Annotated in this window: 56 protein-coding genes (1 of these 56 only partly in view); 16 read left to right on the forward strand and 40 right to left on the reverse strand. The window is 39.5% G+C overall.

Annotated features, from left to right (window positions below):
- Nucleotides 1–50: 50 nt before the first annotated feature.
- The 15 genes from rnhB to rpsB all read right to left on the reverse strand — a co-directional run bounded on the left by rnhB (nt 51) and on the right by rpsB (nt 14,956).
- The gene (gene rnhB, locus ACLKML_RS08485; RefSeq protein WP_413284961.1) at nt 51–665 is read right to left on the reverse strand and encodes a ribonuclease HII; all 615 of its coding nucleotides are present in this window, start codon (nt 663–665) and stop codon (nt 51–53) included.
- On the reverse strand, nt 658–1,812 hold the full coding sequence (gene lpxB / locus ACLKML_RS08490; protein ID WP_413284962.1) for a lipid-A-disaccharide synthase: 1,155 nt from the start codon (nt 1,810–1,812) through the stop codon (nt 658–660). Before lpxB ends, rnhB begins: the two co-directional genes overlap by 8 nt.
- Before the next feature lie 105 nt (nt 1,813–1,917).
- Nucleotides 1,918–2,724 (reverse strand): acyl-ACP--UDP-N-acetylglucosamine O-acyltransferase, encoded by an 807-nt coding sequence (lpxA, locus tag ACLKML_RS08495; protein WP_413284963.1) that lies wholly within the window; start codon nt 2,722–2,724, stop codon nt 1,918–1,920.
- A gap of 2 nt (nt 2,725–2,726) precedes the next feature.
- Nucleotides 2,727–3,158, reverse strand: coding sequence for a 3-hydroxyacyl-ACP dehydratase FabZ (gene fabZ / locus ACLKML_RS08500; RefSeq protein ID WP_413285861.1), 432 nt, complete (start codon nt 3,156–3,158; stop codon nt 2,727–2,729).
- Between the two features lie 151 nt (nt 3,159–3,309).
- On the reverse strand, nt 3,310–4,329 hold the full coding sequence (gene lpxD / locus ACLKML_RS08505; protein ID WP_413284964.1) for a UDP-3-O-(3-hydroxymyristoyl)glucosamine N-acyltransferase: 1,020 nt from the start codon (nt 4,327–4,329) through the stop codon (nt 3,310–3,312).
- 3 nt (nt 4,330–4,332) lie between these two features.
- The gene (locus ACLKML_RS08510) at nt 4,333–4,842 is read right to left on the reverse strand and encodes an OmpH family outer membrane protein (RefSeq protein WP_413284965.1); all 510 of its coding nucleotides are present in this window, start codon (nt 4,840–4,842) and stop codon (nt 4,333–4,335) included.
- 12 nt (nt 4,843–4,854) lie between these two features.
- A complete protein-coding gene (bamA, locus tag ACLKML_RS08515; protein ID WP_413284966.1) occupies nt 4,855–7,275 on the reverse strand; it encodes an outer membrane protein assembly factor BamA in 2,421 nt (806 codons plus the stop codon).
- Between the two features lie 105 nt (nt 7,276–7,380).
- Nucleotides 7,381–8,739 (reverse strand): sigma E protease regulator RseP, encoded by a 1,359-nt coding sequence (rseP, locus tag ACLKML_RS08520; protein WP_413284967.1) that lies wholly within the window; start codon nt 8,737–8,739, stop codon nt 7,381–7,383.
- Nucleotides 8,736–9,944, reverse strand: a complete 1,209-nt coding sequence (gene ispC, locus ACLKML_RS08525) for a 1-deoxy-D-xylulose-5-phosphate reductoisomerase (RefSeq protein ID WP_413284968.1) — start codon at nt 9,942–9,944, stop codon at nt 8,736–8,738. Before ispC ends, rseP begins: the two co-directional genes overlap by 4 nt.
- A 72-nt stretch (nt 9,945–10,016) precedes the next feature.
- Nucleotides 10,017–10,859, reverse strand: coding sequence for a phosphatidate cytidylyltransferase (locus tag ACLKML_RS08530; RefSeq protein ID WP_413284969.1), 843 nt, complete (start codon nt 10,857–10,859; stop codon nt 10,017–10,019).
- A 16-nt stretch (nt 10,860–10,875) separates the two neighbouring features.
- Entirely contained in the window at nt 10,876–11,625 is a 750-nt protein-coding gene (locus tag ACLKML_RS08535; protein WP_413284970.1) for an isoprenyl transferase, read from the reverse strand.
- A gap of 98 nt (nt 11,626–11,723) precedes the next feature.
- Entirely contained in the window at nt 11,724–12,281 is a 558-nt protein-coding gene (frr, locus tag ACLKML_RS08540; RefSeq protein ID WP_413284971.1) for a ribosome recycling factor, read from the reverse strand.
- A 35-nt stretch (nt 12,282–12,316) separates the two neighbouring features.
- On the reverse strand, nt 12,317–13,048 hold the full coding sequence (gene pyrH, locus ACLKML_RS08545; protein WP_413284972.1) for a UMP kinase: 732 nt from the start codon (nt 13,046–13,048) through the stop codon (nt 12,317–12,319).
- Nucleotides 13,049–13,210: 162 nt separating this feature from the next.
- Complete coding sequence (gene tsf, locus ACLKML_RS08550; RefSeq protein WP_413284973.1) at nt 13,211–14,056, reverse strand: translation elongation factor Ts; 846 nt, start codon at nt 14,054–14,056, stop codon at nt 13,211–13,213.
- Nucleotides 14,057–14,221: 165 nt separating this feature from the next.
- Entirely contained in the window at nt 14,222–14,956 is a 735-nt protein-coding gene (rpsB, locus tag ACLKML_RS08555; RefSeq protein WP_413284974.1) for a 30S ribosomal protein S2, read from the reverse strand.
- A gap of 381 nt (nt 14,957–15,337) precedes the next feature.
- Between rpsB and map the strand changes: the two genes are divergently transcribed.
- The 3 genes from map to ACLKML_RS08570 all read left to right on the forward strand — a co-directional run bounded on the left by map (nt 15,338) and on the right by ACLKML_RS08570 (nt 19,730).
- A complete protein-coding gene (gene map, locus ACLKML_RS08560) occupies nt 15,338–16,198 on the forward strand; it encodes a type I methionyl aminopeptidase (protein ID WP_413284975.1) in 861 nt (286 codons plus the stop codon).
- 178 nt (nt 16,199–16,376) lie between these two features.
- Nucleotides 16,377–19,001: a bifunctional uridylyltransferase/uridylyl-removing protein GlnD gene (gene glnD, locus ACLKML_RS08565; RefSeq protein ID WP_413284976.1), complete on the forward strand. Its 2,625-nt coding sequence runs from the start codon at nt 16,377–16,379 to the stop codon at nt 18,999–19,001.
- Nucleotides 19,002–19,346: 345 nt separating this feature from the next.
- Nucleotides 19,347–19,730 carry a DUF3461 family protein gene (locus ACLKML_RS08570; protein ID WP_317717462.1) on the forward strand — a complete coding sequence of 128 codons (384 nt, stop codon included), beginning with the start codon at nt 19,347–19,349 and terminating at the stop codon, nt 19,728–19,730.
- Nucleotides 19,731–19,826: 96 nt separating this feature from the next.
- On the opposite strand, the gene truC is transcribed toward ACLKML_RS08570, so the two are convergent.
- Together truC and ACLKML_RS08580 are read right to left on the reverse strand one after the other, a co-directional pair.
- Nucleotides 19,827–20,558: a tRNA pseudouridine(65) synthase TruC gene (gene truC / locus ACLKML_RS08575; protein ID WP_413284977.1), complete on the reverse strand. Its 732-nt coding sequence runs from the start codon at nt 20,556–20,558 to the stop codon at nt 19,827–19,829.
- Nucleotides 20,549–20,881 (reverse strand): YqcC family protein, encoded by a 333-nt coding sequence (locus tag ACLKML_RS08580; RefSeq protein WP_413284978.1) that lies wholly within the window; start codon nt 20,879–20,881, stop codon nt 20,549–20,551. Before ACLKML_RS08580 ends, truC begins: the two co-directional genes overlap by 10 nt.
- Nucleotides 20,882–20,941: 60 nt before the next feature.
- On the opposite strand from ACLKML_RS08580, the gene ACLKML_RS08585 reads away from it, so the two are divergent.
- From ACLKML_RS08585 to ACLKML_RS08600, 4 genes are all read left to right on the forward strand, one after another.
- Entirely contained in the window at nt 20,942–21,988 is a 1,047-nt protein-coding gene (locus ACLKML_RS08585) for a DUF3549 family protein (RefSeq protein WP_413284979.1), read from the forward strand.
- Nucleotides 21,988–22,296, forward strand: coding sequence for a DUF3301 domain-containing protein (locus ACLKML_RS08590; RefSeq protein WP_413284980.1), 309 nt, complete (start codon nt 21,988–21,990; stop codon nt 22,294–22,296). Before ACLKML_RS08585 ends, ACLKML_RS08590 begins: the two co-directional genes overlap by 1 nt.
- A gap of 805 nt (nt 22,297–23,101) precedes the next feature.
- The gene (locus tag ACLKML_RS08595) at nt 23,102–23,425 is read left to right on the forward strand and encodes a hypothetical protein (RefSeq protein ID WP_413284981.1); all 324 of its coding nucleotides are present in this window, start codon (nt 23,102–23,104) and stop codon (nt 23,423–23,425) included.
- Nucleotides 23,422–23,865 (forward strand): YaiI/YqxD family protein, encoded by a 444-nt coding sequence (locus tag ACLKML_RS08600; protein ID WP_413284982.1) that lies wholly within the window; start codon nt 23,422–23,424, stop codon nt 23,863–23,865. Before ACLKML_RS08595 ends, ACLKML_RS08600 begins: the two co-directional genes overlap by 4 nt.
- A 62-nt stretch (nt 23,866–23,927) precedes the next feature.
- On the opposite strand, the gene ACLKML_RS08605 is transcribed toward ACLKML_RS08600, so the two are convergent.
- Nucleotides 23,928–24,704, reverse strand: a complete 777-nt coding sequence (locus ACLKML_RS08605; RefSeq protein WP_413284983.1) for a Zn-ribbon-containing protein — start codon at nt 24,702–24,704, stop codon at nt 23,928–23,930.
- A gap of 5 nt (nt 24,705–24,709) precedes the next feature.
- The gene (gene syd / locus ACLKML_RS08610) at nt 24,710–25,270 is read right to left on the reverse strand and encodes a SecY-interacting protein (protein ID WP_413284984.1); all 561 of its coding nucleotides are present in this window, start codon (nt 25,268–25,270) and stop codon (nt 24,710–24,712) included.
- Nucleotides 25,271–25,353: 83 nt separating this feature from the next.
- Here syd and queF point away from each other — a divergent pair, with 83 nt between their 5' ends.
- Complete coding sequence (gene queF, locus ACLKML_RS08615; RefSeq protein ID WP_413284985.1) at nt 25,354–26,202, forward strand: NADPH-dependent 7-cyano-7-deazaguanine reductase QueF; 849 nt, start codon at nt 25,354–25,356, stop codon at nt 26,200–26,202.
- Nucleotides 26,203–26,454: 252 nt separating this feature from the next.
- Here the strand turns inward: queF and ACLKML_RS08620 are convergent, their stop codons facing one another.
- The gene (locus ACLKML_RS08620; RefSeq protein WP_413284986.1) at nt 26,455–26,643 is read right to left on the reverse strand and encodes a hypothetical protein; all 189 of its coding nucleotides are present in this window, start codon (nt 26,641–26,643) and stop codon (nt 26,455–26,457) included.
- Here ACLKML_RS08620 and ACLKML_RS08625 point away from each other — a divergent pair.
- The 4 genes from ACLKML_RS08625 (at nt 26,636) to xni (ending at nt 32,876) form a co-directional block, all read left to right on the forward strand.
- Complete coding sequence (locus ACLKML_RS08625) at nt 26,636–28,768, forward strand: tetratricopeptide repeat protein (RefSeq protein ID WP_413284987.1); 2,133 nt, start codon at nt 26,636–26,638, stop codon at nt 28,766–28,768. The genes ACLKML_RS08620 and ACLKML_RS08625 overlap by 8 nt on opposite strands.
- A gap of 104 nt (nt 28,769–28,872) precedes the next feature.
- Complete coding sequence (locus ACLKML_RS08630) at nt 28,873–30,447, forward strand: GGDEF domain-containing protein (RefSeq protein WP_413284988.1); 1,575 nt, start codon at nt 28,873–28,875, stop codon at nt 30,445–30,447.
- A 157-nt stretch (nt 30,448–30,604) separates the two neighbouring features.
- A complete protein-coding gene (gene ppnN / locus ACLKML_RS08635; RefSeq protein ID WP_413284989.1) occupies nt 30,605–31,981 on the forward strand; it encodes a nucleotide 5'-monophosphate nucleosidase PpnN in 1,377 nt (458 codons plus the stop codon).
- 121 nt (nt 31,982–32,102) lie between these two features.
- Nucleotides 32,103–32,876 (forward strand): flap endonuclease Xni, encoded by a 774-nt coding sequence (xni, locus tag ACLKML_RS08640; RefSeq protein ID WP_413284990.1) that lies wholly within the window; start codon nt 32,103–32,105, stop codon nt 32,874–32,876.
- Between the two features lie 167 nt (nt 32,877–33,043).
- Here the strand turns inward: xni and rlmM are convergent, their stop codons facing one another.
- From rlmM to pomA, 6 genes are all read right to left on the reverse strand, one after another.
- Complete coding sequence (gene rlmM, locus ACLKML_RS08645) at nt 33,044–34,135, reverse strand: 23S rRNA (cytidine(2498)-2'-O)-methyltransferase RlmM (RefSeq protein WP_413284991.1); 1,092 nt, start codon at nt 34,133–34,135, stop codon at nt 33,044–33,046.
- Nucleotides 34,132–34,554 (reverse strand): DUF423 domain-containing protein, encoded by a 423-nt coding sequence (locus ACLKML_RS08650; protein WP_413284992.1) that lies wholly within the window; start codon nt 34,552–34,554, stop codon nt 34,132–34,134. The genes rlmM and ACLKML_RS08650 overlap by 4 nt, the downstream gene beginning before the upstream one ends.
- A complete protein-coding gene (locus tag ACLKML_RS08655; protein WP_413284993.1) occupies nt 34,547–35,455 on the reverse strand; it encodes a transcriptional regulator GcvA in 909 nt (302 codons plus the stop codon). The genes ACLKML_RS08650 and ACLKML_RS08655 overlap by 8 nt, the downstream gene beginning before the upstream one ends.
- 401 nt (nt 35,456–35,856) lie before the next feature.
- Complete coding sequence (gene thiI / locus ACLKML_RS08660; protein WP_413284994.1) at nt 35,857–37,305, reverse strand: tRNA uracil 4-sulfurtransferase ThiI; 1,449 nt, start codon at nt 37,303–37,305, stop codon at nt 35,857–35,859.
- A gap of 189 nt (nt 37,306–37,494) precedes the next feature.
- Nucleotides 37,495–38,451, reverse strand: a complete 957-nt coding sequence (locus ACLKML_RS08665; RefSeq protein WP_413284995.1) for a flagellar motor protein MotB — start codon at nt 38,449–38,451, stop codon at nt 37,495–37,497.
- Between the two features lie 15 nt (nt 38,452–38,466).
- On the reverse strand, nt 38,467–39,231 hold the full coding sequence (gene pomA / locus ACLKML_RS08670; RefSeq protein ID WP_413284996.1) for a flagellar motor protein PomA: 765 nt from the start codon (nt 39,229–39,231) through the stop codon (nt 38,467–38,469).
- A gap of 458 nt (nt 39,232–39,689) precedes the next feature.
- Here pomA and xseB point away from each other — a divergent pair, with 458 nt between their 5' ends.
- Genes xseB through dxs form a run of 3 tightly spaced genes read left to right on the forward strand, consistent with a single transcriptional unit; the run spans nt 39,690 to nt 42,735 of the window.
- Nucleotides 39,690–39,941 carry an exodeoxyribonuclease VII small subunit gene (gene xseB, locus ACLKML_RS08675; RefSeq protein ID WP_413284997.1) on the forward strand — a complete coding sequence of 84 codons (252 nt, stop codon included), beginning with the start codon at nt 39,690–39,692 and terminating at the stop codon, nt 39,939–39,941.
- Nucleotides 39,942–39,944: 3 nt separating this feature from the next.
- A complete protein-coding gene (gene ispA / locus ACLKML_RS08680) occupies nt 39,945–40,829 on the forward strand; it encodes a (2E,6E)-farnesyl diphosphate synthase (RefSeq protein WP_413284998.1) in 885 nt (294 codons plus the stop codon).
- Nucleotides 40,830–40,851: 22 nt separating this feature from the next.
- Nucleotides 40,852–42,735, forward strand: a complete 1,884-nt coding sequence (dxs, locus tag ACLKML_RS08685; RefSeq protein ID WP_413284999.1) for a 1-deoxy-D-xylulose-5-phosphate synthase — start codon at nt 40,852–40,854, stop codon at nt 42,733–42,735.
- 190 nt (nt 42,736–42,925) lie between these two features.
- Here dxs and pgpA read toward each other — a convergent pair whose 3' ends face one another.
- From pgpA to ACLKML_RS08755, 14 genes are all read right to left on the reverse strand, one after another.
- Nucleotides 42,926–43,432, reverse strand: coding sequence for a phosphatidylglycerophosphatase A (gene pgpA, locus ACLKML_RS08690; RefSeq protein WP_413285000.1), 507 nt, complete (start codon nt 43,430–43,432; stop codon nt 42,926–42,928).
- Nucleotides 43,429–44,403, reverse strand: coding sequence for a thiamine-phosphate kinase (thiL, locus tag ACLKML_RS08695; protein WP_413285001.1), 975 nt, complete (start codon nt 44,401–44,403; stop codon nt 43,429–43,431). The genes pgpA and thiL overlap by 4 nt, the downstream gene beginning before the upstream one ends.
- A gap of 95 nt (nt 44,404–44,498) precedes the next feature.
- Entirely contained in the window at nt 44,499–44,966 is a 468-nt protein-coding gene (nusB, locus tag ACLKML_RS08700) for a transcription antitermination factor NusB (protein ID WP_413285002.1), read from the reverse strand.
- On the reverse strand, nt 44,966–45,454 hold the full coding sequence (gene ribE / locus ACLKML_RS08705) for a 6,7-dimethyl-8-ribityllumazine synthase (RefSeq protein WP_413285003.1): 489 nt from the start codon (nt 45,452–45,454) through the stop codon (nt 44,966–44,968). The genes nusB and ribE overlap by 1 nt, the downstream gene beginning before the upstream one ends.
- A 182-nt stretch (nt 45,455–45,636) precedes the next feature.
- Nucleotides 45,637–46,749 (reverse strand): bifunctional 3,4-dihydroxy-2-butanone-4-phosphate synthase/GTP cyclohydrolase II, encoded by a 1,113-nt coding sequence (gene ribBA / locus ACLKML_RS08710; protein WP_413285004.1) that lies wholly within the window; start codon nt 46,747–46,749, stop codon nt 45,637–45,639.
- A 129-nt stretch (nt 46,750–46,878) separates the two neighbouring features.
- Nucleotides 46,879–47,529 carry a riboflavin synthase gene (locus ACLKML_RS08715; protein WP_413285005.1) on the reverse strand — a complete coding sequence of 217 codons (651 nt, stop codon included), beginning with the start codon at nt 47,527–47,529 and terminating at the stop codon, nt 46,879–46,881.
- Nucleotides 47,530–47,535: 6 nt separating this feature from the next.
- Nucleotides 47,536–48,648 carry a bifunctional diaminohydroxyphosphoribosylaminopyrimidine deaminase/5-amino-6-(5-phosphoribosylamino)uracil reductase RibD gene (gene ribD / locus ACLKML_RS08720; protein WP_413285006.1) on the reverse strand — a complete coding sequence of 371 codons (1,113 nt, stop codon included), beginning with the start codon at nt 48,646–48,648 and terminating at the stop codon, nt 47,536–47,538.
- A 153-nt stretch (nt 48,649–48,801) separates the two neighbouring features.
- Entirely contained in the window at nt 48,802–49,251 is a 450-nt protein-coding gene (nrdR, locus tag ACLKML_RS08725; protein WP_413285007.1) for a transcriptional regulator NrdR, read from the reverse strand.
- A gap of 47 nt (nt 49,252–49,298) precedes the next feature.
- On the reverse strand, nt 49,299–50,549 hold the full coding sequence (locus tag ACLKML_RS08730) for a glutamate-5-semialdehyde dehydrogenase (RefSeq protein ID WP_413285008.1): 1,251 nt from the start codon (nt 50,547–50,549) through the stop codon (nt 49,299–49,301).
- Nucleotides 50,550–50,558: 9 nt separating this feature from the next.
- Entirely contained in the window at nt 50,559–51,713 is a 1,155-nt protein-coding gene (proB, locus tag ACLKML_RS08735) for a glutamate 5-kinase (protein WP_413285009.1), read from the reverse strand.
- 141 nt (nt 51,714–51,854) lie between these two features.
- Nucleotides 51,855–52,259 (reverse strand): sigma factor-binding protein Crl, encoded by a 405-nt coding sequence (gene crl, locus ACLKML_RS08740; protein WP_413285010.1) that lies wholly within the window; start codon nt 52,257–52,259, stop codon nt 51,855–51,857.
- 95 nt (nt 52,260–52,354) lie between these two features.
- The gene (gene frsA, locus ACLKML_RS08745; RefSeq protein ID WP_413285011.1) at nt 52,355–53,596 is read right to left on the reverse strand and encodes an esterase FrsA; all 1,242 of its coding nucleotides are present in this window, start codon (nt 53,594–53,596) and stop codon (nt 52,355–52,357) included.
- A gap of 92 nt (nt 53,597–53,688) precedes the next feature.
- Nucleotides 53,689–54,147 carry a xanthine phosphoribosyltransferase gene (gpt, locus tag ACLKML_RS08750; protein ID WP_413285012.1) on the reverse strand — a complete coding sequence of 153 codons (459 nt, stop codon included), beginning with the start codon at nt 54,145–54,147 and terminating at the stop codon, nt 53,689–53,691.
- Between the two features lie 49 nt (nt 54,148–54,196).
- Nucleotides 54,197–55,486 (reverse strand): NCS2 family permease, encoded by a 1,290-nt coding sequence (locus ACLKML_RS08755; RefSeq protein ID WP_413285013.1) that lies wholly within the window; start codon nt 55,484–55,486, stop codon nt 54,197–54,199.
- Between the two features lie 1,039 nt (nt 55,487–56,525).
- On the opposite strand from ACLKML_RS08755, the gene ACLKML_RS08760 reads away from it, so the two are divergent.
- Nucleotides 56,526–57,671, forward strand: partial view of an aminoacyl-histidine dipeptidase gene (locus tag ACLKML_RS08760; protein ID WP_413285014.1) — the 5' portion only. It continues 324 nt past the right edge of the window; 1,146 of the gene's 1,470 nt are visible here — the first part of the coding sequence; it begins with the start codon at nt 56,526–56,528; its stop codon lies beyond the right edge, outside the window.

The raw sequence follows: 57,671 nt of genomic DNA on the forward strand, positions 1-57,671 counted from the left end.
TTTTGATTACTCGGTATTCATTGCTGACGATAAAAAATTCCATTTAACGTTTACGATTCTAGTAAGCCAAGCGCTTTTTTTACTGGCTTAAAACTTTTTCTATGTTGCTCGATGACACCATGCTTATCAATTGCAGCAAAATGCGCTTTAGTTGGGTAACCCTTATGTTGCGCGAAACCAAACTCTGGGTACTGCTGGTCTAACACTTCCATTTCTTGATCGCGAATCACTTTAGCTAAAATCGAGGCGGCGCTAATTTCCGCCACACGTAAATCACCTTTCACTACCGCCTGAGCCGGCATAGATAAATTCGGTATTCTATTACCATCAATCAATACAAATTCTGGCTGGATAGATAACCCATTCACGGCACGTTGCATAGCGAGCATTGTAGCATGCAAGATATTTAACTTATCTATTTCTTGCGGAGAACAGCGACCAACAGACCATGATATTGCTTTCTGTTGAATTTCAGGAAACAAAGCTAAACGTTTTTTTTCCGATAATTTTTTCGAATCGGTTAATCCTAAAATAGGGTTGTTTGGATCAAGAATAACAGCGGCAGTCACAACATCGCCTACCAATGGGCCTCGCCCTACTTCATCAACGCCAGCGAACAACTGATACTCGGTAGGGTATTCAAACGGAGGAAATTCTTTATTCATGTTCTTTACCTACTAGTTTTAAAACTGCTGATGCCGCTTGTTTGTCGGCATTTTTTCGGATCCATTGATGCATTTCAGTAAATTTGTCTAACATTTGCTTATTATCACTCGAAAGCAGTCTATCAACTTCAGTAAATAAATTATCAGCATGGCACTCTTCTAGGATAAATTCTTTCACCAGTTCTTGGTCTGCTAAGATGTTGGGTAAAGAGACAAATTTTGTTTTAACTAGTCGTTTGGCAATAAATGCGGTGATAGGATTCACGTTATAGGCGACTACCATTGGCCTTTTGATTAACATGCATTCAAGCGCAACGGTTCCAGAAGCCAATAGCACCACATCAGATGCTTCTATCACGTTCCTAGCCGTATCATTTACTAGGGTAAAAGATAACTCAGGCGCGATGGTTTGCCAGACTTGCTCAAATTGCGCTCTTCTTTTTTCATTAACTAGTGCCACCACAAAACCAAGATCCGGATTTTTTTGGTGTAACTTTTGACAGGTTTCAATAAAAGGTTGCGCAAGCATTTTTAATTCACTAGCGCGACTACCCGGAAGAACAGCGAGCCACTGTTTGTCTTGTTGTAAATTGAGTTTTTGTCGTGCTTGTTTATTAGGGCTTTCTAATGGGATCGCATCGGCTAAAGTATGGCCAATAAATTCACAAGGCACCTGGTATTGGTCATAAAATGCTTTTTCAAATGGTAAAAATGCTAATACTAGATTGGTCGCAGCTTCTATTTTAAAAATTCTTTTTTGTCGCCAAGCCCATACCGAAGGACTGACGTAATGAACTGTTTTAATACCTGCATCTTTAAGCGTTTTCTCTAAACGAAGATTAAAATCAGGGGCATCGATACCAATAAATACATCAGGTGGGTTAGCAGTAAAATGGTCAACTAATTCGGCTTTTACTTTTAAAAGTCTTGGTAAACGACCAAGTACTTCGACCAAGCCCATAACAGATAACTCTTCCATATCAAACAACGATTGGCAACCCAACGCATTCATTTTGGGGCCACCAATACCAACAAATTGTGCATCAGGTATTGTCTGTTTTATCGCTTTTATGAACCCTTCCCCAAGCGTATCACCTGAAAGTTCACCGGCAACGATACCAATAGTAAAAGGACGAGATTGCTGCATAAATTTCGTTTCCCTAACTTAGCCTAAACTCACTTATTACTAAGACGAAAAAGACCGCAACACAGGTTACGATCTTTAATAAGTTAAGCCTGTATAAAAAAGTACTTAACGGATGATGCCACGAGCAGATTTGTCTAAAAAGGCTAAGAATAACTGAACGGCAGCAAAATCTTGCGCTTCGTTAGCGATATCTACTTTGGCTTCTTCTAACGTCTTACCGCTTCGATATAGTGCTTTGTATGCTCTTCTAATGGCATGGATTTCTTTCTTTTCAAAACCGCGACGTTTAAGACCTTCGATATTTATCCCAAAAGGAGCGCAATGATTGCCTTGAGCCATAACGTAAGGAGGCACATCTTGAACCACAATAGATCCACCACCTAACATTGCATGGTCACCAATATGACAGAATTGATGGATAGCGCTCATCCCACCGATAATCGCATTTTTTCCTACGGTAACATGGCCAGCTAACGTAGCATTATTCGCAAAAATACAGTGATCACCCACGATACAATCGTGTGCTATATGCGCGTTAATCATAAACAAGTTATCGTTGCCCACTTTAGTCAAACCACTATCTTGGATAGTACCTCGATGCATTGTCACACTTTCACGAATGGTATTACGATCGCCGATTTCTAAGCGAGTATCTTCGCCGGCAAACTTAAGATCTTGACACTCTTCGCCAATAGAAGCGAATTGAAATATACGGTTATCTTGACCAATTTTTGTTGGTCCTTTCACCACAACATGCGAAAGAAGCTCTGTACCCTGTCCAATCTCTACTTTATTGCCAACAGTACAAAACGGACCAATTTTGACATTGGCCCCAATAACAGCACCTTCTTCTATGATGGCACTTGAGTGGATAATCGCACTTGGATGAACCTGAGCATTTTCATGGATCATAATTAGAATTCTCTACGGGCACATTTTAGATCAGCTGAACACACGACACCACCATCTACTTTGGCTACTCCAGTAAATAAGGCAATACCTCTGCGTTCTTTAATAAACTCAACTTCAATGACGAGTTGATCGCCGGGCACGACTGGTTTCCGAAATTTTGCGTTATCAATACTAGCAAAATAGTACAACTCGTTCTCTGTTGGCGCACCAAAGGTAGCGAAAGCAAGCAAACCCGTTGCTTGGGCCATCGCTTCTAGTATTAGTACACCAGGAAAAATCGGCATTTGAGGAAAGTGTCCAGTAAACTGAGGTTCATTTACTGATACGTTTTTCAAACCAATAAGGTGTTTACCTTCTACATATTCGGTAACACGATCAATTAATAAAAATGGATAACGGTGAGGAAGTAACTCTCTAATTTTAGTGATATCCATAGTTTTTTTTTCAGTTGTCAAAGCCATATTCCTATAAACAATTCAATTGATTATTATCATCAATAATAAAGCATCATATATAAAAGCATTATAAACGAAAAAGGCCCGCGACTTGCAGACCTTTAAGAAGAATTAGTAGAAATTAATCGCATTACGCTTTCAGTTGGTTCTCTACTTCTTTCAGTCTCTTATTCATTTCGTCAATACGATGAGTGCGAGCGGCCATTTTCCGCCACTCTTTATTTGGCTGAACAGGGATCCCTGAAGAATATACCCCTTTAGTCGCAATACTCTTCATCACCATACTCATGCCGGTAATGGTTACCTGATCTGTAACTTGTATATGACCATTAATAACCGCCCCGCCACCAATAATGCAGTACTTACCGATTGACGTGCTGCCTGCGATAATTGTACCACCAGCAATCGCGGTACCATATCCGATCTGCACATTATGCGCAATTTGCAGCTGATTATCTAGAATGACATTGTCTTCAATAACCGTGTCATCCAACGCCCCTCTATCAATAGTAGTACATGCACCAATTTCTACACGATTTCCTACTCTCACTGAGCCAACTTGTGGAATTTTAACCCACTCACCTTTATCATTTGCATAGCCAAAACCATCCGATCCGATCACGGTATTGGCCTGTATAAGACAGTTCTCACCAATTTGAACATCATGATATATCGAAATGTTCGACCAAAGCTTACTACCTTTACCTATGGCGCTATTTTTACCGATAAAGCAACCTGCTCCAATCGATACATCTTCCTCTAATGTTACGCCCGCTTCTATAGTCGTATTGGCTCCAATGGTAACGCCTGAAGCGATAGACGCAGAATCGGCAATGACTGCAGAAGGGTGGATACTACAGGCAGGATTAGGAGTAGAGTCTAGTGCTTGAGCAACAAGTGCATAAGCAAGATAGGGATCATTAACCACTAAAACATTGGTTTTACAGAGTGCTAATTCAGATTCTTTGACCATGATCGCCGAAGCTTGACACTCACCCAAATGTTTACGGTATTTCACATTGGATAAAAAAGTGATCTGCCCAGTTCCTGACCTGTCCATCGGAGCAACAGACGTAATAGTTATAGTGCTATCACCATGTACTGTGCCCCCTGTAATCGCTGCTAAGTCAGCGAGAGTAACTGTAGCCATATTTTAGTTCAGCTCTGCTAGTACTTTTTTGGTTAAATCAGAATCGTCTGAGGCATAGAGAAGCGTTTGGCTATCAATTACCATGTCAAAACCTTCTTTCTTAGCGACTTTTGACGTTGCTTCTTGAATAATTTTCAGCATTTCTTGACGTGACTGCATATCAAGAGATTGCGCTTTTTTCTTAAACGATTGCTGCTTGATTTGACCCTCTGCGTTGAGTTTACTGATCTCAATTTCGAGCTTCTCAACACCTTCTGTACCAAGTAAAGCACCATCACGTTGAATTTTTTGGTGTTTTGTCGATATTTCAGCTTGAAGTTTTTCTAATTCCGCTCTGTCATCTTTTAATTCAGCTTGTAATTTTTTCACGATAGCTTCACGTTGAGGCAACTTACTAATGATATAACTGGTGCTGATGTAGCCTACTTTTTGTGCGGCTTCTGCTGCATTAGCAAAAAAAGCCGAACTAATAATGATAAGACTTGCGCCAACAACTTTAACTAATTTTTTCAAAACATGTTCCTTTTAAAAAGTTTTGCCTATTGTGAAAGTAAAGAATTCTTCATCGTCACCTTCATATATTTCGACTGGTTTTGCAATAGAAAATACTAATGGTCCCATCGGAGACATCCACTGTAATGCTGCACCATAAGACGAACGGTAGTTAAGTGGATCTGAATAATCATAATAGTAATCTTCACCATAAGAAATATTCTCTTCTAGATAATTAAACTCGGTATCCCAAACACTTGCTATATCAAAGAATACACTAGTCCGCACTTGGCTTTGCATTTCTTCTGACAAGAATGGCGTTGGTAAAATCAACTCGATACTTGCCAAAGCAACCGCATTACCACCAACCGCATCATCGGTCGCGGTATAGTTAGGGTTATTACCTATGCCTTCATCATAAACCGCTTTTGGACCGGCTGAATTTGAGCCAAAGCCTCTTAGAGATGAAAAGCCCCCCATGTAGTAGTTTTCATAAAACGGAAATAAGTTATCATTACCGTCATCTGACGTTCCATAACCATTACCGTAACCTAAACGACCTCTTAATAGTAAGGTAAATTCATGTTTTTTGGTTAATGGTATATATTGGCGAACATCATATTGAGCTTTAAAGTACTGAACATCCGTTCCAGGTATAGTTGCTTTATAAGACGCTCTTTGATGGTTACCAGCGGTAGGGAAGTAACCTCGGTTTAGGTTATTACGAGTCCACGTCAGCGTAACATCAAAATCATTAACAGCAAGTTCCCCTGAACTATTAATATTATCTGCCTGAGCTTGAAGAAACTGCTCAATTTGAACATAAGAATCAAGGTTGGAAATTTTATTATGTGTATAGCCTAGACCAATTTCAAAAAAGTTGAGCTCATCAAACGGAAAACCCCAAGTTAAACTAGTACCGTAACTTTCATTGGTATAATCAACGATACCCGCTTCAGAAGCTTCAAATTTATTGTAAAAAACTTTTCCGCCTAAACTAACACCATCTAAGTTCCAATAAGGATCTCGGTACTCAAGGGTTATATTATCTTGATAATCATTTGTACTAGCACTAATACCAACTCGGTTACCAGTTCCGGCAAAGTTATCTTGCTGTAAGCCTACTTGGAAGCTTACACCAGACTCCGTACCGTAACCAACACCAAAGTTGATGCTACCTGAGTTCGCTTCTTTGACAGAATAAACCAAATCAACCTGATCATCCGTGCCTGGCACTCTTACGGTTTGTACGTTTACAGTTTCAAAAAAGCCGAGGCGACTCAGTCGAGATTTACTGGTTTCTATTGCTTTAGAGTTCAGCCAACTGCCTTCCATTTGGCGCATTTCACGTCGTAATACTTCGTCTTGTGTTGAGTTATTACCAGTAAAACGGATATCTCGCACATAGATTCGATTACCAGCTTGTAGATGAATGGTAAGTTTTACCGTTTGATTTTCATCATCAAACTCAGGTTGAGTACGTACATTGGGATAAGCATAACCAGCCTCACCCATGGTTTTCTTTACATTTTCTTCTAATGCGGTGACCAAAGCACCACTGTATAAGTCACCATCTTCGAATGGAACCATTTGTTCAAATTCGGATTTCTTTCCTATCAACTCCCCTTTAAAATCAACCCCTTCAACGGTATAAGGTTGGCCTTCATCTATATTCAAGGTGATATAAACACCTTTCTTATCTGGAGAAATTGAAACTTGAGTACTGGCAACCTTAAATTTTAAATAACCTTGGTTAAGGTAATAGGATTTTAGCGCTTCCAAATCAGCTGCTAAAACTTGCTTCTGATACTTATCATCAGAAAGAAAGTTCCACCATGAAACGTCAACGTTTAAATCAAAGCGTGATAATAACTCCTCATCGGTGAAAACTTCATTCCCGATAAAGTTAATTTGCTGAATTTTTGCCGATACACCTTCAGAAAAGACAAAGTTTAGATCCGCTCGGTTTCGCGGTAGTGGCGTAACTACCGCTCTAACGGTGGCATTATATTTTCCAACACTATAATAGAAATCTTCTAAACCTTTTTCGATTTGGCTTAATGTAGTGCGATCAAGTGCTTCACCTACACGCACACCAGAGGCGTCTAAATTTGGCTCCAATTGCTCATCTTTTATCGCACTATTTCCAGAAAATGAAATACTGGCGACCGTTGGTCTTTCTTTAACCTGAATAACCAATACGCCCTCATCTCTTAAAGCGCTGACGTTTTCAAAGTTACCAGAGCCATACAGGGCTTTGATCGTATCAGCCACATCCTGCTGATTAATATTATCACCAACTCGCACAGGAATTTTCAAAAGAGCAGCACCCAATGCAACCCTTTGTAATCCTTCGATTTTAATATCTTTTACAATAAACTGTTCTTGCTCTGCACGACTAACTGTCGAGCTAGTTATTAAAAGAGCAGTGAGTAATAATTGCTTAATTGTCATACCAGTGCTGACTATTCCTTGATACTTCTTATTGCTTTCTGTTGAATTATATTGTTAATAAACATGATTGAAAATTTCAATCCCACTTACTTCAATATATCGATATCACAAACGCATAAAATCGTTAAAAACAGCAATCGCCATTAGAGAAAATATGATTGCTCCTCCAACACGAAAGCCCATTTCCTGTACTTTATCAGGCACAGGTCGGCGGATAACCGCTTCAATGGCATAAAATAATAAATGACCACCGTCCAATACAGGCAATGGCATTAAATTAATGATGCCTAAATTCACACTTATTAATGCTAAAAAACCTAAGAAATAAACTAGCCCGTAATCAGCCGTTGCACCTGCACCTTTAGCTATCGATATAGGACCACTCAGGTTATTCAATCCCACGTCACCAACAACCAGTTTTTTCAGCATACTAAATGTTAAGCTGATAACTTGCTGAGTTTTTTCGGTTGCTTTAACGAATGATTCAAACAAACCAAATTGTAGATCGAATCGATACTCTTCTGGCCACTCAGCCATAACTGGAGAAAGGCCCGCGAAGCCAATAACATTGCCATCCGACAACTCTCGACTAGCTGGCGTCAACAACAACGTTTGATTTGTTCCTTCTCTTTCAACTTCAACTTTTAACGTTTTGTTAGCTGAGCCACTAATGGTATTAACTATTTGTTGCCAATCTTCAACTTGATTACCATCAATGGAAAGAATCTTATCGCCAACAGAAAAACCAGCCGCATAAGCTGCACTGTCCTCTGAAATAAACGCTACAGAGGTATAAATTTCAGGTCTATACGGCGAAAACCCCAATGTCTGCATAGCAGACTGACTTTCTGGATCGTAGCGCCATTGTGTTAAATCTAAAGTCTTTGTTTCTTCTATTCCATAGCCATCCGCAGGACGAACCGTGATAACCATCTGTTCGTCGCCAATATGAGAGACTAATCCCATATTTACCGACTCCCAGTTAACGGTTTCTACACCTGAAATAGAAGTAAGCTCCATTCCTGATGTTATTCCTGCTTGAGCAACAATAGAATTAGGTGCAACCTCTCCAATTACTGGCTTTATTGTTGGAACTCCAATCAAGAACACTAACCAATAAGCAAAAATAGCAAACAAAAAGTTAAATATCGGTCCAGCAGAGACAACTGCGGTCCTTTGCCAAAGTGGCTTTTTATCAAAAGCATATTGCTGCATCGATTCAGGAACATCATCTACCCTGCCATCAAGCATTTTGACATAACCACCAAGAGGGATAAGAGACAAACTGTATTCCGTTCCATCTTTACCTATTTTATTCCATAACGACTTGCCGAAGCCTATAGAGAATTTCTCTACCTTTACACCACACTTACGTGCTACCCAAAAGTGGCCAAACTCATGCACAGCAACTAAAATACCTAAGGCAATAATAAAGCTGGCAAAGTTCCACAAAATATCAATCATAGTGAGCGTTCTCTAATCACTTCTAAAGCAAGTTTACGAGCTATTCTATCTAGCTCTAGTAGGCTTTCCAAGTTATCTGTATTTAGTTGATAGTTATCTGAACAAACCTTTGAAAGTACTCGTTCATTGACAACAGCAATATCAATAAAGTTCAGTTGTTTATTCAAAAATGCGTTAACTGCGACTTCGTTTGCTGCATTTATCGCCGTTGTAGCATGTTGACCTTGGTAACAGGCCTCTATAGCTAACTTTAAACAAGGGTATCGAGAATAGTCAGGCTCTAGAAAAGTCAGTTCACCTACTTTGGTAAAATCAAGCGCTCCAACACTAGAAGCAATTCGTTCTGGATAGGACATGGCCAACGCAATGGGGGTGCACATATCAGGCTCACCCATTTGTGCGAGTACAGAACCATCTCGATATTGCACCATAGAATGAATCACAGATTGTGGATGAATGATGACTTTTAATTGTTCTTTTTGGCAGTTAAATAACCATTTGGCTTCAATAAATTCTAAGCCTTTATTCATCATTGTTGCTGAATCAACCGATATTTTTGGCCCCATAGACCAATTAGGATGCGCGACTGCCTGCTCAGGCGTCACCAGCTGTAATTCATCAACGTTGGTGTAACGGAACGGCCCACCAGACCCTGTCAATAATATCGTATCAATACCATGAGCATCGAGATCACAATAGCCTACGTCATTTTGCACCTGTTCCGGTAAGCACTGAAATATCGCATTATGTTCGCTGTCAACTGGAAGTAATTGAGCACCATATTTATTAACCGCTTCAATAAATAATTGACCCGACATAACCAACGCTTCTTTATTAGCCAATAAAATACGTTTGCCTGCTTTTACTGCCGACATAGTAGGAGCTAACCCTGCGGCCCCAACTATTGCCGCCATAACACACTCAACCTCATCTAATGATGCAACAAAACATAAACCAGCTTCCCCGGCAACCACTTCGGTTGGTATTTGCAGAGACTTAAGCTCCTTACCTAATCTATTTGCAGCTTGTTCATCAGACATCGCTGCATACTTAGGCCTCCATTTAACGCAGAGCGCTTTCATCGCCTCGACGTTCGTTCCTGCGGTAAGAGCGACCACCGAAAATTTATCAGGATTTTCAGAGATAACCTTTAATGTACTACTGCCAATTGAACCAGTCGCACCTAAAATCGTCATGTTTTGCATCAAGAAAAAACCATTGTGAATGGGAAGAAGAGTAGAGTACTTAAGAGGCGAATAGATTGCCTCTTAAGTTGACTAAATTGTGAAATACAACAGTGTAAATACTGGAAAAGCAGCGGTTAAACTATCTATTCGATCAAGTACGCCACCATGACCAGGAATAATATTACTGCTATCTTTAATACCTGAAACTCGTTTTAGCATACTTTCAACTAGATCACCCAATACTGAAATGATCACAGTGATCAAAGTGATCATAACCATACTGCTAACACTAGAGAACGGAATATCAAACCAGGTTGCTGTGCACCAACCAACAATTAAGGCGACAATAATCCCACCAATTAAACCTTCAATCGTTTTATTAGGACTGACGTGGGGTGCCATTTTGTGCTTGCCGAACGCTCTACCAGCAAAATATGCCCCACTGTCTGCCGCCCATACTAATAAGCAAACGTACAGGACTAACTTAGCGCCATGGTAAGGCTCTAAATCAATATTTTGAGCCCGCAAAATGAGCAGGCTCCAAAAAAAGGGTAAAATCGTAAGTAAGCCAAAAATTTGTCTCAACACCTGAGAATTATGCCAAAATTCTTTAGATTTAGGGTATCTAATCGCTAATAAGCTGGCTACCAACCACCAAACAGAAGCAAGTAAAAGAAGAGCAAAGTGAGAAGGCATTAACTGGTTTAAGCTCAGTGTATCAATTGGTATAAACCAACAACTGAGAGCAAAACAGCATAAGGTAGGAATCATCGCTAAATAGCGTGATTGACTACCAACAAACTGAGCCCATTCCCAAAAAGCTAATATCGTAATACCGGCTGCAACTACGATAAAAAAAGGCAAAGAGAGCTCAAAAATAGCCAGAACAGCAAGAGGGGCTAATATTAACGCTGTTATTATTCGTTGTTTCAAATGCGTTACCTTAAATTTATTCCATTAAAGATTTTATCTGTTCACCAGTACAGCCGAATCGTCTTTCTCGACTAACGTACCAAGACACGGCGTCTGCAAGCCTATCTTCGTTAAAATCAGGCCAAAATACGTCGGTAAAATACATTTCAGCATAAGCAAGTTGCCATAACATAAAGTTACTTATACGGCATTCACCACTGGTTCGAATAAGGAGGTCGACTTCAGGCAAATCCGCCATAGTCAACTCGGCAGCAAAAACGTCTTGGGTAATATCACCAGGTTGCAAGGTGCCATCTTGAACTTTAACGGCAATCGCTTTAGCGGCTTCGGTAATATCCCATTGGCCACCATAATTAGCCGCGATGTTAACCACCATTCCGGTGTTATTTGCTGTGAGTACTTGCGCCTCTGCTATTTTTTGCTGAAGAGAATCATTGAACTGACTAACATTACCAATAATTCTCAGTTGAAGATTATTCTTATGTAATTTTTTTACTTCTCTACTCAGAGCCGTTACAAAGAGTTCCATCAATAAATTGACTTCCTCTTCTGGTCTGCGCCAATTTTCACTACTAAACGCGAACATAGTGATAGCTTTAGCACCAAGTTTGGCGGCACCTGATATTGTCTTTCTTACGGCTTTAGCCCCGGCGCGATGTCCAAAGACTCGAGGTTTACCTTTTGCTTTGGCCCAGCGGCCATTGCCATCCATAATTACAGCGATATGTTTAGGTAAGTGAGATAAAGAAACTGGAATATCAGGCATAATAATAATTTAACAAGTTCAATTTATTCAGAATGATAATACAAAAAAAACGCTGGGCTGTAAGCACAGCGTTTTTTTCAAAACGAAAAAACAATCGATTAAACTTCCATTAAATCTTTTTCTTTCGCAGCAAGTACTTCATCGACACTCTTCACTGCAGCATCTGTCAATTTTTGAATATCATCTTGCGCTCTACGATCTTCGTCTTCAGAGATTTCTTTCTCTTTTAATAAGCTTTTAAGATCTCCATTTGCATCTCGACGAATATTACGGATAGCAACACGGCCACCTTCGGCTTCACCGCGAACAATTTTCACTAAATCGCGACGGCGCTCTTCTGTTAGAGGAGGAAGAGGAACACGGATAACCGTACCCGCAGACATTGGATTTAAACCAAGATCCGATTTCATGATGGCTTTCTCAATTAGAGGAGTAAGCTCTTTATCAAAAACAGTAATAGCCAAGCTACGAGCATCTTCTGCTACAACATTTGCTACTTGGTTCAACGGCGTTGGGGCACCATAATATTCTACAGTGATACCAGAAAGTATGCTTGGATGTGCACGTCCTGTACGTACTTTACTTAGGGTATTTTTTAGTGCTTCAACACTTTTTTCCATGCGCTCTTGTGCGTCTTTTTTGATTTCGTTAATCACTTTTTCACCTTAATCTTTACACTCATTAGGAGCAATTATTCAGCACTGCTAATTAATGTGCCTTCGGTTTCGCCCATCACCACGCGTCGAAGCGAGCCTGGCTTATTCATATTAAATACACGGATTGGCATATCGTGGTCACGAGCCAATGTGAATGCAGCCAAATCCATTACTTTTAGTTCTTTATCGAGTACTGCATTATAAGACAGCTTATCATACAACTCTGCATCCGGGTTTGCTACTGGGTCAGAAGTAAATACACCATCTACTTTAGTTGCTTTGAGAACCACGTCAGCTTCTATTTCAATGCCTCGTAAACAAGCGGCAGAATCTGTGGTGAAAAACGGATTACCTGTACCTGCAGAGAAAATTACGACTCGACCTTGACGTAATTGAGCAATAGCGTCCGCCCAATTATAATCATCACATACCCCTTTAAGAGGAATAGCCGACATAACACGCGCATCGACATAAGCACGGTGTAAGGCATCACGCATTGCTAAACCATTCATCACTGTTGCTAGCATACCCATGTGGTCACCGACTACGCGGTTCATTCCTGCTTCGGCAAGACCAGCTCCACGGAACAAGTTACCTCCTCCGATAACAAGACCAACTTGCACACCCAGTTCAACCAGTTCTTTTACTTCTTGAGCCATGCGATCAAGAACCGTTGGATCGATCCCAAAGCCTTCTTCACCTTGAAGTGCTTCACCACTTAATTTTAATAAAATACGTTGATACGCGGGTTTTGGATTTGTTGTCATGAAGTTTACCTTCCAAAGTAGAGTTATTAATTAACCGTCATGAATGAGCACTTAAGTTCAATATTACCTCAAGCTTTAATTCATCACAGCTAAATAGTATTTGCCAGTCATAAAAAGACCGCAGCCTTGGCCACGGTCTTTTCTATGCGATCACATAAGGAATTACCCTTTCTGTACCGCAGCGACTTCGTCTGCAAAGCTCATTTCTTGAGCTTTTTCGATGCCTTCACCAACTTCTAAACGTACGAAGTTAGTAACTGAAGCACCTTTTTCTTTCAACATGTCACCTACAGTTTTCTTAGGTTCCATGATGAATGCTTGACCAGTTAAAGAGATTTCACCGGTGAACTTCTTCATACGGCCAATAACCATTTTTTCAGCAATAGCTTCTGGTTTGCCTTCGTTCATTGCGATTTCAACTTGAACCGCTTTCTCTTTCTCAACAACGTCAGCAGGCACATCTTCAGGGTTAACAAATTCTGGTTTAGAAGCAGCAACATGCATAGCAACATGCTTAAGCGTCTCTTCATCAGCAGAACCAGCAACAACAACACCGATGCGCTCACCGTGACGGTAAGAAGCAAGTTGAGCACCTTCAATATACTCTACGCGACGGATACTGATGTTTTCACCAATTTTAGCAACAAGAGCAATGCGAATATCTTCAAATTTAGCTTGAAGAGCAGCAGCGTCTAAACGCTCAGCAACAGCCGCATCAGCAACTTCATTAGCGAACGCTAAAAAGTTACCATCTTTTGCTACAAAGTCAGTTTGACAGTTAACTTCTAGAAGAGCAGCAACACCATCAGCTTGTTTGATGATAATTGTACCTTCAGCAGCTACATTGCCTGCTTTTTTAGCGGCTTTTGCAGCGCCACTTTTACGCATGTTTTCGATCGCTAGTTCAATATCAGCGTCCGCTTCAACAAGCGCTTTTTTACATTCCATCATGCCAGCGCCAGTACGCTCGCGAAGTTCTTTAACTAGAGCAGCAGTTACAGTTGCCATTCTCTATTCCTCAGTTTATTCAGGATAAGATACAAATCAGGGGCCTAAATAAGTGGCCCCTGATGCTAACTATAACTTAGTTAATGTATATTTCGTGTTTCACAAATGAAATACATGTATAAAATCACGCGTTACAAAAACTAAGTATAACGTCAGAAGCCGCTATTATTCAGCTTCTTCTACGAAACCGTCTTTTTCACCAGCAGCAACAACAGCGTCTTGGTTACGACCTTCTTTCACAGCGTCAGCAGCAGCGTTTAGGTAAAGCTGTACAGCGCGGATTGCATCATCGTTACCAGGAATAATGTAATCAATACCATCTGGGTCAGAGTTAGTATCAACAACAGCGTATACTGGGATACCAAGGTTGTTAGCTTCTTTAACTGCGATGTGCTCGTGATCCGCATCAATTACGAATAATGCGTCAGGTAAACCGCCCATGTCTTTGATACCACCAAGTGATTTCTCTAGCTTCTCCATTTCGCGAGTACGCATTAGAGCTTCTTTCTTAGTTAGTTTTTCAAACGTACCGTCTTGAGCTTGAGCTTCAAGTTCTTTAAGACGTTTAATAGACTGACGAACCGTTTTGTAGTTTGTTAGCATGCCGCCTAACCAGCGGTTGTTAACATAGTATTGGTTGCTGTTGATAGCAGCTTCTTTAACAGCTTCAGATGCAGCGCGTTTAGTACCAACAAAAAGAACTTTACCTTTTTTCTCGCCAACTTTAGCAATTTCAGCTAGAGCTTCGTTGAACATAGGTACCGTTTTTTCTAAGTTGATGATATGAACTTTGTTACGAGCGCCAAAGATGAATGGTTTCATTTTTGGGTTCCAGTAACGAGTTTGGTGACCAAAGTGAACACCAGCTTTAAGCATATCGCGCATTGATACAGTTGCCATTTTAAATTCCTCTTACGGGGTTAGGCCTCCACATACCCCATGCATCCGACTTATAATTATTATCTCGAATTAGATAACAACAAAGCACCCCGGAACATGTGTCGGTACGTGTGTGATTTAAAGATAAAAGTAAGTGGAGCTAAAAAAGCATCGCTGACTACAATGCAGTCAAAGAGAACAGTTCCAGACTCCGGCGCGCTTTATACCATAAAAACAGGGTAAAAAGCTAGAAAAATTGGCCTCTAATAGTTGAATTTTATTGGTGTCATCTTCGATCTCAAGTGTAAATGATAACGGAATTCAATTGCACTTAACCTGCTCACTGGTAGAATACGCTGCAATAAAGCCGTAAGTGTGCGAACAGAATTAGAGAATAGATAGATGACAATTAAAATCAAAACTGCTGAAGAAATCGAAAAAATGAGAATCGCGGGTAAACTTGCCGCTGAAGTTCTTGAAATGATTGAGCCATTTATTAAGCCAGGTGTAACCACCGAAGAGCTTGATCAAATCTGCTACAAATTCATTATAGAAAACGGAGCTTACCCTGCTCCACTCGATTATCATGGTTTTCCAAAATCTATTTGTACTTCTGTAAACCACATTGTATGTCATGGTATTCCAGCAACCGAAGATGCAATAGGTTCTACCGGCAAACCAAAACCTGGCGTGTTGAAAGATGGGGATATCATCAACGTTGATATTACGGTGATCATTCCGAATGACAAATCTGCTTCATTAGAAACTCGCCCACAAGGTTATCACGGCGACACCTCAAAAATGTTTCTGGTTGGCAATGTTGATCCAGTTAATAAACGTCTTTGTATGGTCGCACAAGAATCCCTATACGCTGCCATGCGCAAAGTGAAACCGGGCAATACTATTGGTGACATCGGCACCACAATACAAAAGTATATTAAAGGTGTGACACCGCGTTTTTCTATTGTTAAAGATTTTTGTGGCCACGGTATTGGTGATGAATTCCATGAAGAACCACAAGTTGTGCATTATAAAAACAATGACCGTAGAGTCCTTAAACCAGGCATGATCTTTACTATTGAACCAATGATCAATGCCGGTAAGTTTGGTTGTAGTGTGGATTCTGAAGATGATTGGACGGTTTACACGGGCGATGGCAAAAATTCGGCACAATGGGAACATACCATTTTAGTCACTGAAACAGGTTGTGAAGTACTGACTCTTCGCCAAGAAGAGACTATCCCAAGAGTGATGGTTAACTAAGCTCGATAGAGAATATAATTAACTAAGCTGAATCACGTCTGCATTTAAAATCCTCGCTAACAATTGTATCCTCGGTAACAATTGTAATTGATAGCGAGGATTTTTTAGTTTCAGGCTTTTAAACTCTATAAGGTACTGGTACATTGGCAGCATATTAGTTTAGTACGGACGGCAAGGAATGCCTTATTTATCGCCTCTGCAATTTACAGACTCACAACTCACACCGAATGACATTAAAAATCAACTTGATTTGTTGTCAGAATATCAAAATGAACAATTTTTAAATCATCAGCCAGTGACTGATTTGGTTTTTGCGCGTTCTGAATATATGGACCAACTGTTACAGAGACTTTGGACATTTTACGGTTTTTCAGAACTGGATAATCTTAGCTTGGTCGCTGTTGGTGGGTACGGAAGAAGTGAACTTCACCCTTTATCAGATATTGATATTCTCATTCTGTCACAAAAAGAGTTACCCAAAGAGCTCGGCAGTAAAATTAGCGAATTCATCACTTTCTTATGGGATCTTAAATTGGAAGTTGGTCACGCTGTTCGTACTATAAAACAATGTTCCGAAGTAGGCAGTAGTGATCTAACGGTGGCAACCAATCTACAAGAGGCGCGTTTACTTTGTGGTTGTGAAGATACGTTCCTGAAACTCAAATTATTAGTGTTATCGGAAAGCTTTTGGCCAAGTGTTGATTTTTGCCAGCAAAAAATAACCGAACAAAAAGAGAGACACGCACGCTACCACGATACGACATACAATCTTGAGCCAGATATCAAATCGAGCCCCGGTGGTTTGCGCGATATTCATACCTTAAGTTGGATAGCTCGGAGACACTTCGGTGCAACCTCTTTGCTTGAAATGAGTAAATACGGCTTTCTAACGGATGCAGAATACCGTGAATTGGTTGAATGCCAAGATTATTTATGGCGTATTCGATTTGCTCTGCATATGGAACTCAAACGATACGACAACCGACTCACTTTTGCTCATCAAGCGCAGGTCGCTCAGCATCTGGGATTTACTGGCGAACACAATGTTCCGATAGAAACCATGATGAAAGAGTTCTATCGAACATTACGCCGTGTTGCTGAACTAAACAAAATGCTTATTAAGTTATTTGAGCAAGCCATCATAAACAATGGTGAAGAGCTCGATGCGGAAGATATTGATGATGACTTCCAACGTCGAGGAGCATTAATTGAAGCCAAAAAACCCGCATTATTTCAAGCGAGACCAGAAACTATTTTGGATATGTTCATCCATGTAGCAAATGACTCAAGCATTGAAGGTGTCGCTCCAGCCACACTAAGGCAATTACGCACAGCAAGACGCCGTCTTAATAAGTTTTTACACACTATTCCAGCCGCAAAAGAAAAATTTTTGACCTTATGCCGACACCCTAATTCCCTTTTAAGTGCCTTTCCATTAATGCACCGACTCGGGGTAATTGCGGCGTATATTCCGCAATGGAGTCAAATTGTTGGTCAAATGCAGTTTGACCTATTCCATGTTTACACCGTAGATGAACACAGTATTCGCCTTCTGAAGCATATCCACTCTTTCTCAAATCCAGACAATCATAATAAGCATCCAATATGCTGCGAAGTTTTTCCACGAATACAGAAAAAAGAATTGTTAATTATTGCCGCAGTATTTCACGATATAGGTAAAGGCCGTGGCGGTGACCACTCTGAGATTGGCGCGGTTGAAGCCTACGATTTCTGTATAGAACATGATCTATCAAAACCGGAAGCCAAACTGGTTTCCTGGTTAGTAAAAAATCATTTATTAATGTCCGTCACCGCCCAAAGACGTGATATTTACGATCCAGATGTGATTGCAGAGTTTGCTAAAGTCGTAAGAGATGAAGAATATCTCGATTACTTAGTTTGTTTAACGGTTGCCGATCTTTGTGCCACCAATCCTGAGTTATGGAATAGCTGGAAGCGTACTTTACTTGCCGAACTGTACCACTCTACTCAACGAGCATTACGTAGAGGACTTGAAAACCCGGTGGATGTGCGTGATAGGATCCGTCATAACCAACAAATGGCCTCAGCATTGCTTCGAAAAGAAGGATTTTCAGCGCGGGAGATTGAACTGCTTTGGCAACGATTTAAAGCAGATTATTTTTTACGCCATACCTATAAACAAATCGCTTGGCACAGTACGCATTTATTGCATCACGAAGACATAGAAGCACCACTTGTTCTTATGAGCAAAAAAGCCACTAGAGGCGGAACAGAAATCTTTATTTATTGTAAAGATCAACCTGCTCTCTTTGCCAATGTAGTGGCTGAAATTGATAGGCGTAATCTAAATGTCCATGATGCGCAAATAATGAGTAGCAAAGATGGCTTTGTTTTAGATACATTTATGGTGCTTGACCAAAATGGTGATCCTATTCAAGAAGAGTTCCACAGTACGATTATTGATAGCATTGTAGAGCCACTAAATGACACCACCCAAAAGAAATTAAGAGTCAGACGAGCACCAGCGCAGCTTAAACATTTCCACGTGAAAACTCGCGTAGATTTTATACCAACAAAAACCGGTAAAAAAACCCTAATGGAATTTGTGGCATTAGATATTCCAGGCCTTCTGGCAACAGTAGGTGAATCATTTTCTGAACTTAACATTAATCTTCATGGCGCAAAAATAGCCACCATTGGAGAACGCGCGGAAGATCTATTTTTTATCACTTCATCTAACGGTCAATCTTTAACCGAACCAGAGCAAGATATTTTACGAGAGACAATAGTTAAAAATGTTTCTGAACTAGCAGAAAAGTAGCACATTATCCTGTGGAGAGATCGTGAATCGCGATCTCGTCCACAACTCTTTATACGCTCAAAAAAAATCAACTTTCTACTCTCTTATCTTACTGTTAAAGTGGCGACAATTAATTAAATAAATTAATTGTTTTAGCAACACAAAAACAAATCGTTAAGCAACAGACAAGCAAATCTCCAAACCTTACTTTATCATTCAATAAAGTTATTATGATGTAGGTTTACTATTAGATAAGTTAACTATGTGATAAGGTTCGAGAATGCTAAACAGCATAATGATAACTTCAAGTGGATAGGGAATATCACACATTACATTTAACACTATTATTTATTCAAGAGGTAAGCTATGTATCCAAACCTTACTGGTTTAGGGATTCATGATCCTAAGCAAATAGAGCGCTATTCTTTACGCCAAGAAGCTCACAAGGATGTGTTAAAAATTTATTTTCATAAACAGAAAGGAGAACTGTTTGCGAAAAGTGTGAAATTCAAGTACCCAAGACAAATTAAAAATGTCTTGGTGGACGGCGGAACCAATCAATATCGAGAAATTACTGAAATTAACCGAAATTTGACCCTCGTTATTGATGAACTCAATACGATAACTCGCCCTGTTAAAGCACAGAGCAAAGATCTTAAAGAAAAAATTCTATCTGATCTTCGTCATCTAGAAAAAGTAGTATCAAGTAAGATACATGAAATTGAAGCTGATCTAGAAAAGCTCAAATAAGCAAAATTACAGACATTCAAAAAGGCTCAAGTATTAACAACTTGGGCCTTTTTTTTACCATGGTAAAATAAGCCTATTCAAATAGAACAGAAAGACTCAAATTTCATTCGTCCACTGAAATTGTCTAATCAATTGATGCCATACTTCATCCAAACCAGCTTTAATGCAAACCGACTGTTCGGTAAATGGATGCACGAACTGCAATTCTGAAGCATGCAAAAGCAACCTGCACGCTTGATAATTTTCACGGAAAAGTCGATTATGTTTACCGTCACCATGCGAGGTATCGCCTATAATAGGGTGCCTAAGATGCGCCATATGACGACGTAATTGGTGTTTTCGTCCCGTTTTTGGTTTCATTTCTATTAGGCTATAGCGACTGGTTGGAAAAGGTCCTGTCGAATATGGTACTTCAACTTTTGCTAACGGGTTATATTCGGTTATGGCTTGTTGTGGCTCTTTATCGGCTTTGGCAAATTTATCTGCAATCTTATCTAACTCTTGTTTGAGCGGGTAATCTAGTGTCGCTCCCTCTTCTATCCAACCTCTGACAATCGCATGATAAGTTTTAGTCATCTCATGGTTGGCAAACATAGGCATCATTTTAGAAGCCGTTTCACTAGATAAAGCAAACACAAGTACGCCCGATGTTGGTCTATCTAAGCGATGCAAAGGGAAAACATGTTGGCCTATTTGATCTCTCAAGGTTTGCATAACAAATTGAGTTTCATGTTTATCTAACCAAGAACGATGCACTAACATACCCGCGGGCTTATTAACGGCGATAATATAGTCATCTTGAAATAATATTTCCAACACTACAGGCACTCCTGATCGATTTTGTTTAACAGTAAAATTAAACCAGATTTGTCTTTTTCCGACTGCCAGACTTGTTCAAAGTAAGGCGAAATAGAAAAGCCGTAAGGAACTTGATCCATTTCTAACAAATCTCTCATTTTAGGAATAAATACCCATTGCAACCACTGCTCTGGCTGTAATGTATCTAAAGCAAAAGGCATTTTGCTTTGTAATGCGCTTTCATCTGGTGCCTCATCATCCCATAAACACAGATCACGCAAACATGTTTCTACGTCTTGTAATAAAATAATAAGAGGAAAATCATCCATCATAAGATTAATACGTGCTACCACCTTGAAATTTGGCCTAAGAGTACCATTTATTAAGCAAAGACCAATAGAGTAATTAATAAAATGGACAACATCCAAACCCTAACTCATTTGTTAAAAAATAGCGGCTGTGAATACAAAATTTTTGATTTAGGGAGACGTATTCTACCGGTTGAACAATCCCTGTTTGCCAGTGTTGAACTCGGCCAACAACCCTACCCTTACCCACTTCAGCGACAAGCTAATATAGCAATTAGTTATTGGAACGCAGAAAGACAACCGTGGATCTGGTTTTTAAAGTTTCCTCTAGATGAAAGAGGCCTACTTAAGCAATCTGATATTGGTAACTTTATCAAATATGTTGTAGAAGCAATGGGGACAAGACTCGGTGGACAACTTAGCCAAGAACAACAGCAAACCCTGGCAAATAATCCGTACACGTTCAAACCATCAGAAGACAAAATGGCCGTATTCCACAGCCAAATCCGCTTTTTACTAGATATGCCCACCAGCCAATATTATGAACATGCTCAACACTACTTTAGTGGTGGGTTAGGTTGGACTAACTGGCAAACTGTTGGATTACAAGGTATTGCTGATATTTGTACTCGTCTTAATCAAGAACAAAATGGGGTGACCGTTCGCAAAGCGCTTCGACATATTCCAAACGAACCCAAATACGCTTTATTAGGCGTACTTGAGCATACTGCTCTACCAGAAAAACTGTCGGCGACTATTTATGAACTGGCACAAAAAGAGTGTCAGTCAACAACACCTGATTTATTCTTGCTATCAGCCCAAGTACGAGCCTTATCTGGTGGAAGCATGGAACAATTGTATTCGCTGGTTAAAACCATACTCTCTAGCCCTAGACTCAGCCACCAAGAAGTTTTAATTGGTATTGCCGGACGTTCTTGGCAAGCATTACAAAATCCTGCCATAGCAGAACAGTACCTTTTAAGATTAGCTCAAACAGGTAACCAAGAACTGTTTAATCAAATATTTTCCGACTTAGTCATGTTGCCTGCACTGCGCTTAATTTTATTACCATTACTGCACAGTAACCCTTCCAATGACTTGGCTAATGCGTTGCTAAAATTACAACAATCAACCAAAACAAAGGCAACGTGATGATCACTGATTTACTGGCAATTCTAGGTCTGGCTTTTGGTTTTTTTCTATTCTGGCAACAAAGAAGACAATCAGAGTTAGCAAAATCAGCGATAGCAAAACGATGCGAACAACTCAATTTACAGCTATTAAGTGTTTCATTTGGTGCTCACAGAATAAAAACTCCAGAAGGAAAATTAAAATGGCATTCCGCTTATCTATTTGAATTTTCTGCACTAGGCGATGACTGCTATCAAGCTAACTTAATCATGCGTGGTTTTAGGCCCGTACGCTTTAATATTCCACCATATAGAATACCAAACGACTAAACAAGAAAAGCCCCGACACTTTCGTATCGGGGCTATAGTCTTACTTGCAGCAATCCAGCTACTTAAATGCTCCATGCATCATCCGTAATAGTGCTAAATCCTTCAGCTTATCCTTTGCATCGCCATCCTAGCGGTGTCCTATGTCATCCTAACTGCTAACATTCCTCGTTAGCGAACATCACTTGATCCTTGAGCGGTGTCCTTGTCATCATCCTGATGATATTCCTAGCCTGATCCTTTCAGGTGTCCATCGCATATCCTTGCCGTTAGCATCCTACTAACGTTGCATCCTGCAATGTCCTAGCATCCTTTTAGATTACAATCCTCGTAATCACTCTTCATCCTGAAGATAACCAAATCCTTGGTTGTTACTCATCGACTCCTTGTCGACGCAGGTAAGATTACTATTTTTAAATTTGGGAACAAGTCACTATTTACTATTTATATTCAAATAAAGTGTTCAAAATTAAAACAAACATATAAAAAACATAAGGTTAATAACAACCACCGTACGATTTAGCTCAAAAACAATCGCTTTATCTTACACACTTGTAAGAGATATCTCACAAGCAGCTTCTTGATTGGCTATGCAATTATTATGAAATATCATTCAATTTTATGCAGGCTATGTACAGGCAGTATAATAGTTAATCAATACTGCAACCTGAGCTGTAACTTATGCTTATTAGAATTAACTTTTATTAAACAACACTAACTTATCTAAAACAAAACTAACCAAACTGGGTGCTAGATAACTCCACCAGGAAACAGTAGGATAGTGAGCAAAACAGTATCGGAGTATTCAATGTTAACTAAAGATGTCTCTACTGAGTTAGAATTAGCCATGCAAAAAATTCATGCCTCAGGTAAAACCCCTACAGTAGCCTTAGTCAAAGCTCAACTCGCCATCAGTGTTCCTATGCCAGCAATAATTGCGGCGATAAAAAGTTGGAAAGGAAATAAAACCGTTCCTAAGATAGAAATAGCAAGCACAGCAGAGAAAGATGCAGACAAGCGAATAGCTCAATTAGAAACGCAGGTTTTCGATCTTACTAGCCAATTAAATGAACTGAATCAACAATTGAACAATCTTACTATACGACTCAATTCAATCGAGGCGAATAAATGAAAATATGGGTAGATGCAGATGCTTGTCCTAAAGTCATTCGAGAAACATTATTTAGGGCCGCAGAAAGAACAGGAGTCGAATGTATATTTGTCGCAAATCACCGAATCCCAGTACCATCACGAATCAATATCCGTTGTATTCAAGTAGAGAGTGGTTTTGATGTTGCCGATAACGAAATTGTACGCTTAGCAGAAAAAGGCGATCTCATTATCACCGCCGACATTCCACTTGCAGATGAAGTAATCACAAAAGGCGCTCACGCATTAAGCCCTAGAGGTGAGCTTTATACCAAGGACACTATAAAAGCTCGTCTCAATATTCGTGATTTCATGGATACCATGCGTTCTAGTGGGATACAAACTGGTGGTCCGAGTACTCTAAGTCAAACCGATAGAAGAGAGTTTGCTAATCACCTAGACCGTTTCCTAGCCAAACGTTAAGTGACTTAATTAGCCACATAATAAGCGATGGTATCTACTTATTCGCTTATTATACTATTTACTCACTTCAAATGATCCCAACTTATGTTAGAAACAATACGGCAATCATCACACTTAAAATAGAACACATCGTGCAACGGTTTGCTCAACAACCATTCTCCACCACATTTAGGACATTTTCTTTCTTTTTCAGCCGATAAGCTCTCTCCACCGACCCGATATAAATAGTAATACGTCGGTATTTTGCTTAAAAATTCAATTCGTCCTCTTAAATCCCAACCACGGCGAGAAAGGTCACTGCTCAACTGAGTAATTTCCGTCAATGCAGCGTGTTCAGCTTTGCAGCCTCCTGCCATTTGAATTTCATCACACGCTTGCCATTCTGTTTGCCATTTTATCACTGCTTTATGATCACCATTAAATGTCGCTGCATTACGGTAAAGAGGAATAGGCAACAATGTGTCACCACAGCGAAGTGGCGAACACGTATGTACATACGTAGTATAAAGTACTTGCCAACTTGATTTGTTACCTTCCGCCGCTTGTTCTGAATTAATATCTCGTCCCAAAATACGAACTTTAGGTGCGAGTAGGCAAGCATCGGCCAGTTGAGAAATACAATGTTTAACGAAATTCGAATGATTATCAGGATGAAGGCTATCTTCTTCAGGACACACAACTCGCACCGAAAATACCCCTTCTCCCATAACGATAGGAAATTCTCGGCCTAAAATTTGACCGTTATACCTCAAGGCTTCCAATAAACTATTAATGCCTTTATCGACAGCGGAAATCGTTGTATTAGCAAAGCAATCAAATTGCAATTCAACTCCATACATACCCTTTATACCTCTTGCCCTGAGATTTGTGGTTCGATCTCTTGTAAAAAGGAAGCAAGATCTTCGGCCAAAATGTCGCGTTTATTGGTACCTAATCTTTCCAAAATAACCGCTCCTGTAATGTTACAAACAGAAATAACATCTAATTCAGCCTCAGTTGTACCAATAAAAACCGTTGGCTTAAGCTTTAATCTTCGTTGAGTAACTAAATGACCTAAAATATTCTCTTGTAAACGCTCAAAATCGTCATCACTCCAAATTTGCAACAAAGTAAAAGGTTTACCTTGCCAACTCGCTTGCATATCAGCACAAAATTGACAGCCATAGAACGCTTTTATATCTTCATGTATGCCGATTTCTATCCCATTTTCAATGTTAGTAAAATCGGCCATAACTTCACGAGGTACAGATTGCCAATACACCGTATCTTCATCAGTTTTCTCAACACACGGCGACACTAATCCAAGTAATTCTTCACTATGCGGTATCGTGCCAAAGATATCTTGCCAAGTGTGTTGATAATGTCGAGAAAAACGGTGCAAAGCCTCTGTTACAGAGAGTGTCATGTAACCTCCTAAGTTTGAAATAATGACAGCGTATACGCGATTAAGTAGAATCTCGGGTATTCTAATCGATATTGATACTTAATATGAGCAAATATTCAAATGCAGTTGAGCTTACTGGTTTAACTTTAGGCAAAAAAACACAGTACCAACAGCAGTATGATGCCAACTTATTGCAGCCAGTGGCAAGAAGCCTGAACAGAGAAGATTTAAACCTTACTGCTGATCTGCCATTTTATGGTTGTGATATATGGACACTGTATGAGTTATCTTGGTTAAACGAAAAAGGTATGCCACAAGTAGCTATTGGTGATGTATCTATTCCGGTAACAAGCCCTAACTTAATTGAATCTAAATCTTTCAAGCTTTATCTTAATAGCCTTAACCAAACGCGTTTTGCTAGTTGGGATCAGTTAAGAAAAACGATGGAAAATGATCTTTCTCATTGTGCTGGAGAACCAATCCAAGTCAGTTTACGTCCACTATCCAATTTTACTACTGAGAATATTGCGGATATGCAAGGTAACTGTATTGATGAGCAAGACATTGAAATAGAGAATTACCAGTTCGATCCGACTTGGCTTGAAAGTTCCACCAACGATGAAGTGGTCACAGATAAAGTAATTCACAGCCACCTATTGAAATCGAACTGCTTAATTACCAACCAACCAGATTGGGGAAGTGTGGAAATACGATACTCAGGTAAAAAAATAGATGAAGAAGCTCTGCTGAGATATATTATTTCATTTAGAGAGCATAATGAGTTCCATGAACAGTGTATTGAACGAATTTATATGGATATATCGCATTTTTGCCAACCGAGTTCCCTTACTGTTTACGCACGTTACACAAGACGAGGTGGGTTAGACATCAACCCTTATCGTTCTTCAAACAATACAAGGCCACCTTGCAATCATAGATTGGCTCGGCAGTAATGTTCCCGCATAATAAATTTGTCGTAAATAATATCGGCAAATTTATTATTACCGTTAAAAACTATAGCATTCTAAATAACTATGCTGATCTATATCTACGCTACAACATATACTCAAAATCATTGAAGGTACATTGAGGCAACAAGCGAACGAAACCCCATGAACATAGATTTACTATGTGATTGGGGAAAGTAAGTGCAGTCAACAAAGATGCAACTTTAAGGGTAACGGGTATAGATCAAACAACATAGGTCAAAACAACATAGAGGTTTGAAACAACATAATGTCAAAAGGTGTTTTTTTTAGGTTCGATACTGCCGTTTTATTGTGGCTCGCTGCGGCCTTATTTTCCACTTTAGCTATCGCCAATGAAACAACATCAGCCCTTCTCGAAGATGCGGAAAAACTGGTGGAAATCGCACCAGAACGTTCAATGACCATTGCCCAACAATACTTAGAAAATAGAGTCCTCACCGCTCAAGGAGATCCATCCCTACAATCTCATTCCTCTCGTGACGATACAGACGTAACCCTGAGAACGCCAAATTCAAGCATTAACGCATTACAGGTGATTGCAAAAGCCAAATACATTTTGGCCGATTATAGAGGCGCACTGAGTCACGTTGATCAAGCTATTGCATTGGCAAGTTCGTATCACTTACCACATCAAAAAATCAGTATCCAATTACTCAAAATTGAATTTTTATGGCGATTAACTCACGAAAAAAACAAGATTTACTCACTACTTTCTGATGTTGAAGAACAACTCGAAGAAAAAGAAAATACCATTTTAGCAACTCAACTAAAGTATCGCCTCTTGATGTTTAAAGCTGAAATGGCAGCCTTTGAGCAAAATGATAGCCAAGTACAAAATTACTTCGATCAAGCACTCAATTACCTAAATATGTATGATCAAGTAGAATTATTCATCAATTACCAACTCACGCTAGGGAAATATTACTTAGCTAACAAAAATTTTAACCAAGCGCTGTACCAGCTGCTATCTGGTTATTGGTCTGCAATCGAAAAAGATAAACCTGCACTATTAGCCAAAATAAACCGTGTTATGGCTGACTTGTTTATAAATAAATCTGTATTAGATAAAGCCCTCGAACATTTATCACAAGCTGCTGATTTTTACGATAATTATGAAAACTCAAGCATATTAGATTCAATCCTTAAAAAGATGGCAGATATCTATTACGCGCAAGGAAAGTATAATCTAGCTCTTGTACACTATTTTAATATTCTCGATTCAGAAAATATCAATCGTGATATTAAAAGCGTAATAAAATTAAGACTTGATTTATCTAAAACTTATTTACAATTGTATAACTACTCATTAGCAGAACAATATCTTCAAAGAGCAAATACATTATTGAACTATGCTAAATTAGATAATCTCCAAGCTGAATCTTATTTGCTCAGTTCCGAGCTAGAATTTCTAAAATCTAATTTAGAAAAAAGTATGTCATTAGCTAATGAAGCTTTATTAATCGGTCAAAAAACAAACGACCATGATATTCAGCTGCAAGCATATCTACTTTTAACAAAAACTAACGAAAATAGTAAAAATTACGCTGCTGCATATAACTATGGTAAAAAATATAATGAGCTCATTACTAATAAGCAGAAAAGTTTATTAACTATTTCAGAAAATGATTTTAAAGAACAAAAATTATTTATTGAACAATCTTTGCACTATAAAAACCAAACGAAATTACTAGCCTTAAGCAATGAGGAACAAATACGTGCAAGATATACAACCGTTATACTTTTTGTACTCTCTTTACTCATTTTCGCTCTTTTTGTCCGACGTGGAGTCATCAATAAAAAGATGCGAAATCAACTTAGTGAACTCTACAATGACCACTATACACACCCACGCTCAGGGTTACGCAACTTTAGGCTGTTAAACGTTAAATTACCTTCTTCATTAGAACAAAGCAGTGCCAATTTTGAACAATGGAAATCGGGTGACCTTATTAAAGAACCTTTACATGATAAATTACGCTTTATCATGGTCGACTTATCATGTGTTAGAACTACCTATTTGCAAAAAGGTTACAATGCTGGCCTACAACTTGAAGCGGAGTTTGGTGATTTTATTAAAGCAAAACTGCAAAGCCCAGTAAGACTCTATCACTTTTCTGACGGCATGTTTTTATATGTAGAACCAAATACTAATCCAAATAAAACAAGCAGCGAACTATTCGAACAAATTAATCAATGGATCATTGAATTTAAGCCTGATATGAAATTAGATAGAACAATAAAGGCAGGTATTGCTGATTATCCATTTTTACCAAAAGCCTATACAGCTATTAACGACAAAGAATTAATAGATATATTATTAATGGCATCAAACCTGGCAAGATTACAACACCAACAGTATGGTGGAAATCAATGGGTATCATTAAGAGCTATCGAAAATGCGCCTGCAGCAAGCTTTGCAAGTGGAGATATTAGAAGTGCTTGCTTAGTCGCGATCGAAAAAGGACTAATTAAAATTGATTCATCGACTAAAATTGAGGAGAACATCATAAAATCGAGCCTAATTGATTAAATTATGTCTTGTTAGTCAATAAATAGAATGATCAATGGTAAAATTTTGGTACTATCGATTAGTTGTATTATTTCAGGACCTATTGTGCGCCATTGACTTAATTTATGAGTGAACTAAATCTTACTGATCGACAAGAAATTCTCAAACAGATCAATCAATTTAAATTACAATTAGAGCAAGCAATAGTTAAGCACCGAGATGCTTCGTTTAAACACACACGCGAAGCTAAGGTCTTAAAACGAGTGGTAACTAACTTAAGTACCGCATGTATGGGGTATAATGAAGAACTGGATAATGCGGTTTCTTCTTTAAAAGCTGCATTCCAACAGCAGCAAGATGTCTCTAAACTTATACCTCGCTTAGCCATTTTAGAACGCATGCTTAAACTGAATACTAATACGATGGAAAAACAGAAAATTCAACTAGATGAAAGAGTAAGACACAGTGGCGAAACGCTACAGCGAATTCCTGGGCTACCAGCCCAACTTAAACGCGATCTCAGAAACTTACTGACATTTCCATCACCCAAGAATCAAAGCCAGCTCGATCAAGCCGCTCGATTACTTACTATTTATGAAAAATCGATAAAAATCATCACTTCTAGTAGCGCGCATACATTACACAATAAACCAGAAGTCAACCAAGAACTCCTTAATAAGTTAGCAGAAGAGTTGCAACACTTAATAAGTGAACTTGATTTCGATGGTGAATCTGGCGATTTGCTTAATGATATACGAATCAAACTGCTAGTTGGAATTGGGGCAGAAGCTCTGATAGAACTGACATTACAGATTCTGAAACTGGTCATTGAAGGTACACACTACGAAAGAAAAACCTCTGAAAAATTTTTAACTCAACTCAATGTATCATTGAATAAAATGTTGAAAAGGTCTACCCAAAGTGTCGAACAAACACTGTCTTACGCTGAACATAGAAATCAAATGACATCAGAGCTATTAGCAATTTCGGCTGAAAGTCAAGCTGCATTAGATGATGCAGTAGACGTCGAAAGTGCTAAGTCAGCAGTAAAACCATTGCTCGATCAAATCGCTATGTTGACGGAACGCCTTAAACATAACGAACAAAGGGAAAACTCTCTTATAGAAAGAATGCAACATAACAACCGACAAATGGAAGGGTTATACGAACTCACTCAAGATCATCGTAGACGCCTCGATGAACAAGCGAAACGCATCTTAATCGATCCATTAACCAACGTTTTTAACCGTACTGCTTTTCTGGAACGACTTGAACTTGAGTACCATAAATGGATCCGCGCCCAAAATGATATTTGCATCATTCTATTTGATATTGATAACTTTAAATCATTAAATGATAGCTTTGGTTATACTGCCGGAGACAAAGCACTGAAAATTATTGCTCGTACGATAACCAAAGAAGCTCGTGATATTGATATCGTCGCACGTTTTTCAGGTGAAGAATTTGTTCTAATCGTCCCTGACATAGAGCTTAAAAAATCGACGCATCTTATTGAAAAAATTCAATTAAACATCAGTAAACTACCGTTCAGGTTTAAAGACCAGAACATTAGTATTACCGTAAGTTCTGCCTGTACAGCCATACGCGATACAGATACACCAGAAGAAGTATTGAACAGGCTTAATCTTTTGCTTAGTCAAACTAAACACAAAGGTAAAAGCCAAGTCATTATCAAATAACATTTCCTTCCTGATAAAAAGTCCCCTTTTTTCTTGTACTTGAGTACATTTGACGTATAAAGTTAAAGCTATATTCCTTAATGTTCAAAGAGTTAAACCACAATTTAACTAAGGGAATTATCTAAATAATAATACTTCCTATCCTAAGGAGAGGCCTATGATTACACGCATCAGTCCAGCAGGCAGCATGGACTTACTTTCTCAACTAGAAGTCAAACGCCTTAAAAATGAAGCTTCAAGTGATCTTTATCAATTGTATCGAAATTGCACGCTAGCTGTTTTAAATTCCGGCAGTCATACTGACAATTCACAAGAATTACTGGATAAACATCAATCTTTCAATGTTGATGTTTTAAGCAGAGAACGAGGCATAAAACTAGAACTCACCGATCCTCCAGAAGAAGCATTTGTAGACGGAACCATTATCACAGGGATTCAAGAACATCTATTCTCGGTTCTACGAGATATTATTTACGTCAACATGCATGTAGCGCAAATTCATCAAGAACACCGTAATGATCCAGAACACATCACCAACTTTGTCTTTGCTATTTTAAGAAATTCAGGTGCGTTACATCCTAAAGTTGAACCCAATTTGGTTGTCTGTTGGGGAGGCCATTCAATTAACCCGATAGAATATCAGTACACACGAGAAGTGGGCTATGAATTAGGTTTAAGAAAACTCAATATCTGTACAGGGTGTGGTCCGGGTGCAATGGAAGGACCAATGAAAGGAGCAGCGATTGGTCATGCAAAACAAAGGCATACTGCAGCGCGCTATATTGGTCTAACTGAACCTTCTATTATCGCGGCAGAACCACCAAATCCGATCGTCAATGAACTTATTATCATGCCAGATATAGAGAAACGATTAGAAGCGTTTGTACGAATGGGGCACGGGATTGTGATTTTCCCTGGAGGACCGGGCACCGCAGAAGAATTACTGTACATCTTAGGTATAATGATGCATCCAGATAATGTGGAGCAACCTATCCCGATTGTACTTACTGGGCCAAAAGAAAGTGAGGCTTACTTTCGTTCTATCGACCAATTTATTGGCGACACATTAGGAGAGCAAGCACAAAAACATTACCAAATTGTGATTGATGACCCCGCTAAAACGGCACAAGTAATCAAAGAGTCGATACCCAGTGTACGCGAACACAGGAAAGCGAAAGAAGACGCCTACAGCTACAACTGGTCATTAACAATATCACCAGAATTTCAAAAACCTTTTGAGCCGACACACCAGAACATGGCAAACCTTGATTTGCATTTAAATCAGGCACCAGAACTGCTTGCATCTAATTTACGTAAAGCGTTTTCCGGCATCGTAGCTGGAAATGTGAAAGCGGAAGGCATAAAAGAGATCGAAAAGCATGGACGTTTTATTATTAATGGCGATACAGAACTGATGGAGAAAATGGATAAGCTACTCAACGACTTTGTTACTCAACAAAGGATGAAATTGCCAGGTTCGGAATACGTTCCATGCTACACCATCGCGAATAATAGCCATCAATATAATGAATAGCTAACGTAATAACCCAAGCGTCAATTTTCGTCTAATACGGAAAAGCTATCAAAGGTTACTTCACTGGTTAAATTGAGTAGAATAAGGGCTTATTTATAAGCCCTTATTCTATTGGAAAACTATGTCTATACATTTAGTGATCATTGATGCACTCAACCTTATACGACGAGTCCACTCTGCTCAGCCAGATCCGAATGACATAAATCGAACCATTGAAACCACCAAAAGAACACTCAATCGTATTGTTTCAGAATCAGAACCAACTCACATCATCGCGGTTTTTGATCACCACCTACAAGATAGAGGTTGGCGAGCAGAGCTATTACCAACCTACAAACAAAACCGTAAGCCTATGCCAGAGCCACTTAAAAACGGTTTAGATAGTATTCAAGAAGCTTGGTGGCAGATGGGAATAGATTCTTTACTATCTGAAGGTGATGAAGCCGATGACTTAGTTGCAACCTTAGCGGTTAAGGTTGCTCAGCACGATGAAAAGGTAACCATAATATCAACAGATAAAGGTTACTGTCAGCTATTGGCTCCAACACTACAAATAAGAGATTACTTCCAACATCGATGGTTAGATACAAGCTTCGTCGAAAACGAATTCGCTGTTAAACCCGATCAATTATCAGATTATTGGGGATTAACTGGTGTCAGTTCTAGTCAAGTATCAGGGATACCCGGCGTAGGACCGAAAGCAGCCAAAGATATCCTAAATCAATTTAACAGTATTGAAGAGGCGTATCGTTCAGACCAATTAGCAGAAAAGTATCGTAAAAAATTTACACAACACATTGAATTAGCGCGAATATGCAAACGTATTGCGTCGCTTAAAACTGATGTTGAATTAGGCTTTAACCTGCAAGATATTCGCTACCAGCCACTTGATTGAGCATTATCAAGTAGGCAAAACTCTTGCTACTGACCAGGTTAACAGTGCCAGCCTAGTGGCTACAGCACCATTGCGGCTAAGCAACATAAGCAATGGCACTGTATTTATAACGGTTAACTAACAGCTATTAACTTATTAGCTATTAACTATTAACTATTAACCTGCAATTATCTCGGAGAAATATTTGATAAACATTGAATATGAACTGTAATTTCTTCTCTATCGTGATAAAGATGCTTGGCTTGCAGTCGGTACTTTACCTCATGCTCTTTTAGAAAATACTTCAAATTTTCAATATCTTCTAACACTTCATCATATCGACCTTTCATTGGTAATTTCAGGTTAAAAATCGCCTCTTTCGCTAAACCACGAATGATCCATTCCCCCATAAGTTGCGCTACACGAGAGGGTTTTTCTATCATATCGCACACTAACCAAGTCACATTTTTCTTTTGCGGTTCAAACTTAAAACCATCTTCCATATGGTGCTTCACTTGACCTGTTTCCATTAAACTGTCAGCCATCATGCCGTTATCAATCGCATGAACGAACATCGAGCGCTTAACCAATTGATAAGTCCAGCCTCCCGGACAAGCACCTAAATCCACTGCCCACATGCCTGGAGCCAAACGAGTATCCCATTCTTCCTTAGGAATAAACACGTGAAATGCTTCTTCAAGTTTTAGGGTAGAACGACTTGGGGCATCAGATGGAAACTTAAGTCTAGGAATCCCCATAAAAAAGGCCGAATTATTGTCAGGATAAGAGTAGCCGACAAAACAATGTCCCGGAGCAATAAAGCAAAGGTGTAAAACTGGCTTTTTTGCATTCTCTTTTTTATACAATAATCCTTTACCTCTCATTGCTTGACGTAAAGGAACGGTAAACTTACGACAAAACTTAAGCAGTTCTTTCGCTTCGTTCGTATCTGGTGTTTCTATTCTAATGTCGCCACATGTAGGTAATGCATCAATGCTATCCAACTCAATTAAAATTGGAGAAATACGATCATCGCTTGGTAGGTCAATAAACTCAGCCGCCACAGCAAACATTTGACGAGCAAATATCAACGATTGAAAGTCAATATTTTTCAGTAATTTATCAGCATCACCTTGTTGGTAACACTCAAAAATAACGTAACCTTGATTTCTTTTCATCCGAGGAAAACCAAAAACTTCTAGTTGATTCGCCTTATCTTGAATCTCGCCTGCACACTCTTTTTCAAATCCTGAGCGGCAATAAAGCATAATCTGTTTCACTGAGTAACCTCGTTTAAATGCATTGCTGAGTAGACAAACAAAACCCAGCCAGTTAAAAACATCACACCACCCATTGGAGTGATGGGACCAAACCATTTTATTCCTGTGATAGCAAGCGCGTATAAACTGCCACTAAAACAAAGGATGCCGATGATAAAGCAAATTGACGCTCTGAAAAGCCCTTTCTGCACTTTTTGGTTAGATTGACTCTTTAACAAAATAGCGCAACCAATAATAGCCAAAGTATGAAACGCTTGATACTGTATTCCGGTTTCAAAAATCGAGATTTGATAATCGGATAACACAGCCTTCAATCCATGCGCTGCAAATGCACCTAATGCCACAAAAATAAAACCAAATACACCGGCAACAACTAATAACATTGTTGATTTTTTAGCGTAGCTTACCGGTTTATTCATCGTGCAACTCCTCTTGTTCACTTACCGCTTTGGCTATCATCCAATCACGAAATGTGGCAATTCTACCAGTATCCGCTTGGCTTTCATGACACACCACATAAAACGCATTTTTACTCAATAATACCTCATTAAAAGGAGAAACTAATCGCCCTGCCTCAATTTCCGGCTGCGCCAACACGTTGTTACCTAAGGCGACACCTTGACCATGAATCGCCGCTTGTAAAACCATGGTTGAATGGCTAAAAATAGGACCGTGATTCACATTAACATCAGTGATAACATTTTGCTTTACAAACTGTTTCCATTCTTTTCGAGACGTATCATGCAGTAATGTATGCAATTTCAAATCGGCTAAACATCTCAGAGGCTTGCTTGATACCAACAAACTTGGGGAGCACAAAGGAATTAGATACTCTTGATAAAGTTTATCAATTCTTAATCCAGGCCACACGCCTCTTCCGTAATAAATAGCGACATCAACATCATCCGTTAAAAAGTTTTCATCCGAATCAACGGCCTTAATTCGAACATCAATATCCGGTTCTTGTTGATTAAAATCCGCTAATCTGGGCACTAACCATTGAATAGCAAAACTAGGCGGTAAACTAATCGTCAAGGTACCTTTCTCGCTTTTTTCTAACACCTTGTCAGTGGCTTCAGCTATTGAATTAAAAATATCTTTAATATCCAAAAAATAGCTTTGGCCCTCTTCGGTTAATAATAACGAGCGGTTGCGTCTTCGAAACAGTTTTAATCCTAAAAAATCTTCTATGGTTTTAATTTGATGGCTAACCGCAGCTTGAGTAACAAACAACTCTTCCGCTGCTCGAGTAAAACTCAAGTGCCGTGCAGCAGCTTCAAACACTTTTAAAGAATTAAGCGGGGGCAATCTTCTAGACATACAACACCTTAGAGGTTGGACACAATATAATGCATTAGTTTTTATTATCTGAAACATTATAAAATGTCCATTGTCTGATCGCGAGATAAATTCTATATTCCTGTTCGCAGAATTAGCCTGAACGGCTTGGTTTATTTACCAATTGGCTATTTGTTGCGATGTTGTGTTTGCAAATCTCGGTTCCGAGTTAGGTAAGAACTACCTAGGTTGTCCATGAATCAAATTGATGAACAACCAAGTAAATTGTTTTAATTTGACCTGTCTGTCAAAACTTATTTTTGCACTGCCTAGTTTGGCGGTGCTTTTTTTTGCTAAAAATTCGTACTTATTTTGAATAAACGTAAAAAACCAACACTAAGGTTGGTTTTTTACATTTTTTCGGCTTAAAGCTAACTCAATAACTAAGGTCGATACACCTTTACATTATCGAAACCCTGATCTTTGAGATAGAGTGCTTGCAAGCGACTCATTACACCACGGTCACAGTAAAGCAAGTAGTTTTTAGATTGATCTAAATCGCCAAACTTTGTTGCAAGCTTATAAAACGGTAAATGAACAACCTCAACATCATCAATCAACAATGGGCGATCATCTTCTTCATCAGGGCTACGGATATCAAGCACAATAGCATCAGTTTCTACTGCGGCAACCGACTCCACTTCTGGTACTTGCAGCTGGCTTTCTTTCTCGATATCACGAATATCCATCATACGAGCGTTATAAACCACATCATCAAGAATCGAGAAATCAAAGTTTTGTTCTTCTTTTTCAAGTTTCTCTTTTATCGCTTTAACCGTTGGACTTTTAGAGATCACACCACAATATTCAGGCATAACTTTAGCAAAATCTTCAGTACCAATACTTCGAGCAACATCGATGATATCTTCTTTATCCCAGTTAATTAATGGACGTAAAATAAGTGTATCGGTCACACTATCGATATGACGTAAGTTGGTTAGCGTTTGGCTAGATACTTGACCAAGAGCCTCACCAGTAACCAAGGCCTGAATGCCGAACTTCTCTGCCAACATACCACCAGCACGCATAAACATACGTTTAAGAATGACACCCATTTGACCATCATCGACTTTCTCTAAAATTTCCGCTACAACCGGTTCAAAATCGACAGAAATAAACTTCACTTTTGCCGACGAACCATATTTGTTCCACAAATAATGCGCCACTTGTTTAACGCCAATTTCATGCGCAGGGCCACCTAAATTAAAGAAACAATAATGAGTTTTAGAACCACGTTTTATATGTAAATAACTCGACACACCAGAATCAAAACCACCAGAAATTAAGCTCAACACATCTTCTTGAGTACCAAGAGGAAAACCACCTAATCCTTTGAAACGAGCAATAACCTGATTCAGTAACTCATTAGTCACTTCAATATTAACCGTTACATCTGGGTTCTTTAATTTAACTTTGGCGCTTTCAATAGCTTGATTTAAGCCACCACCAACATAACGTTCTAGCTCGATAGACGTAAAGTCATGTTTTCCTCTACGTTTAGCACGAACCACAAAGGTTTTATTTTCAATTAACTTGCCACTTAGCTCACGCACCTGCTCATAAATATCATGCATATCGGTAAATTCAGATTGCTGAACTTCCAAAACATGATGAATACCAGATGTATGTGTGAGTATCGTCAAAACTTCTTGATAATATTCATCACTTTTAGCTGTCACTTCAATGTGATCACGACGATTGAAAACGGCTACAGATTTTGTTCTACGTTGGATAATAATGCGAAGATTGCATTCCAAAATACGCGTGAAACGTTTACGAACAGATTCACTTTTAACAAAAATCTCAGGATGGGGCTTAACAATAAATTTCATAGATGGTTTCACTAATTAAAAGGTACTGGTTTGCTCATTTATAGAAGACGATTCACAAATCTACAAAAAGCAGGAAAACTAAGGCGCGAGATTATACACGATTTTGCTGAAAATAAAGACAATAAAAAAGCGAACCTGAGTTCGCTTTTTACTTTACCGAACAGTAAAGCGACTTTAAAACCAAACAAATTAAGGCTGTAACACACTCACTTCGTCACTATACTGCGGTTTACCTTGCAATATACCAATTTCAACTCGACGATTTTGAGCCCGTAGCACAGACGTCGAATTATCGTTAAGCGGTTCAGTATCAGCCATCCCGCGAACTCTTAACCTTGCATGATCAAAGCCTTTCACTTTTTCCATTTCATGCGCAACAGAGACTGCTCTTTGGGACGATAGATCCCAATTAGAACGATACAGCTCAGAATCGAGGACCTGGTTATCAGTATGACCAGAGACTCTAACTATGCCCGGCACATCTTTCACTAAATCGGCAATTTGCCTGACTAAAGGCCTAAATTTAGGTTGTAAAAAGGCAGATCCAGCAGGAAAAGCGCCTTTCTCTCTAATACGAATGACGATCTCTTGACCTAAGTTTTCAACCGAAATCGCACCTTGGTCAATTTCTCTATCCAACGCTTTCTTAATATTCTCTTCTAAAGCTTCTATTTCTTTAGCTAACGCTTCATCTTGTGCTTTCGCTTCTGATTGAGTTGGCGCTTGAGAATTAGGATTGAGTTTAGTGGATGTTTCTGGAGACTCACCACCCGTTTTCTGTCCATCTTCTCTGTTGTTTCCTCCTGCACGACTCGATTCGCCCTCATGAAAATCGAGTTCAGCCTGAGTAATGTCAATCGTCTGCTGCATAATGACATCTATAGGCGTGGGCTCGGGACGGCCAGGACGAAACTCTTGCGCGATGACACTGGTTCCTTTGGGAATATCTTTGACTTCTAAACGATTTTGCACACCAAATGCAAACTTCATCGAGCCGGCTATTTGTTTAAATTTTAATACATCCATCTCTGAGAATGAGAGTAAAAGTACAAAAAAACACATTAGCAATGACATCAAATCAGAGAAGGTAGCCATCCATAAAGGGGCACCAGGAGGTGGACAGTTGCACTCTTCTTCTTCATCCATTACTCAGCTTCCTCATTATTCGTTATCGATATCAAGAACACGTTTTTTCTCGTTCAGGTAGTTTTTCAAATAACTATCGATAACTCTAGGGTTTTGACCATCTTGTATCGCAAGCACCCCATCCATGATTAATCGTCGGTTGAGTTTTTCTTGCTCCCTACGCAACGTCAATTTATCGGCAATAGGGAAGAAAACCATATTGGCTAGTACTGCACCATAAAGCGTCGTTAACAACGCAACGGCCATAGCTGGACCAATAGATTTAGGGTCATCCATATTTGAAAGCATGGCAACCAAACCAATCAAGGTTCCTATCATACCCATTGCTGGCGCAACATCGCCATAAGCCCTAAAAGCTTCGCTTCCTTGAACATGTCTTTCATCAGTTAAAGAAATATCTTTTTGCATTGCAGCACGCACTACCTCTGCATCATGACCATCAACCAGTAAATCGATACCTTTTTGCATAAAGCTACTGGTGATTTCCATCTCTTCTAATGCTAAAAATCCGCCTTTACGAGCAGCATCGGCCATCTCAACGATCTTAGCAATCAAATCTTCTGGATCATCGGTTTTGAACATAAATGCTTTGCTGGCAATTTTAAACGCACTAAAAAATTGTCCCATGGTAAATTTCATTAGAACAACACAAGTAGAACCCCCAACGACAATCAAAACCGATACGACATCGACAAACATACCAATGCTGCCACCAATGATCATTGCCATAATGACAAAACCAAAACCGCCGATTAAACCTATTAATGTTGCTAAATCCACTAAGCACCTCTTATTGCTAAACTGTTCAATGCAATCAATATGGGATAGTCATGCTATCGGCCGCTTGCAGTAATTTTTTAGATATTTATTTGAAAAATATCACAATGAGCTAACCATTGTTTCATTATCAGGATAAGCCTTACCATAAAAATTGCCAAGTAAGTCTTATTCATAACGTGGATAAATTATTCAATAATGATGGTATACAAACAATACAATTTACTCTTCATTATCTTTTTCGCTACTTTTGTGCATTTATTTGCTATTGATATTAAGTCCAATTATGTAAACTTGCACTAGTGTCATAATAAGTTATCTTTAGGCAAAATAGATTATCGCCCACTGAATAGGGATAATGGCCTTTTCTCACAATAAATTTACTCGGTTGTGATGCTAACAATTGACCATTAAACCTCTGTAGCGTAACTTTCGTGCATCTTTCATAAAGCAGAACTATCATGGCAACCAAAAAACCTGAAAATATGACATTTGAAGCAACGCTAAAAGAGCTCGATTCAATTGTAGAACAGTTAGAAAATGGCGATCTTGCTTTAGAAGATTCGCTGAAACATTTTGAACGAGGAATCTCTCTGGCACGTGAAGGCCAATCAAAGCTCACTCAAGCAGAGCAACGTGTTTCTATATTATTAGAAAAAAATGACGACGCACCTTTGTCTGATTTTCAAAATGAGCACCAGAGAGAAGATTAATCTATGCTAACTGCATTAACCTCTTATCAAGAAAGAAATCAATCTCAGTTAAACGCTTGGCTGAGTAAGTTAGATCATCAAGAACATTCTCTTATTCAAGCCATGCAGTATGGTTTATTACTTGGTGGAAAAAGGGTTCGGCCTTTTCTTGTTTATGTTACTGGAGAAATGCTTGGTTGTACTATTGATGAAATAGATACCCCAGCTTCTGCGATAGAATGTATTCATGCTTATTCTCTTATCCACGATGATTTACCAGCAATGGATGATGATGAACTTCGTCGCGGACACGCGACTTGCCATATTCAATTTAATGAAGCTACCGCTATTTTAGCTGGTGATTCGCTGCAAACTCTTGCGTTTACTATTTTGGCGGAAGGTAAACTGTCGACACAAGGTGAAAGTAAGCGAGTAGCAATGCTCCAAACACTGGCTAAAGCATCCGGTGCTCAAGGCATGTGTATTGGACAAGCGTTAGATCTGTGTGCGGAAAATAAATCCGTCTCTCTCGACGAACTCGAAATGATACACAAAAATAAAACCGGGGCACTACTAAAATGCGCAATACAATTAGGCGCACTTTCTGCTGGTGAAAAAGGACAAGCGATCCTACCCTTACTAAATAAGTACGCCGATGCAGTAGGACTGGCCTTTCAAGTGCAAGATGATATTTTAGATATTATCAGCGACACAGAAACACTTGGAAAACCACAAGGTTCTGACCAAAATTTAAATAAGGCAACGTATCCTTCATTACTTGGATTAGAAGGCGCTCAACACAAAGCGCAAACTCTTTTACAAGAAGCACTTCATGCTTTGGATGCGATCCCATACAATACAAAGTTACTCGAAGAGTTCGCCCGATACGTTGTCGAGCGCAAAAACTAACATTATAAGCGCTGAATATTTTATGACTCTTGATCTATCAAAATATCCCACTTTAATTCTAGCTGACACGCCTGAAGAGCTTCGCTCACTTCCAAAAGACATTTTACCTAAAGTGTGTGACGAATTACGTACCTATTTGTTAAATTCAGTCAGCCAATCTAGCGGACACCTAGCCTCTGGTTTAGGTACAGTAGAACTCACTGTTGCGCTGCATTACGTCTATAACACACCTTTTGATCAGTTGATCTGGGATGTAGGCCATCAAGCTTATCCGCATAAAATTCTAACAGGGCGAAGAGAGAAGTTACCAACCATACGACAAAAAGACGGCCTTCACCCTTTCCCTTGGAGAGAAGAAAGTGAATACGACGTTCTTTCCGTTGGTCACTCATCAACTTCCATCAGTGCAGCATTAGGACTGGCGATTTGCGCAGAAAAAGAAGGCAAGAATAGAAAAGTCGTTAGTGTGATTGGTGATGGTGCGATCACTGCAGGTATGGCGTTTGAAGCCATGAATCATGCAGGTGATATTCATTCAGATATGTTAGTAGTACTCAACGACAATGAAATGTCTATATCTGAAAACGTAGGCGCATTAAACAACCACTTAGCCCAGATATTGTCTGGCAACCTTTATACTTCGATACGTGAAGGTGGCAAAAAAGTGCTGTCAGGTGTACCGCCGATTAAAGAGTTAGTGCGCAGAACAGAAGAACATCTTAAAGGCATGGTCGTACCAGGAACCATGTTTGAAGAACTCGGTTTTAACTATATCGGTCCAATCGACGGACATGATGTTAACGAGCTAGTAAAAACGCTTAAAAATATGCGTGAACTGAAAGGGCCGCAGTTTCTACACATTATGACCAAAAAAGGCAAAGGCTACGAGCCGGCCGAAAAAGATCCTATTGGTTATCATGGCGTACCAAAGTTTAATCCAGCAGAAACGAGCTTACCTAAAAGTAACGGTACAAAACCCAGTTTCTCCAAAATTTTTGGAGACTTCCTTTGTGACATGGCAGAGCAAGATCCTAAACTTATGGCCATTACTCCCGCCATGCGAGAAGGTTCTGGCATGGTGGAGTTTTCGAAGAAATTTCCGAGTCAATATTTCGATGTGGCCATTGCTGAGCAACACTCGATTACCTTGGCAACAGGAATGGCAATTGCGGGCTACCACCCTATAGTTGCAATTTATTCGACCTTTTTACAACGCGGTTACGATCAACTCATCCATGATGTTGCGATTATGAATTTGCCGGTAATGTTTGCTATTGATCGAGCGGGTATTGTTGGTGCTGATGGCCAAACTCACCAAGGGGCTTTCGATCTTAGCTTTATACGCTGTATACCGAACTTAGTAATAATGGCCCCTAGTGATGAAAACCAATGCCGACAAATGCTTTATACCGGCCATAAACACTCAGGTCCATCAGCCGTTCGTTATCCAAGAGGCACCAGCATTGGAGCTGAAATTGACCAAACAATGACAGAAATCGAGATAGGTAAAGGACGAATCGTTCGACAAAGAGCGCAAAAGACTAGCCAGCCAACAGTGGCTATTTTAAGTTTTGGTACGATGCTAGAAGGTGCGTTAGTCGCAGCCGAAAAACTCGATGCCACGGTTGCTGATATGCGTTTCGTAAAACCGCTAGACGAAAACCTAATCAGAGAGCTAACCAATAACCACGACATTATTGTCACCGTTGAAGAGAACACCATTATAGGGGGTGCAGGCTCAGGCGTGGTAGAGTTTATGATGCAAGATAAAATCATTAAACCAGTGTTAACTATTGGTTTACCTGATAAATTCGTTGCGCAGGGAACTCAGCAAGAGATGCACGCAGAATTGGCGATAGATGCGGCAGGTATCGAAGCTAAGATTCGTGAATACATAGCGAAATAATGCCCCAATTCAACAAATACAATACGTTTGAATCAATGAGTATTTAACGTACGAATAACTAAAGAAGATTATTAGGATTGATGATTTAACCACATTGCCGTCGATTTTATCACGTATGAAATCAACGGCATTTTTAGTAAAGGGACGGATGTTAATTAATACCTTATGCTAAACAACCATCGAAGATATATTAATGCATCCAGCCCAGATATTTGCCCAACAAAAACAAGCAAAAACAAGCTATTGCGCCAGCAACAATATCGTCAATCATAATACCAAGTCCACCATGAACTCTTTTGTCAAGCCAACTAATCGGCCACGGTTTCACCATGTCAAAGAAACGGAAAAGAACAAAACCTGCTAGTAACCATCGCCATTCGGTTGCAGGAAGGTTCATCATAGGCACTAAGCTCATAGTGATCCAAAAGCCAGCAAATTCATCCCATACAATCGCACCATGATCATGAACCATCATGTCATCAGACGTCGTTTGGCATATTTTAATACCGATCACACAAGAGAGAATAACCAAAGTAACGTACATCGAAAAAGGCAATTGGACTAATATAAAATACAGTGGAATAGAGGCGAGTGTCCCCATCGTTCCAGGCATAATCGGTGACATACCACTACCAAATCCTGTCGCTAAAAGATGCCATGGATTTTTAAATGATATTAAATCTAATGGATTGCTCATGATTTTCCCTTAAAGTGATCGTAACCATCAAGTTGCCAATCAACTGGTTTACCGTCTCGGATAAGCTCAAAGGTGCCTTCTGGCCGTATTTGTCCAATACAAGTGACCGCACAACCAATATGAGCTAAAGTACTATCAATACCGCCTTTATGTTCTTCAGGCACGGTAAAACATAGCTCATACTCTTCACCACTCGATAACGCATATTTCTGTGCCTTTTCTCTGTCGTTGCAAAAACCCAACAGTTCATTGGATAACGGTAAAGCGCTGATATCAATCCTTGCACCAACTCCAGATCGTTTAAGTATATGTTGAACATCAGCAATTAAGCCATCAGATATATCAATACAACTTGAGGCTACATTTAATAATGCTTGGCCTGCTAAAATTCTTGGCCTAGCAAGATAGTGTTGCTGTTCTAGTATTTTTGCGTAAGGTTTACTTCTCGGCTCATCACCTAAAACAACATCGAGTCCAGCCTTACTATCACCAAGATTGCCAGTAACGTATAACCAATCGCCTGATTTTGCGCCATCTCGACACAATGCTTTGGTTTCAGGAACAAACCCTTGTACCGTTAAGGTAATGCTTAATGGCCCTTTTGTTGTATCCCCACCTATGAGTTGAACACCAAAATAGTCGGCTAATTCAAAAAATGCATCGCAAAAAGAGGTCAGCCACACATCATCTTGTTCAGGTAAGGTTAATGCAAGTGAGATCCAAGCGGGTGTTGCCCCCATTGCGGCTAAATCACTTAAATTAGAAGCCAGCGCTTTATGTGCGATCCAAGCCGGATTCGCATCAGCAAGAAAATGCGTACCTGCAACTAAGGTATCGGTACTTATTGCAATACGGACACTTTCAGGAGAACGAACAATGGCGCAATCATCGCCCAATGATAATTGAACATCTTTTCGTTGGCTTTGACGATTAGAAAAATACTTTTTGATTAAACTGAATTCACCAGACATAACTACTGTATCTCGCCGTTAATAATAAAGGTTAACTCGACAATCTAAAGACACAAAAAAGGCCAGCTAAGCCGACCTTTTTGTTTTAACTGACTTTATTTTTTGCGTACATGCGGTGCAGCTTTATCCAACACACCGTTGACAAACTTATGACTATCTTCTGCCGCAAATATTTTAGCTAGCTCTATCGCTTCGTTGATAACCACTTTGTATGGTACATCTTCTCGTCGAGTCATCTCGTACATAGCAAGACGTAAAAGTGCTAACTCCATCATATCCAAATCTTGCATTGGACGAGAAAGATATGGGCGAAGTTTGCTATCTAACTTAGTGTGATCTTGTACAACACCGGTCAAAAGGTCACGAAAGTAAGCGACGTCGGTTTCTGGTGCAGCCAATGCAGGCTCTGCGTCACGATGCTCTTCTTCATCGTACTTATCACCAGTTAAAAACTGTTCTTCTATTACGGCAACATTATCTTTTGATATTTGCCATGAGTAAATTGCTTGTAAAGCAAATTGACGTGCATTACGACGTGCGGCTGGTTTCACACTTGCCCCCATTAGGAATCGATTTCAGAAAGAACGTTGATCATTTCAAGTGCGCTCAGTGCAGCCTCTGCACCTTTATTACCAGCCTTGGTTCCGGCGCGCTCAATAGCTTGATCGATGGTATCTACAGTTAACACACCGAATGCCACTGGAAGACTATATTCCAGAGAAACTTGTGCTAAACCTTTGTTGCACTCACTACAAACATAGTCGAAATGTGGTGTACCACCACGAATGACCGTACCTAAAGATACGATAGCATCAAATTTACCTGTTTTTGCTACTCGTTGAGCAACTAAAGGTAATTCAACTGCACCTGGACAGCGAACAACGGTGATGTTGTCTTCTGACACTTGGCCATGACGTTTTAAAGTATCGATAGCGCCAGAAAGTAAACTTTCATTAATAAAGCTATTAAAACGAGAAATTACAATGGCAATTTTTGCATTTGGAGCTGGGAAACCACCCTCGATCACTTTTACACCCTCGCATACTTTCATAAACTTTCCTTCAACTATATTCATCCTGTGAGAATCGCGGGATTCTAGCACAATTTTGTGAGCAATATCTAATAGAAAATACCTCCGTGTGGAGGTAAGTCAATTCTTGGTCACTCGAAACCAACAAAATAACCAACGGGCAAGTATCACGTGTGATACTTGCCTTGATACTTCCCTTGCGATTACTCGGTGATATATTCAACCACTTCAAGACCAAACCCACCTAGCGCGTGATAACGCTTACCAGAAGAAGAAAGTAATTTCATCTTGCTTATACCCATGTCAGAAAGTATCTGCGAACCAATCCCCACACGGCGAGAGGTACCTTGCTTCTTAGCCATCGTAGGCGCATCACCCTTATCTTGTTGTTCAAACATTTTAACTCGATGGATCAGTAAATCCGCTGATTCTTCCTGGCCTAAAATCACTAATACGCCACCATCTTCACCAATGCGTTTCATCGCTGTATCTAAAGTCCAACTACGATCGGCGTTTCTATTTGAACGAAGTACATCAGTAAACATATCGTGTAAATGAACACGAACTAGGCAAGGTTCATCTGCTGATACCGATCCTTTACGTAGCGCATAATGAATTTCATTATCAATGGTATCGCGGTAGGTAACCAGATCAAACTCACCAAATTCAGTCGGTAACTTACACTCTGCGACACGCTCTATAGTGGTTTCGGTGTTATTACGATATTCAATAAGATCGGCAATTGTACCCACTTTTATATCGTGTTTTTCTGAGAATATTTCCAAGTCAGGACGGCGTGCCATACTGCCATCTTCATTCAAAATTTCGACAATAACAGAAGCAGGCTCTAAACCAGCCAAACGAGCAAGATCACAACCTGCTTCCGTGTGACCCGCTCGGGTTAACACACCGCCTTCTTGTGCGGTTAATGGAAAAATATGCCCTGGTTGAACTAAATCAGCCGCTTTGGCATCTTTTGTCACCGCTGCTTGTACCGTTACAGCACGATCTGATGCTGAAATTCCGGTAGTCACACCTTCTGCCGCTTCAATAGAAACCGTAAAATTAGTGGTAAATTGCGCATTGTTGTCTTGAACCATTGGTGCTAATCCAAGTTTTACACACCGTTCTTTGGTCATAGTAAGACAAATAAGACCACGACCATAAGTCGCCATAAAATTAATGGCTTCAGGCGTAACATGCTCCGCGGCCATAATAATGTCGCCTTCATTCTCTCGGTCTTCGTCATCCATCAGGATAACCATTTTACCCAAACGAATATCTTCAATAATTTCTTGTGGTGTGCTAATTGCCATTACTATTGTCCTATCTCATTCTTTGCTCAGGGTTGCATTTACATTCAACCGCCTGCCAGACTAAGCTTATTTTAGTGACTTGAATTCAGATTTTTTTATATAAAAAGTCTAAATTAAATTAATTTAAGGCTATGCGAAGCCATTCTGTTGTAAAAAATCCATGGTAATTGTGGATTCTTGTTGCTGCGTGTTTCCTTGCAGCAACCTCTCCATGTATCGCGCCAAAACATCGACTTCCAAATTAACTTTCCTGCCAACCTGAAAGCTATCAATGGTCGTTTCATCTGATGTATGAGGAACAATAGTGAGTTTAAAGGCGTTCTTTCGTAACTCATTGACGGTTAAACTAATACCATCAACCGTAATTGAACCTTTATAAGCAACGTACTTGGTGATGTTATTCGGTATCTCGACCCAAAACTCAATCGCTCGACCAACAGGATTGCGTTCCACAATAACACCAACCCCGTCAACATGACCTGAAACAATATGCCCGCCAAATCTTGTGGTGGGCAGCATAGCTTTTTCAAGATTAACCTTATCTCCCACTTGATATTGGGTAAACCCGGTTAAATTCAAGGTTTCTACAGAGAGGTCTGCGGTATAACTTGTTGAATCGTGAGAGACTACCGTTAAACACACCCCATTGGTTGCGATACTATCGCCAACTTTTACATCGGACAGATCTAATTTGCCAGATGCAACAGTAATCGAGATATCCTCACCTTTCGCAGTAATAGCAGTGAGTTCTCCTACGGCTTCAATTATTCCTGTAAACATAACTTCCTACTGTTTCGGTTTTATTTGCGCGATCACTCGAATATCAGCGCCGATCATGCGTATATCGGTAATGTTCAAGTCGATAACTTGGTCCATTTTATCTAAACCAAGTAAGTTAATGAATCCTCTTCCATCCGATCCCATCAGTTTAGGGGCGAGATAGATAACCAATTCATCGACTAAACTTTGTTTTATAAAACTGGTGGCTAAGGTTGCTCCGGCTTCTACCCATAGATGACTGACTTGATGTTGCTTAGCCAGTTGGTCTAACAGTAACTCGAGATCAAGATTATTATCCTGATTCAAACCAATGGTCAGGTCGGCATTTTTTGAACTAGAGACCCGTATTACATCACCTGTAGATTGAAACAATTTAAGTCCGTCGGTTAACAATAAGTTATTTTCTAAAATAACACGAGTTGGTTGTCGAACTTGATCTGGAAGATAGACGGTTTGAATAGAATCAGGTAAATCCTCCCAACGAACATTAAGTGATGCGTTATCAGCAATAACAGTGGTACTGGTGGACAAAATAGCCCCTGCTTTCGCTCTAAAAAGTTGAACATCTTTTCTGGCTTCCGCGGTTGTTATCCATTTACTTTGACCATTTTTCAAGGCGGTTTGCCCATCCAGACTCGCGGCTAGTTTTAACTGAACATATGGCTTACCAGTTTTCATTCTTTTAATAAATGCAGGGTTTAATGCCATCGCATCGTTTTCAAGTAAGCCTACTTGAACCTCTATCCCTGCATCTCGTAATATCTTAAAGCCACGACCGGCTACTTGAGGATTTGGATCTTGCATAGCACAAATCACTTTACTGACCTTAGCGTTAACTAATGCTTCGGCACAGGGTGGTGTTCTACCATAATGAGAACAAGGTTCTAACGTGACATAAGCCGTGGCCCCTTGTGCTTTCTCTTTTGCTTCTCTTAGCGCAAACACTTCTGCATGAGGCTCACCTGCTTGATAGTGAAAGCCTGACCCTACAATGTGCCCGTCGCGAACAATCACACAACCTACATTTGGGTTAGGTGCAGTTGTAAAACAACCTTTTTTCGCCAGCAGAATGGCGTGAGACATCATCTGATAATCGATGGGAGAAAAAGATGGGTTCATTATAGGGTCTTCTTTAGTTATTATTTTTTTATTAAGATATTATTTATGCGATCAAGGTAATATTAGTGCGATCAAGGTAATATTAGTGCGATCAAGGTAATATTAGTGCGATCAAGGTAATATTAGTGCGATCAAAATAATCTTAGTCGAAAGTTAATCTTCAAGCCTAGCAATTTCTTCGCCAAACTCTTTAATATCGGTAAAACTTCGATAAACGGAAGCAAACCGAATATAGGCGACTTTATCGAGATCTTTCAATTGTTCCATAACCAAGTTACCAATCATTTCACTTGGAACTTCGCGCTCTCCGGTCGCTCTTAATTTAGACTTTATATTACTGATCGCCAGTTCTATTGAATCGGCACTAACAGGGCGTTTTTCTAACGCCCTTTGAATACCACCAATCATTTTATCTTCATTAAATGGTTCGCGATTACCATTCGATTTAATCACTTTAGGCATAACTAACTCAGCGCTTTCAAACGTGGTAAAACGTTCGCTACAAGCTAAGCACTGACGCCGGCGACGTACTTGATGCCCGTCGGCAACAAGCCTAGAGTCGATAACTTTGGTGTCATTTTCAGAACAAAATGGACAATGCATACCACCTCCAAATGATGTAGATACAGCTTAAACAAATAAACAGTCCGTTATGGACGCACCAAATAATCGGCTTTACCAACCCATTTATAACTCGTCAACTCTTCAAGTCCCATCGGACCTCGTGCATGCAGTTTTTGCGTAGAAACGGCCACTTCAGCACCTAACCCAAATTGAGCCCCATCGGTAAAACGAGTAGAAGCGTTCACATAGACAGCAGCAGAACCCACTGAATTAATAAATAATTCCGCATTTTTCAGACTATTGGTCATAATCGCGTCGGAATGACTCGCATTATGAATACGCATGTGATCAATGGCTTGCTCCACATCACTGACCACTTTAACCCCTAACGTAAAACTCAACCATTCTGTATCAAAGTCACCTTCTTGCACATCCCTTAATTGTGTTGAATTAGATAAATAAGCTTTGGCTTTTTCTTCCGCCACAAGTGTTACTTTACCATTTAATTTTTCTGCCAATTTAGGTAAAAATTGCGCTGCAATTTTTTCATGCACTAACAATGTATCCAGAGAGTTACACGCTGAAGGACGTTGCACTTTTGAGTTTTCTACTACCAGAAGTGATTTATCTAGATCTGCGCTTTCATCAACAAAAATATGACTAATGCCGAAACCACCAATAATCACTGGTATTGTACTGTTTTCTTTACACATTTTGTGTAATCCAGCACCACCACGTGGAATAATCATGTCAACATAATCATCCAGTTTCAACAACTCAGAAACCAACTCACGATCAGGTTTTTCTATATATTGAACTGACTCAGCAGGTAATTCCGCTTTTTGTAGTGCAATTTGAATCACCTTAACCAGTTCCATATTAGAAAAAAACGTCTCTTTACCACCACGAAGAATGCTGGCGTTACCCGTTTTTAAACACAGTGCTGCAATATCAATGGTCACGTTTGGACGAGCTTCATATATAACACCCACCACGCCTAAAGGAACGCGACGTCGAGATAAAGACATGCCGTTTTCTAGCACTTTACTGTCAATTTCACTGCCAACAGGATCATTTAGACTAATCACGTTTCGTACATCGTTAGCAATGGCCAATAAGCGATCGTCATTCAACAATAAACGGTCTAATAACGCGTCTGTCAGACCCGCGTTGCGCCCGTTATCAATATCCTTTGCATTCGCAGCAAGAATAGCCTGAGCGTTTATTTCCAGTTCATCGGCCATAATGGCTAGTGCACGGTTTTTTTGAGCCGTTGAAGCCGTTGCAAGACGAAATGCAGCGGCTTTCGCTGCTTGTCCCATTTGAATTAGTTTCACATTTTATCCTTACTCTTGAATGACCACGAGGTCATCTCTATGGATCACCTCTGAGCCGTACTCATAGCCTAAAATTTCATTAATCTGTTTGCTGTGCTTGCCAATTATTTTGATCAAATCTTTATTCGAATAACGCACAATGCCTTTAGCGACCAATTGACCTTTACTATTTTTAATCCTAGCCACTTCACCTCGAGCAAATTGTCCGGCTACCTTGGTCACGCCTTTCGCAAGTAAGCTGCTTCCTCTTTCAACCACAGCGTTGACTGCACCATCGTCGATAATAATATCACCCGATGCTGCAGGGCCGGCTAAGATCCATCGTTTGCGGTTTTCTAATGCTTCCGCAAGGGCGAGAAATTTAGTGCCTTGAGGTTGATCTGTGATTGACGTTTCAATAACACTTTCCGCGCTACCCGCTGCAATAATCACTTCTATTCCTGCCCGTCTAGCAATATCGGCTGCTTGTAATTTAGTCGCCATACCACCTGTACCTAACGTTGTTCCACTACCGCCAGCGATTTTCCTCAGAGTCTCATCAATGGTGGTCACTTCACGAATAAGTTCCGCATCGGAGTTATTTCGAGGATCGGCAGTAAACAAACCAGGTTGGTCAGTTAACAGCAACAGTTTATCAGCGCCACACAAAATACCTACCAAAGCAGATAAATTATCATTATCGCCGACTTTTATCTCGGAGGTAGCAACAGCATCATTTTCATTAACAACCGGAATAATATCGTTTTCTAACAAGGTGTTGATCATATCGCGTGCGTTTAAGAAACGCTCTCTATCATCTAAATCTGCTCTGGTAAGTAGCATTTGACCAATTTTCAAACCATAAAGAGCAAACAGAGATTCCCATAGTTGAATCAATTGACTCTGACCAACGGCTGCTAACATTTGTTTGGTCGCCATTGAATTAGGCAACGCTGGATAACCTAGATGCTCACGACCTGCCGCAATGGCTCCAGATGAAACAATCACTACAGAATGTCCATGCTGTTTGAGATGCGCACATTGACGAACTAACTCCACCATATTGGCTTTATCTAATGCTAACGTTCCACCAGTAAGAACACTCGTACCAAGCTTGACCACTATTGTCTTCTTTACGGACGCGGTTTGAGGTTGCAACGCTTTTTCACCTTGTTTAATTGTCATTTGCCTTGCTATATAAATTTAGGGTTTATAAAGGTGTTGTAACAATCCATCTCAAATTGCACAAGTAAAAAAGGCGCATTAATGCGCCTTTTTATCAATTTAATTTGTTGGGACTCTATTTTAATCAATCAACAGCAACAATTACACAAACTCGACCGATTCTTCATGTAGTGATAAAGACAAAGCAAAACGTTCTTCTAACACTTTACTTAGCTTGATTAAAAAATCCTCTTGAGTTCGAGTGATTTCTGCCATAACGCTTTCAGATAAATCAACAACTTGCCAGTGACCTTCTGTATCGTACTTACCCATTTTAAATTTTGCGACAAAGCCATCCACAACACCATCATTCTTCGAGGCATCTAGCTCCATCCACCAGCCCCAAAATTCACGCATTTCTGGTGATTGTTTGTCATCAACACAGACAGATAAGCAATCAAACAGATAACTATCCTCTTTTGATTCAAATTCTCTAAGGTAAGGGCCTATTGCTCGTAAGGCGGTTAATAATCGGAAATGAGTTGGGCTAACGACCTTGTTCACCATATGATACTCCATCGATATAATTACATGAGTTTGAATTTACACTGCCACTTGTTGCGCAACGTAACCATGCTATACATAAATGGAACGTAGTACCATTAAATTAACTCATTTTCCAACCACTTAATTGCTAAATCGAGTGATTGCTCATATCCTGCCGAGATAGATTTAGAAGAAATCTGTTTTGCTTTGCCATATTGACTAAAAATAGCCGCAAGACGGTTATCTGAATAAGGAGAAATAACGTCTCCTTCTAAAGATAATGCTAACACCGGAACCTTGGTTCTCTTACTGGTTAAAAAACCTTGAGTTTTCAAAGACCAAGCCATCATCTGCCCTGCCAAACTATGAATATCTACCGCTCTCTTTCCTAGTCTAGAGGCCAAAATATCCAAATACATTCTAGGCATTTTTTTTACTTTATCAGCGGAAGAAAATGTATCGTGAATCGGAGCGCCCATGGTAACGCAAGCTTTTATCTTATCTTGCTCAAGAAAAGCCAATCGCAACATTGCATTACCACCAAACCGATAACCTAACAAGCCAACATTACGGTGATCGACCCAAGGAAGAGTAGGTAGTTCATTTAATACCGCTCGATGTAATTTGCAGGAATCTTCGGTTAATTGCCAGTGACTATTCGAACCTATGGAAGGCATATCGATGGTTAACATGCCTATGCCCATTGGTGCCAAGTACTGTTTAAAAATTCGCCACAAATCCGTTTGCAAAGCATCTAAACCAGCGCTAACCATCACGACTGGCTGAGGTTTATCCGTATTAGGTAAATGTAAATTGGCTTGAATTTTCTTACCTTCAAACGGAACGTCAAACTGGCGAGTAACATATTGGCTAGTTTTCATCGCTTCATCATAAGCGGATTTAGCTAACGCTTGAGCTTGAATAGATAAATTATCGCCTTTTAGGTGCGGGTATCCTGCAATGCTGTAGCAAAGGCTAGCATAAAAGTATTCATCCGAAGCTTCATCTGCTTCTAACGTAGCAGCATTTTTTTGATGACGCATACCAAGTTGTGTCCACTCATATGCCCAATTTCCGGAATGAAACCCCATAACAGTGTCAAGCCAATCGTCGTCTGTTCTGGAATGTTTAGAGCAAGCAATTTTCGCTAACACTTCTTCTTGTTCTATCGGGTCTATCCCCTGCCATATCCACTGATAACGACGGATAATTCGATACCAAGAACTAGAGTCTTGTTGCTTTTTCTGTTTAAGAAATTCAACACTACTTGGCATATATTGAATCAAACTAGACGTTTCTTTGGCTTGTTTATGTTTTTTAAACAGCGTTTCGGAAAGATTCTTTTGCTTATCAGACATGATCACTACTATTTTGGTGCATAATACCTTCCATGATATAAAAAAAAATGCCCCTATACAGGAGCATTTTCGAAATTTCTCAATAAAAGCGTTTATTTTTTACAAATTGGATCCACGTAAGCGATTTCCATATCCCAAGGCTGTTCAATCCAAGTGTCCTGTGGAATATCAACAATGTATTCATCAACAAGATGCGCTCCTGCTGGTTTAGCACTCACAGTAACGAATTTTGCTTTAGGGTACATTTCACGAATTTTTCGTGCGGTATCCCCACTATCCACTAGATCATCAACAATGAGATAACCTTCTCCATCACCTTCTGGTGCTTTAACTACCGTCATCTCATGTTGGTGATCATGATCATAACTGACAATACAAATAGTATCGACATAACGAATACCTAACTCTCTCGCTAAGATGGCCGCAGGAACCAATCCACCGCGACTCACACCAAGGATACCTTTCCACTGTTCAGCAGGCATCTGCTTCTCAGCCAGTTGACGACAATAAAGTTGCATATTGTCCCAAGTAATGACGAATTTATTACTCATAATGATATTTAACCTGTTTGAACTTAAAACACTTATCTAAACTGTAAGATTAAGCGAAAGCAAATTTGAGTGCGAAAACAACAGCAAGAACCCAAACACTAACTGGAACTTCACGACCTTTACCGCTCAAGCCTTTAATCGCTGCATAAGCAATAAATCCTAACGCAATACCATCTGCAATTGAATAAGTAAAAGGCATTAGAAGACAAATAACAACCACAGGAGCCGCTTCTGTCAAATCACGCCAATCAATAGAAACCAATCCAGACATCATTAAAATCGCTACATAAAACAAAGCACCAGATGTCGCATAAGCGGGGATCATGCCGGCTAATGGCGAGAAGAATAATGCAAGTAAGAATAAAATGCCAACAACAACTGCAGTTAATCCAGTACGACCACCAGCGGCGACACCTGAAACACTTTCAATATAAGAAGTCGTATTTGAGGTTCCTAATAACGCACCAACCGATGTTGCAGTAGAATCCGCTAGTAATGCACGGTTAAGGCGCGGTAGTTTACCGTCCTCTTTTACTAGTTCGGCTTTAGTTGCGACACCAACGAGAGTTCCTGCTGTATCAAACAGATCAACAAATAGAAATGCAAACACAACTGAGATCATACCCACTTCAAAAACAGCACTAAAGTCGAGTTGCATAAAAGTTGGCGCAATACTTGGTGGCATAGAGAAAACACCATGATATTCAACGTCACCCAGTAATATACCCAATGCCGTTACAATTAAAATTGCTATCATCACTGCGGCTTTAAAACGACGATGAACCAAAGCAATAGTTAAGAAAAAACCAACCGCGGCTAAAATGCCAGATATAGAAGTGACAGAGCCAATAGAAACCAATGTCGCTGGATTATCACCAACAATACCTGAACCTTGCAGTGCGATAAAAGCTAGGAATAAGCCAATACCTGCAGAAATACCGGTTCTTAAAGACATTGGAATAGAATTGATTATCCATTCACGAATTTTGAAAATACTTAATAAAATAAACAGAAGACCAGAGACAAATACCGCTGCTAATGCAACCTGCCACGTGTAACCCATTCCAAATACAACCGAATAAGTGAAGAATGCATTCAACCCCATGCCCGGCGCTTGAGCAATAGGATAATTAGCTACAATGCCCATGATAAAACAACCAATTGCAGCAGCAAGACAGGTTGCAACAAACACAGAACCTCTATCCATTCCTGTTTCAGATAAAATAGCAGGGTTGACAAAAATAATATAAGCCATAGTTAAAAAGGTAGTAATACCCGCAATAACTTCGGTTCGAACATCCGTATTGTTCTCACTGAGTTTAAACAGTCTTTCCAGCATAATTAAATTCCAAAATTGTTTTTTATAAAATAAAGTAAACGATTGCGTCTACGAATGGCGCAGATTATAAAGTCATCAAAAAGCAATTTCCAGCCAGATTAAGATATAAAGCAGGTTTTTATGATCAAACATAAAGATATCAGCTTGCCAGTACTAGAAGAAAACCCATCTAACTCATTATTTCTATAAAAGATTAATCTAATCTTAATCCAACAATTGTTATCGATGATTTTCTATACGTGAACACGATTACCATTTATTTTTAGGCCAAATTTGCAATCAATAAACACTAGAAAAGTAGTATAGAAATGAAAATCATTACAAGTTGCGATAAAGCAGTGAAATGTAATGGATTACATCGGAAAGATAAAAAAAACGCTACTAAAAAAGTAGCGCTCGAATAAGCTTCAACCAAAATAGTTGATATAAATTCTAATATTGGGGGCGAACATTTAAGTTCAAATCACAATAACTTGGTTAGATTAATAACCAAAGCTAGTTGGATACTGAAAGTTCTGGGTATAAATTGATTGTACACACCAAAACTTTGAAGAAACTAAACCTTTCATATCTATCACCTTAACTAAAATAAAAATACAATATATTTTCTCTGTTCCTTGGAGGCGATATACGGACTCATCCTTTGAGCAAATTTATCTTCTAAAGTTTGAAGACGTGCTGATAATAACAAAATGAAATAAAATTACAACAAAAAGGAGATCTAAATCACACTTAATCTTAATTATTAAAGATTATCGTTATAAAATTACGAAAAAGTATCACTATAAGGAGTAATGAGCACGTTAATCGCATTGTAGATGAGACCGATTGCACTTTTGTAACGAAAGCGTGAATGATATGATGCGTGCTTTGATTATGTCACCAAAGTTTGATGATATTTGAAGAACATTTACTGAGCTTTACTCAAGAAACTCAGTAGTTCTCGGTGTCTTTAGACCGTAATTACTACAGTCTGCGAATACTACAGTCTGCAATAACAAAAAGTAAAAATGACTTTGGACAAAAATAGGAGTTATCTGTGTCTAAACATCACTCGGAAATCAGTTCTTTATCACCAGAACCTGTTTGGCAGTTTTTCGATACCATTTGTTCTATTCCCCACCCTTCTAAACATGAAGAAGCACTGGCTGAATACATTGTCAACTGGGCGCAAGAGCAAAATTTGGATGTAAAAAGAGATCAGACTGGCAATATATTTATTAAAAAGCCAGCAACCGAAGGAATGGCCGATCGTAAAGGTGTTGTGTTACAAGCTCATATCGATATGGTTCCGCAAAAAAATGAAGAAACCAAACATAACTTTGAAACCGATCCAATTAAGCCTTATATCGATGGCGAATGGGTAACAGCAAAAGGAACCACACTTGGCGCAGATAACGGCATGGGTATGGCTTCTTGTCTGGCGGTTCTTGCCTCAAAAGAGATAAAACATGGGCCCCTTGAAGTGCTTCTCACAATAGATGAGGAAGCAGGCATGACAGGTGCATTTGGACTTGAAGAAGGTTGGTTGCAAGGCGATATTTTACTCAACACAGATTCCGAACAAGAAGGTGAAGTGTACATGGGCTGCGCTGGCGGCATTGATGGCACATTAACGTTTGACATAAAAAGAGAAGAAATTCCATTAGGTTATGTTACACGTGAACTTTCTATAAAAGGGCTAAAAGGTGGTCACTCAGGTTGTGATATTCACACCGGTCGTGCCAATGCCAACAAATTACTTGCTCGCTTTTTAACTGACCACGCAGCAGAACTGGAACTTCAATTAGTTCAATTCCGCGGCGGCAGCTTGCGAAATGCCATTCCGAGAGAAGCTTTTATTACGGTTGCTCTGCCGATGGTTAATGAAGGACAACTTAACGAACTATTCATTAAGTTTACCAACGTTCTTCGTGATGAATTAGGCCAAGTAGAAACCAATATTCTTTCGTATTACGAAGTGGCAGAAACCAAGTTACAAATGATAACACTTGATTCTCAATCTAAATTCATCGACGCGCTTAATGTTTGTCCGAATGGTGTTATTCGTATGAGTGATGACGTTGAAGGTGTGGTTGAAACGTCGATCAATGTCGGTGTTATCAATACCAAGAAAAACAAAATCACGATTTTGTGCTTAGTTCGTTCTCTTATTGATACTGGCCGAACCCAAGTTGAAGGTGTT

This window comes from Vibrio sp. MA40-2 (genome assembly GCF_047302445.1).
Taxonomy (GTDB): Bacteria; Pseudomonadota; Gammaproteobacteria; order Enterobacterales; family Vibrionaceae; genus Vibrio.

What these genes read in the sequence shown, in the direction of transcription:
- rnhB (WP_413284961.1), bottom strand. Translation starts at nt 665, where the DNA reads ATGAATAAAGAATTTCCTCCGTTTGAATACCCTACCGAGTATCAGTTG.
- lpxB (WP_413284962.1), bottom strand. Translation starts at nt 1,812, where the DNA reads ATGCAGCAATCTCGTCCTTTTACTATTGGTATCGTTGCCGGTGAACTT.
- lpxA (WP_413284963.1), bottom strand. Translation starts at nt 2,724, where the DNA reads ATGATCCATGAAAATGCTCAGGTTCATCCAAGTGCGATTATCCACTCA.
- fabZ (WP_413285861.1), bottom strand. Translation starts at nt 3,158, where the DNA reads ATGGATATCACTAAAATTAGAGAGTTACTTCCTCACCGTTATCCATTT.
- lpxD (WP_413284964.1), bottom strand. Translation starts at nt 4,329, where the DNA reads ATGGCTACAGTTACTCTCGCTGACTTAGCAGCGATTACAGGGGGCACA.
- bamA (WP_413284966.1), bottom strand. Translation starts at nt 7,275, where the DNA reads ATGACAATTAAGCAATTATTACTCACTGCTCTTTTAATAACTAGCTCG.
- rseP (WP_413284967.1), bottom strand. Translation starts at nt 8,739, where the DNA reads ATGATTGATATTTTGTGGAACTTTGCCAGCTTTATTATTGCCTTAGGT.
- ispC (WP_413284968.1), bottom strand. Translation starts at nt 9,944, where the DNA reads ATGCAAAACATGACGATTTTAGGTGCGACTGGTTCAATTGGCAGTAGT.
- ACLKML_RS08535 (WP_413284970.1), bottom strand. Translation starts at nt 11,625, where the DNA reads ATGCCTGATATTCCAGTTTCTTTATCTCACTTACCTAAACATATCGCT.
- pyrH (WP_413284972.1), bottom strand. Translation starts at nt 13,048, where the DNA reads ATGACAACAAATCCAAAACCCGCGTATCAACGTATTTTATTAAAATTA.
- tsf (WP_413284973.1), bottom strand. Translation starts at nt 14,056, where the DNA reads ATGGCAACTGTAACTGCTGCTCTAGTTAAAGAACTTCGCGAGCGTACT.
- rpsB (WP_413284974.1), bottom strand. Translation starts at nt 14,956, where the DNA reads ATGGCAACTGTATCAATGCGCGATATGCTTAAAGCTGGTGTTCACTTT.
- map (WP_413284975.1), top strand. Translation starts at nt 15,338, where the DNA reads ATGACAATTAAAATCAAAACTGCTGAAGAAATCGAAAAAATGAGAATC.
- glnD (WP_413284976.1), top strand. Translation starts at nt 16,377, where the DNA reads ATGCCTTATTTATCGCCTCTGCAATTTACAGACTCACAACTCACACCG.
- ACLKML_RS08570 (WP_317717462.1), top strand. Translation starts at nt 19,347, where the DNA reads ATGTATCCAAACCTTACTGGTTTAGGGATTCATGATCCTAAGCAAATA.
- ACLKML_RS08585 (WP_413284979.1), top strand. Translation starts at nt 20,942, where the DNA reads ATGGACAACATCCAAACCCTAACTCATTTGTTAAAAAATAGCGGCTGT.
- ACLKML_RS08590 (WP_413284980.1), top strand. Translation starts at nt 21,988, where the DNA reads ATGATCACTGATTTACTGGCAATTCTAGGTCTGGCTTTTGGTTTTTTT.
- ACLKML_RS08595 (WP_413284981.1), top strand. Translation starts at nt 23,102, where the DNA reads ATGTTAACTAAAGATGTCTCTACTGAGTTAGAATTAGCCATGCAAAAA.
- ACLKML_RS08600 (WP_413284982.1), top strand. Translation starts at nt 23,422, where the DNA reads ATGAAAATATGGGTAGATGCAGATGCTTGTCCTAAAGTCATTCGAGAA.
- ACLKML_RS08605 (WP_413284983.1), bottom strand. Translation starts at nt 24,704, where the DNA reads ATGTATGGAGTTGAATTGCAATTTGATTGCTTTGCTAATACAACGATT.
- syd (WP_413284984.1), bottom strand. Translation starts at nt 25,270, where the DNA reads ATGACACTCTCTGTAACAGAGGCTTTGCACCGTTTTTCTCGACATTAT.
- queF (WP_413284985.1), top strand. Translation starts at nt 25,354, where the DNA reads ATGAGCAAATATTCAAATGCAGTTGAGCTTACTGGTTTAACTTTAGGC.
- ACLKML_RS08625 (WP_413284987.1), top strand. Translation starts at nt 26,636, where the DNA reads ATGACCATTGCCCAACAATACTTAGAAAATAGAGTCCTCACCGCTCAA.
- ACLKML_RS08620 (WP_413284986.1), bottom strand. Translation starts at nt 26,643, where the DNA reads ATGGTCATTGAACGTTCTGGTGCGATTTCCACCAGTTTTTCCGCATCT.
- ACLKML_RS08630 (WP_413284988.1), top strand. Translation starts at nt 28,873, where the DNA reads ATGAGTGAACTAAATCTTACTGATCGACAAGAAATTCTCAAACAGATC.
- ppnN (WP_413284989.1), top strand. Translation starts at nt 30,605, where the DNA reads ATGATTACACGCATCAGTCCAGCAGGCAGCATGGACTTACTTTCTCAA.
- xni (WP_413284990.1), top strand. Translation starts at nt 32,103, where the DNA reads ATGTCTATACATTTAGTGATCATTGATGCACTCAACCTTATACGACGA.
- ACLKML_RS08650 (WP_413284992.1), bottom strand. Translation starts at nt 34,554, where the DNA reads ATGAATAAACCGGTAAGCTACGCTAAAAAATCAACAATGTTATTAGTT.
- ACLKML_RS08655 (WP_413284993.1), bottom strand. Translation starts at nt 35,455, where the DNA reads ATGTCTAGAAGATTGCCCCCGCTTAATTCTTTAAAAGTGTTTGAAGCT.
- thiI (WP_413284994.1), bottom strand. Translation starts at nt 37,305, where the DNA reads ATGAAATTTATTGTTAAGCCCCATCCTGAGATTTTTGTTAAAAGTGAA.
- ACLKML_RS08665 (WP_413284995.1), bottom strand. Translation starts at nt 38,451, where the DNA reads ATGGATGAAGAAGAAGAGTGCAACTGTCCACCTCCTGGTGCCCCTTTA.
- xseB (WP_413284997.1), top strand. Translation starts at nt 39,690, where the DNA reads ATGGCAACCAAAAAACCTGAAAATATGACATTTGAAGCAACGCTAAAA.
- ispA (WP_413284998.1), top strand. Translation starts at nt 39,945, where the DNA reads ATGCTAACTGCATTAACCTCTTATCAAGAAAGAAATCAATCTCAGTTA.
- dxs (WP_413284999.1), top strand. Translation starts at nt 40,852, where the DNA reads ATGACTCTTGATCTATCAAAATATCCCACTTTAATTCTAGCTGACACG.
- pgpA (WP_413285000.1), bottom strand. Translation starts at nt 43,432, where the DNA reads ATGAGCAATCCATTAGATTTAATATCATTTAAAAATCCATGGCATCTT.
- thiL (WP_413285001.1), bottom strand. Translation starts at nt 44,403, where the DNA reads ATGTCTGGTGAATTCAGTTTAATCAAAAAGTATTTTTCTAATCGTCAA.
- nusB (WP_413285002.1), bottom strand. Translation starts at nt 44,966, where the DNA reads ATGGGGGCAAGTGTGAAACCAGCCGCACGTCGTAATGCACGTCAATTT.
- ribE (WP_413285003.1), bottom strand. Translation starts at nt 45,454, where the DNA reads ATGAAAGTATGCGAGGGTGTAAAAGTGATCGAGGGTGGTTTCCCAGCT.
- ribBA (WP_413285004.1), bottom strand. Translation starts at nt 46,749, where the DNA reads ATGGCAATTAGCACACCACAAGAAATTATTGAAGATATTCGTTTGGGT.
- ACLKML_RS08715 (WP_413285005.1), bottom strand. Translation starts at nt 47,529, where the DNA reads ATGTTTACAGGAATAATTGAAGCCGTAGGAGAACTCACTGCTATTACT.
- ribD (WP_413285006.1), bottom strand. Translation starts at nt 48,648, where the DNA reads ATGAACCCATCTTTTTCTCCCATCGATTATCAGATGATGTCTCACGCC.
- nrdR (WP_413285007.1), bottom strand. Translation starts at nt 49,251, where the DNA reads ATGCATTGTCCATTTTGTTCTGAAAATGACACCAAAGTTATCGACTCT.
- proB (WP_413285009.1), bottom strand. Translation starts at nt 51,713, where the DNA reads ATGACAATTAAACAAGGTGAAAAAGCGTTGCAACCTCAAACCGCGTCC.
- crl (WP_413285010.1), bottom strand. Translation starts at nt 52,259, where the DNA reads ATGGTGAACAAGGTCGTTAGCCCAACTCATTTCCGATTATTAACCGCC.
- frsA (WP_413285011.1), bottom strand. Translation starts at nt 53,596, where the DNA reads ATGTCTGATAAGCAAAAGAATCTTTCCGAAACGCTGTTTAAAAAACAT.
- gpt (WP_413285012.1), bottom strand. Translation starts at nt 54,147, where the DNA reads ATGAGTAATAAATTCGTCATTACTTGGGACAATATGCAACTTTATTGT.
- ACLKML_RS08755 (WP_413285013.1), bottom strand. Translation starts at nt 55,486, where the DNA reads ATGCTGGAAAGACTGTTTAAACTCAGTGAGAACAATACGGATGTTCGA.